This window comes from Shinella sp. JR1-6, from assembly GCF_004284735.1.
GTDB lineage: Bacteria > Pseudomonadota > Alphaproteobacteria > Rhizobiales > Rhizobiaceae > Shinella.
The window spans coordinates 1-47120 of sequence record NZ_SHMI01000024.1 but is presented as its reverse complement, the minus strand read 5'-3'; the positions used below and the strand labels follow the sequence as shown (position 1 = coordinate 47120).

Here is a 47120-nt window from a genome sequence, read left to right as displayed (position 1 = left end):
GCTTTCCTCGATCCAGCGCCGCTCCTGGGGTGTATGCGCCGCGCCGGCGAAGGAAAGATAGGCCTCGTGCGGCAGGACGGGCTGCCGCCGCTCGAAGAGCGCGCCCGAAGCGGCGCCTTCGATCGCGTTCAGCTTCGCCAGCGTTCCACCGAGCGCGGCGAGGGCCTTCGGATGGGCTTTCCGCGACAGCGGCGTGCCCGGCAGGAAGGAGAGCGCCAGCCAGTGGCCGCCGGCCCGCAGGGCCTCGCGCCGCGAGCCGGTGCCGGCACAGACATGCTGGGCGGAAATGCCCGACTGCTGGAGCTTGCGCACCGCCGCCTCGAAGCGGTCCTTCGTCGATTTGCGCAGGAAGAAATGCAGCACATAGGTTTGCTGCTCGAACTCTACGATGCGTTTCTGGATGCTGAGGCGCCGCTTGGTGTGCAGGACGCGCACCCGCTTGCCGAGCAAATCGCGAAGGTCGGGCGTGCGGCTGTCCATGCGAGCGAGAAGTTCCGTTTGTCTGCCGATCGATCCGTCCAGCGGATCCATCGCCCCCGGAATTGCGCGTGACAGTCATATGGCACAGCTGTGACAGCGTTTCCAGCGGCGAATTGGTCCGGACCAGTTGCCCGGAAGGCGATCACCGCGGTGTCCGGACGGCCGGTCCGCGGTGATTTTCATGTGCTTCCAGCGGGCTTCAGCGCACGAACTCGTCGATGCGGCGCAGCGTCACACGCCGGTTGCGCCATTCCTCGTTCAGCGTCTGAACGAGCAGGTAATCCTCGCCATAACCGACGGTTTCGAGCGCACGGGAGGGAATGCCGAACTCCTGCACGAGCACCCATTTCAGCGATTCGGCGCGACGCTCCGACAGGATCTGGTTGGAAGCGGCCGACCCGACGGCGTCCGTGTGGCCCTCGATCAGGAAAACGGCGCGGCGGCGGCGGTTCAGCAACTGCTCCATGGCGCGGGCGATCTGGCGCACCTTGCGGTATTCCGAGCGCGGGATATCGGCGGAGCCGAAGGCAAAGTTGATCGACTGGATGTTGATCGACGGTGCCGCGCTGCGCAGGTCCGGCCGGCGCTTGAGTTCACGCACCGTCACCCGTTCCTCTTCGCGCAGGCGACGTGCCGGCGCCGCATCGAGCCGGCGCAGGATGATTTCCGAGGACGGGGTTTCCTGTGCGACCGCGAGGCCCGAAAAGGCGGGAACGGCGAGGGCGGTGGCGAACGCGGTCAGAAAGGCGCGGCGTTGCATGGCGGTGTTTCCTTGCTCGGTTGATCGTCTGTTGGCTGGAAAGTGCCACAGGCGATCTGAAGCGGACCTGAACCGCCTGTTAGGTTCCGTTCAGAGTGATTAACGCACCTCGCCGGGCAAAAGACAGTCGCGCTTGGCAAGCGCAAGCAGCTCGGCGTCCGACAACGGCACAAGGTCGGTGTCCCGCGTGCCGACCGGCGAGAAGCCGAACATCTGGTAGAGCTGCAACGCGCGCGGATGATCGAGATTGTTGGTATCGACCGTGACGCGCGTCGGGCCGGGCGCCCAGGCGGCATAGAGCGTCTGCAGCAGGAACCACTTGCCGATGCCAAGACCGAGCGCCCGCTCGAACAGGCCGAAATGCGACAGCTCCACCACCGTGTCGTCCACCTGCAGAAGCTCGAAGAAGCCGGCCGGCGCACCGTTCACATAGAGCACCGTGACGCTGTTGCGCTTGTCGTGCAGCGTCGCGGCAAGCGTTGCGTCGTCCATGCGCAGCCGGTCGACCCAGTGCCAGCGTCCGCCGACCTGCCGATAGAGGAAGCGGTAGAAGGCGAGCGGGATGTCGGGCGCGCTGAGGATGGCAGTGTGCACGTTGACCGGCACCGGCAGGCTCTGCTTCGGCGGCGCGGTCATTTCCAGCGTGGTGACATGCACCGCGATCGGCGCGGGCCGGGACTTTTTTGCCATCAGTCTTTCCCCGTCACCACGGGCGTGTCGTCCCGGCCGCCCCATTCGGACCAGGAGCCGTCATAGAGCGTGTTGTTCTCATGGCCGAGCGAATGCAGGGCCAGCGTGATGATGGCGGCGGTGATGCCCGAACCGCAGGTCGTGACGACCGGCCTGGAAAGGTCGATGCCGGCTTCCTCGAAATGCCGACGCAGACTGGCGAGATCCTTGAACCGGCCACCCTCGGAAAAAGTGCCCGACGGCATGCTTTTTGCACCCGGCATGTGGCCGGAGCGCATGCCCGCGCGCGGCTCGGCTTCCTCGCCGGTGAAGCGGCCGGCGCCGCGCGCGTCGGCGATCTGCCTGGCGCCGGTCGTGACGATCCCGCGCATCTCCTCGAAGGAGGTGACGGCATAGGGATTGAAATTGGTGTGGAAGACGGCTGGTGCCGGTTCGGGCAGGTCGGTCTCAAGCGGCCGGCCCTCTTTCTTCCAACCGTCAAGCCCGCCGTCGAGAACGAAGACGTTCTTTGCGCCCATGGTGCGGAGCAGCCACCAGACGCGCGGTGCGGTGAAGATGCCGGGGCCGTCATAGACGACGATGGTGTCCGTATCGGAAATGCCGAGCTTGCCGACTTCGGCGGCGAAGAGTTCCGGCGAGGGCACGGTGTGCGGCAGCGTGCCCGAATGATCGGCGATCACGTCCTGGTCGAAGAACACGGCGCCGGGAATGTGGCCTGCCGCATACTCGGCCGCGCCGTTGCGGTTCTGCGCGGGAAGATACCAGGCGGCATCGACGATGCGGAACTGCGGCGCGCCGAGCTGCTTTTCCACGAAGTCCGCCGAGACGACGAACCGGCTCTTGTCGTTGGACATGGTCTTCTCCCTGTCAGGCTGGCAGTGCCCGGCAGGTGTACTCTGCGTGATGGGCACTGCAATATTTTGAATATGCTGGAAAATATCCTAGATCGATTTTGCCGCGGAGCCTATCCCGTCAGGCCTCAGGCGCCCCGAATCGGATGCGGAACCGGCGGTTCTCCTTGCCCTTCTTCTCGATCTTGGCGATGTGGATGGCACCCACTTCCTGGGTTTCGGAGACATGGGTGCCGCCGCAGGGCTGGCTGTCGATGGCGGAGTTCTCGCCGATGCACACGAGGCTGACCCGGCCAAGGCCCATCGGCGGGCGTACATTCTTCGATTTCACGATGCCGGGATTGGCGGCAAGTTCCGCATCGGTGATCCACTGCACGAAGATTGGGTGGTTCTCCGCAACGAGCGCCATCAACCGGGCCGTCACCTCGTCCTTGTCGATCGTCTCCGTCATGTCGAAATCGACGCGGCTGTCGTCCTCGCCGACCGCCGCGCCGGTGATCGGATAGGGGCAGACGACGGAGAGCAGGTGGCAGGCCGTGTGCATGCGCATCAGCTTGTAGCGGCGCGCCCAGTCGATATGGGCGACAACAGCCTCGCCGACGATCGGCAGCGCCTCGCCCTCCAGCGGCCGGTGGAGGATGATGTCCTTGGTCGCGCCGGTCACCGCCGGACCGAGCGCGATGCGGCTGCCGTCGGCGCGCTCCAGGAAACCGCTGTCGCCGGGCTGGCCGCCCGACGTCGCGTAGAAACAGGTCTGGTCGAGCTCGATGCCGCCGTCCTGGTGCACCGCCGTCACCACCGCCTCGTTCGTCGAAAGATAGAAATCGTCGCGGAAGAGGGCAGTGGTGGTGAGGGACATGAGACCTATTCGACCGGCTGATAGGGGACCTTGATCCCTGATTTCGCCTTCAGCCATCCCGGAACGGGCAGGCCCTTCGAATCGAGGAAGTCCGCGTTGAAGAGTTTCGACTGGTAGCGGTTAGCATAGTCGCACAGGATCGTCACGATCGTGTGGCCGGGGCCGAGGTCGCGGGCGAGCCGGATCGCGCCGGCAATGTTGATACCCGAGGAGCCGCCGACGGCGATGCCTTCGTTCTCGATCAGGTCGAAGACCAGAGGGACGGCCTCGGTGTCGGGGATCTGGTAGGAATAGTCCGGCGTAAAACCTTCGAGATTGGCCGTGATGCGGCCCTGGCCGATGCCTTCGGTGATGGAGCTGCCGGAGGATTTCAGCTCGCCATGCGCATAATAGTTGTAGAGGGCGGCGCCATCCGGATCGGCAAGGGCGATCTTGATGTTCGGGTTCTTCGCCTTGAGGCCGGCGGCGACGCCTGCAAGCGTGCCGCCCGAGCCGACGGCCGAAACGAAGCCGTCGACTTTGCCGTCGGTGTCGCGCCAGATTTCCGGCGCCGTCGTCTCGATATGGGCGTCGCGGTTGGCGACATTGTCGAACTGGTTCGCCCAGATCGCGCCGTTCGGCTCGGTCTTTGCGAGCTGCTCGGCAAGGCGGCCGGAGAGTTTTACGTAGTTGTTCGGGTTCTTGTAGGGAACGGCCGGCACCTCGACGAGCTCGGCGCCGAGCAGCCGCAGCGCGTCCTTCTTCTCCTGGCTCTGGGTTTCCGGAATGACAATGACGGTGCGATAGCCGAGCGCCTGCGCCACGAGGGCAAGACCGATGCCGGTATTGCCCGCCGTGCCCTCGACGATGACGCCGCCCGGCCGCAGGGCGCCCGAACGCTCCGCCGCCCGGATGATCGAAAGTGCCGCGCGATCCTTGACCGACTGGCCGGGGTTCAGAAATTCCGCCTTGCCGAGGATTTCGCAGCCCGTCGCCTCCGAGGCTCCCTTGAGCCGGATCAGCGGCGTGTTGCCGATTGCATCCAGAACGGACGGAAGAATTGCCATGGGACCCGAGCCTCGCTTCATGTGCCTAGATTGGAAAGCGTCTTTTCGGCCGGCAAGCCGCGCTTTGCAAGAAATCGTGTTCCCATGGAGCGACCTTCCAGAGGGATTTTTTCCATGTCTTGCCCTCAGGCGGCAGGCCGCGTGTAGACCACCTGGCGAACGTCGATGTTTCGGGCCCGAAAGCCCGCCTCGCAATAATAGAAGTAGAACTCCCAGAGCTTGCGGAAGCGCTCGTCGAAGCCGAGCGGGACGATGCGCTCCCAGGCGGCCCAGAAGCGGTGGCGCCATTCGGCGAGGGTGCGGGCATAGTCGTGGCCGAAGCCGATGTCGGAGGCCGTCGCGAGCCCGACCTGTCGGCCGAGGGAGGCAAGGTGCTCGCGGGTCGGCAACATGCCGCCTGGGAAGACGTATTTCTGGATAAAATCCGGATTGGCCCGGTACTCGGCATAGGCCTCCTGTAGAATGGTGATGATCTGCAGGCCCGCGCGGCCGCCCGGCTTCAGGCATTCGCTGAGTTTTGAGAAATAGGCCGGCCAGTAGCGTTCGCCGACCGCCTCGAACATCTCGATGGAGACGATGCGATCATAGGTGCCGGTCTCGTCGCGGTAATCCTGAAACTTAAGCTCGACCCGGTCCGCAAGCCCGGCCTTTGCCATGCGCTCGCGCGCGAAGGCGAGCTGCTGGCGGCTGATCGTCAGGCCCGTCACCTTGCAACCGATCTCGCTGGCGGCGAATTCCGCAAAGCCGCCCCAGCCGCAGCCGATCTCCAGCACATGGTCGTTCGGGCCGATGCCGGTCGCCTCGGCCAGCGCGCGGTATTTTGCGACCTGGGCCGAGGTGAGGTCGTTTGCGCCGCGGGAATAGAGCGCGGACGAATAGGTCATCGTCGGGTCGAGCCACTGCGAATAGAACTCGTTGCCGAGATCGTAATGCGCCGAGATGTTGCGCTTCGAGCCGCGGCGGGTGTTGGCATTCAGCCAGTGACGGAATTTTTCCGCGAGGAGGAAGAGGCCGCGCGGGCCGTTGGTGTAGCTGCGGCCGACAGTCGTATTGACGAGGAAGAGTTCGAGGAAGGCGCCAGCATCCGGGCTTTCCCAGTCGCCGTCCATATAGCTTTCCGCAACGCCGATCGTGCCGGCACTGACGGCGCGGTTGACGAGATTCCAGTTGTTGAGCCGGACAGCGGCGCTGGGCCCCTGTGTCCTGCCGCGGATCAAGAAGGTCTGCCCGCCGGGGACGGTCATCGCCAGTGCGCCGGTCTCGAGGTCCAAGAGGCCCCGCAACACCATCCTGGCGCGCAAGGGCAGCCGTCTGGTGCGTTCGGCAAAATTGGCGGACGTCAGTGCATCCTGGTCTGGAAATGCCTTTTCTGAAATCATTTCAGTCGTCATCGATTGCCCCTCTGCCAACCCGACGTTGGATGAAGGCTATCGCCAATGGCGGCGTACGCCAAGACGTGAATCATGACAGGCCGGATCAGGAAGAGGCCCGTCGCCGATCGCAAAAAGCGAGGGCTTTAACGACCTGTTAGCAAACATGGTTAATTTTGCGTCTATCCGGCGCGTCGGAGGGAACGCAAACCCCGATCGGCCGTTTGGAGAGAAACTGGAGACAGCAGGATGTTTTTCGGATTTTTTCAGGTGAGCCCGGCCACGCCCGAGGACGATATTGCAACGGGCACCTACGCGGATGGGGCGATCGGAACGCCGCTCGCCGACCTTTCGGCCCTGCCGCGCGACCGCAGCCAGACCTTCCGCCGCCCGCTGCAGGACCGGGATTACGGCCTCTCCCGCAAGGCTGGCCAGTCCGGCGCCGGAATGGTTGCCTGACACGACGGGCGCCGGGAACAAAGCCATGGCCCGGCGCATTCTTCCTTGGTTCGGCTACCGAACGGAGGAGGCATCCGATGACGCATCCCATCGACAATCGCCAGTTCACGCCCCGCCAGACCCGTCATGTCCTCGACGTCATCGAACATTGCCGCAGGAACGGGCTGGACAAGGCTGAGGAGCGCAAGCTGCTCCTGCTCTTCGGCCGCTTCGCCAGCCGCCACGAACTCCAGATGAACATAAAGCGCCCACCGCTCAGCCCACGCTAGGCTGTCGGGTTTCAACGGCTGAAAGTGTCTGGTGGCTGAAAAGCAGAAGGGCCGCGCTATTCAGCGCAGCCCTTCAAAATCTGGCTCCCCGGGCCGGATTCGAACCGGCGACCTGTCGATTAACAGTCGAATGCTCTACCGCTGAGCTACCAGGGATCATCCGCTCGCTGCGGAGTGAGCGCGTAATACAAACGCCTGATCGATTTGCCAAGCGCTTTTTGACAAAAAAATGCACGAGACTTGATTGATTGTGGACAAGTCTCCAACTGGGAGATGGAAGAGCCTTGGAAAACCGGGCGTTTGCGTGAAATGGACGACGAATGACGACGCGAAAAACAAATATGCATTTTGGCATCGACCCCCGCACGCGGGAGATCGTGATCGGCTCTTTCCGGATGAAACTGCCGGAATCGCGCTGGCTTCGCACCGTGATCGGCGTGCTTCTCATCGTCGGCGGCCTTCTCGGCTTCCTTCCGGTGCTCGGTTTCTGGATGGTGCCGCTCGGTCTTCTCGTGCTTTCGCACGATTCCCCCTTCGTCCGTCGCCAGCGCCGCCGCCTCGCCGTCTGGTGGGCGACCCGAAAGGCACGGCGCAATCCGCGCTGACGGGCTTTGTTGCGTCGCTCCTGCGGACCTGCTCTAACCGGGCAGGCAATGCTTGGGCGAGGGGACTATATGGAACTGCTGTTGAAGGGCGTGGCGATCGGCATCGGCGCCACCGTATTGATGGACCTCTGGGCCGTTCTGCTCTGGAAGGGCTTTCGCCAGGCGCGGCCGAACTGGGCGCCGGTTGGTCGCTGGTTCTGGCACTTGAAGAACGGCACCGTCTTTCATGACGATATCGGCAAGGCGGACCCTTTCGCGTCGGAGCTCGCGCTCGGCTGGATCGGCCACTATGCCGTCGGCATTCTCTATGGTGTGATTCTGGCGCTGATCGTCGGCGGGGCCTGGTTCGCCGCACCGACCTTCCTGCCAGCCTGGATTCTCGGCATCGTCACCGTCGGCGCCGGCTGGTTCCTGCTCCAGCCCGGCCTCGGGATCGGCGTGGCGGCGTCAAAGCTTCCGAATGCCAACATGGTGCGGTTCCTCAATCTGGTCGCGCACACGGTGTTTGCCCTGGGGCTCTACGGGACGGCATTGCTGTTGCGGTGAGATCAGGGGCGCCGGATCGAAGCGGCGGGCCAAGCAATCGCTCTTGAGGATGGGTATGGGGAGGGCCAGCGTGGTCTCGCGGCAGCAACGTGACGTCAATCGGTCGCCCGACCCCGATCTAAAATTATCGGCAGTCGCGTCCCGCGCCGCTTCTGACAGGTCGCAGTGCGTTCGTCTACCCGTTTGGCGTTTTTCCGGATATCGAACCGTCTATCGTCCGTTGCCGAACTCGACGATGTCGATCCTGCGCCGAGAGAGCAGCTCCAGCGACCGGTCCGGCGCGATCCGGTAGACTTCCACATAGTCATCGCCGAACTGATCGCGGAAGTGGTGTTCGAACGTGCTGCCGATCGGCGCCTTGGTCAGCTTCGTGCGCGGCTGGCCCTTGTAGATGATGCTCCCCGGGACCGGCTCCAGCGCGGAAGCGGCTGTGCAGCCCACCAGGCCAAAGGCAAGGACGATCGCCGCGAAGGTTCTGAGACTGGGCATCGGATTCTCTCCTGTTGATCTGGCGTGCATCGGCCGTATGCCGCAATCCGGTTCCGGCAGCGCATGAGGGCGTGCCCAATATATACCTGGTATATTGGGCAGTGAAATCAAGAGAGTAGATTGACGAAAGAAAGGGATTGAAGGTCGCGACGGAGCCTTCAGATCGTTGCTCTCCAATATCCTACGTCTCTCCCCGCACTTTCTCTGTGCCTTCATCGCTTGCGAGAAGTTTCATGTCGGTGCCATTCCAATGGATTCTGGCGACCGTTTCCCTTCACGCCTTGTGTCGAACAACCGGCGCAAGGCCTCCAACCGCCCGTCGGCGGCGGAAGGGACGCTTGCATCAATTGCTACGGCAACCATCAGCCCGATCGGGGCCGAGGCGAGGGACCGGGTGGGTGAAGTCGATGCGGTTCATTCCCGCCGCTCCGGTGGCGAGGGTTTCACAGCCATCCCATGCGCAACGCAGAACAGCACATAGAGGTCTTCAATGCCGTGAGCGGTTTCGACCTGCTCCGTTGCGAAGCTGGTCAGATCCTTGAAAATGGCCGAGCCCGGCCGGCACTTCCAGCCGTGGCGGGTCCTGAAATAATCGATGAAGCCCTCGGTCTCAATCATGCTGCGGTTCCTTCTCCAGCGCAGCCCGGCCGGTGAGGGGGATACGATCGCACTCCCGCCGTTGAACGCGGTGTGAAGGCGTTCTACAAGCCATTTTTCTCAAGAACCGAAATTTTGCCGGCAGACCATCGCGCAGTGTGCCCGAGAGCCTTTGCCGGTCTCGGCATGTGCGCTCTCCCATGCTGCGCCCCGCCAATCGAGACCGATCGGCATGCACGATCGCCAGCGGTCAAGCCGGGAGCGTGGCCCGGCATTTTATCGATGCGGAAAGGCCGAACGTCTTGCCAGATTCATGACCTGAAGGCCGCAGGTTCGAACCGATCTGGCATGGGCGTGATGGACGCGATTGTTTGGCATGGAACGTTTGGTGCGCCCCGCACAATCCCATCGGCGGAGCCATGATCTGTTGCCACACCGGGAAAATACACTCGTATTTTCAATCCATTACGGTGATGGTTTGAAGGGGTTGGAGGCCTCGCCGAGAACCATCAAGTCCTTATTTTACCGTGTCTTACCTAACTGTCTGCCACACTTTCCAGCAAATATTCTCCAAACGAAATCAATCCGCGGCGCCACACCCTGCCACACCTTCGGCCCCTTCATCACTCACGAGCAGCTTCGTGCCGATGCCATCCCAGTTGATCCTGGCTACCGTCTGGCGCGACAGCCTCGCCCGTTCGGCGTTGCGTGTGTAGATCTTCGACGTTTTCGCATCGCGCCAGCCGAACATTGCTTCCATCATGCTATCCGTCGCCTCATTGTGAGCAACGTCTGTGGCCAGCCCCTTGCGCACTGAGTGCGATGTCAGGTGCGGCATCCCGGCTTGGCGCCACCAATCCGACACTCGATTGCCGAGCCCCTTAATGGAGAACGGCTTTCCATATTCCGTGACGAGGTAGGTGAGGGCGGTTACCGGGTGACGCGCGAGGACGCCTTCGAGGATCGGGTGGATCGGAACCACGAGATCGGTCGGTGTCCGGTTGCGGTTTTTGAAGAGCCGGAGCCGAAATTCGTCGCCGCGGCGATGCTGCGGGCCAAGTACCGATAGGTCGGAAACACGAAGCCCAGTGTACATGCCGATTGAGAGATAGAGGACGGCCCTCGAATCCACGCCGTGATGAGCGATGAAGCGCTCAAGGTCGGACGGCGTGGCGGTTTCGTGGCCGTCGGAATGGACGCCGAAAGGTTCAACCGCGCGCGCGACGTTGCTCGTGATCGGTTTCCCTTCGCGCTTGGTGTCAAACACCTGGCGCAGCACCTTGAGCCGTTCGTCGGCGGCGAATGGGACTTCTTTCTTCCGATCTCGAAGCACCTCGACATGTGCGATGTTCATTTTCGACAAAGGGATGTCAGCGAAAAGCCGATGATCCTGGGTGCTTAAAGCTTCCGCCCACATCGATTCCATGATGCTGCGCCTGCTGGCCTGAGTGGTTTTGTCGAGGCTGGTGAATGCGTGCGACCGCATGTACTCCATGCAGAGCCAGCGAAATGTATTGGGCTTCACCATCGCTGAAATGGCTTTCGGCTCGACTTTTCGCTCAAGGAGCGCCTGAGCCGAGTTTCTGGCCTTCCAGTAGGCAGCGATGAATTCTTCGGAGTTGATATCGTCCGGGAGCCGGCAAATCCGCTTCCCGTCAATGCGCAGATAGTAGCGCACCGTCTTGTGACGGCTTTTGTTGGTCTCGACGTATGGCAGATCGATGTTGGCCACGCCTGTCACGCAGACGCCCGCCAGTCATCCCCGTCGTCAGCGCCTTCCCTATGATTGAGTAGCCCGTCGTCCGGCCAATCAGCCATCGCTGCGACGATGTCGGACACGAGCCATACCTTACGAGTATGCCATCGTCTCGGCCTCGGAAGGAAGCCCTCCTGGACCATCTGGTCGACTGTGCCGACGCTGACGCCGATAGCAACCGCGACCTCTGCACGGTTGAGCCCGAGGCGAGGGACCGGACGGGTGAAGTCGATTTGGTTCACTCTCTCGGCTCCTTCTCCTGCGCAGCGCGGCCGGCGTCTATCTCCGCCAAAACACTCAACGCCTTTTCGTACCGAGTCGTGAGGTGGGGCGCGCCCGGGCGAAGGTTGTCTCGAAGGTCGGCAATCTTGACCTGGCGGGCAATAGGATTTCGGCCGACACGCACGATGAAATCCTCATAGGTCTCGCCCGGCCGGCGCGTGAGAGCATCTACGGCGTTCACGATGCCCTGCGGGAAATGTGCGTCCAGATCGCTCAGGGTGAGCGCGGTGTCCTCGACCACGTCATGCAACACAGCAATCGTCTGCAATGTTGCATCCGAGAACGTTGAAGCTACCCTGAGCGGATGGAAGATGTAGGGCGCGCCTGCCTTGTCGGTCTGACCGTCGTGTGCAAGCGCCGCCATCGTGATTGCTTCACGCAGCATTGTCATGCTCGGTCCTTTTCGGATGTCGGGAGGGAGGCCGCAGCGCATGCCTGCGTGCAAAATCTAGCTATTGCAACTCTTTGGTGATCGTGGCACGATTTTCCACGCGCACCTTGGAGGGCTTGAGATGCGTAAACATCAAGAGCAGATTCGGTTTGCGCTGGTCGTCGTCCGCGAACTTGCGGCCCGAGACGGTAGGTCCCTTCTCGTACGCCTCGCTGAGGAGGCATTGTTAGAGAACGAGGTCGGCGACACCAGTTCAATGGCGCAGCGACAGGCTGATAGCGACCGCATGCATTGAGGTGCGCCGGAGATCCTTGGATTTTACCCATCAGACCGAACCCTCCGCTTCGCTGGCGGCCCGGCCAGTATCATTCTCCAACAAGGCTTTGATCTCATCAGCCGCCGCCTTCGCCTCGGAGATGCCGAGATGCATTGCATTCGCGTTGTCGGAATCCTCAAGCGACAGTGCTGCTAGCGCCAGCAGGCGCAGACGGTCGCGAAGGCGGTTGATGTGGTCGATCAGATCCGTACGGTTAACCATGGTTGTCTCCTGTTCCTAGGGTGGCCTTGGCGAGCCTGCGACGACGGGCGCGTTTGCTCTCGCGCGTCGTATCGATCACGGGGCTGTGGTCATTCAGGGAGATCGGGCGCAGCGTAGCCTTCTGCCGCCTTTCGGTGCGGACATGCGCGTCACAAAATGAGGAAATAATTGAAGCGGCAAGCATCGCTGCCTCCAATCCGTAAACGTCACGCATGGTCACCACCCTTCGAGTTGAGGCATGCTCCTTTGATGGCGTCCCGCTTCGCTTCGGCCATGGTATCGACGCCTTGCGGTGACCAGCCGTCGTAGAGGTAGCCACCATCCTTCCAGCGAACTCGGATATAGAATTTGCGCTCTGGGGCGCCTGGGCAGGGATCGCGCTCGATCTCAATGGTTGCGCCCTTGTGGGTGCCGTGGAAGTATCCACGCCGTTGCTCAATCACGCGCATGGTCGCCCCCGCTCGTGGATCTGGTGGAGAGGCCGACAAAGCTGCTGAGGGGCTGAATAGCCTCAGCGTTCGCGAAATCGCGTTCGTCGGCAATGCGAATTTTCACGATCCTGCCGTCGTCGAACTCGCTGCGGCTGATCAGTCGGCAGGCACCATCTAGGAATGCCTCCTTGGCATCGGCGGCGCTCTTTTCGCCCTCGACAAGCCATTCCTCGACGATGACCGATTTCCAGACGATGACATGCATCTTGTCAGCCATGGTCGCCCCCGATCGTGTTTGGGGTGTAAACTTCACACGCCTGCGCAAAAAGTCGCTTGACGGTTGAGGTGAAATGTCCTAGATTTAGGACATGAACGGAAGGGAACTGTCCCGCCGATCTGGGCAAGGAGGCCCGAATGTCATGGCTCACATCATCTCTGCTCAGGAATACCGCAACGAAGAAACCGTAGCTGAAAAGCTGGCGGTTGCTGACTTCACGGTTTTCCTCTCGCCCGTTTTCGAGATCGACGGCGAAGAGTATCAGGTCGTTCTCGACGGCCACCACTCTTATGAGGCCGCCGTCCAGGCTGGCGTCGAGCCGGAATTTGAAGTCCAGTCTGTCCGCGACAACGACACGATTGCGCTGCTTGAGCAGGGCCGCGTTGAAGATTTTCTCGAGCTGCACCTCATCGATGGCGAATATCGCCACATCGCAACCGGAAAGGCTGTCTGGTAATGAGTGACCTTCTGAAGCGTACCGGCGAGGCCCTTTATGGGTCTCAGTGGCAATCGGCCATTGCCCGTGATCTTGACGTCTCGGATCGACATGTCCGCCGCATGGCGGCTGGTGAGCAGCCGCTGAAGCCCGGCATGGCGCTCGATCTCTGGCGCATAACGCTGGAGAGGACAGCCGTGCTGGAAGACCTTGTGGAAGAGCTGAAGCGAGCATCGACACCCTGATGCCGCACAAGGATCGTGAGCAACGGCTTGCATACTTGCGGGCGTGGAAACTCAAGAACCGGCCATCGCCCGAACCTGAAGCCCAGACCGACGCCTCTCTTCCTCCGAGGGGCGTCGTTGTTTTTTCTGCGGACGGAACGCAGGTGCAATGCCATTCCTGCGGCGAATGGCTTGGGAGCCTGAACATGCATTTCCGTGTGCACGGGCTAGATGCTCGGTCGTACAAGGAGCTGTACGACCTGCCGCGCACACGGTCACTCTGGCCGCCGGCACTGAAGGACAAGCAGCGCGAGGCGGCACTGGATCGCAACCAGGGCGCAGTAGGTCGAGCAAACATCGCCCCGACGACCGGCCGTCCTGCCGGGCAGGACGCACGATTGGGCGTCCGACTGGAGGCGAGCGCCGCACGCAAGGGCGTCAACACACGAGCCGGCGAGAAGACCAAACCGAAATCATAGGTAGCCTCAGCCATGGTCGCCCCCGATCGTGCTTGTGGGGGTGGAAAGAGCACGGATCGCGGCGGCTATTGGCGACTGCTTGCCGGCGTAATCGCCAGCTACCAGCGCGGCCCGCTCTATCGCACTTGTGCGCTCGGCGTAGATCGCCTTCGCGAAGACGGCAGCAAAAGCGTCGAAGCTGTAGCTGCCGCCCATGGCATCGGCGAGCACCTCGCGGGCCGACTTCATGATGTCGTCGGGGATCGCGTCACTCATCGGCCTGACCTTTCGTTCCTGTGGTGACGCTGCCGGCGCGATAGGCAGCGAGACATGCTCGCGCCTCGCGGCTGGTCGATGTCGGATGCCCCTGCAGTTGCTCATAGAGATCGGTTATGAGCTTAAGGCACCTGACGAGATCCGGTATCGACCCGACTGTTGGTAGATTGCTGATACGGGTCTCAACCATGGTCGGCGTCCTTAGTTGCTCTGGTGGTCGACCGCACCCAAGGCGCGGCTTCGCCGGTCAGCGCGTAGATTTTTGCCGCGCGCTGCTCCATTTCGACCTTGTGCTCATAATCATGGTCGCCTGCGACGAACCCACCTCCGGCGATCATGTATATGTGATCCGCGTATCTGCGCGCGGTGGCCACAGGAATGCGGATGTCGCCGCCGCACCACATGCACGCGGCAACGTTAACCCCGAATTTTCCGGTTCCCTCGCAGGACGGGCAGACGATCTTGGTGATGCGACCGACCGGCACGGCCGGGCCCTGCAAAAGCCCAAGCTCTTTCGCGCGGAAGAATGCCGCGACCAGCGGAACACCCAGATATGATGCTGCACCGCGGACCTTCGTTTGCTTATCAGCCGGGAGAGCGTCGAATTCCTTTTCCCACGAGCGTCGGTCAGCCATGGTCGCCCCCGGATGTAGATGTGGCGGAGCCGCCCGCCTCTGCACTGTCTGCGATACGGGTGGTGGGAGGATGGGCGTAGAGGGGCGTTTCGGTCCATTCGGAATGAGTTTCCGCCCAGTTTCGCTTTTTCACCATGAGGACAGGGGATTTGGTCTTGAATTGATACATCCACGCCACCGGCTCAGGCTCTACCGCCGCCACCCCGACAATCGCCGACCTGATACGGGTCTCGTAATCCTGCTGGGCGGCGGATTTGGCGGCTTCAATGCTGCCGTGGCAATAGGATGTGTCGGGCCATGTGATGGACCCGGAGTACAGAACTGCGAACTTTCCGTCAGCCGTGGTGCTGCCTTGCACTGTGTAATGTGTGTCGAACGCTGTCTTAGCGATCTGGCTTCCGAGAAAGGTTTCCCATACCAGAGGTTTCGCATCGGGTTTCACTGGGCGGGCCGCTTCAAGGGCGACCCTCACGGTGTTTATGGCATGAGAAAAATCGTACTCGCGAGACACCCCAGGCAGGGCGCTAGCAATCGTCATCGCCGTCAATGACGAAAATAGCGCGCCCCTAACCTCCACCCCCTGCCGCGTCTGTTCGATAGAGAGAGCTGCGGAGATGAAAGGCATAAGTGCTTCGGCAAGTGCGCCGGCGCCGAGCGAATGGTTGCCGTCCACTCGGCGGATTTCTTGAGCCAAACTATCAATCGTGAGCATCGGAGCCTCCATTGAGGAGAGTGCGGGCGCGGCGGTCTGCGAAGTAGGCGCGGATGTAGTCATCTCCAGTGGCGAGGCCGAGATTGACGGTCATGTCTCCGTTGTCGTTGAAAACGCTGTCGGCGAATGCACTAATCGCGTCGGAGGCTTCAGCCAGCGCCTCACGCAGTTCCGCAATCTCCCGCTCCATCGCCTCCGCCTTACGGGCCTCTGCGAGGATGGAACGCATGCGCTCAGGAGAGCAGGCCGAGATGTAGGCGGCGTTGGCCGCACTGGTCGGCCCGCATCCCGTCGTGGCCGGGCATTTCCCATCAGCATTCAGAAGGTAAACCACCTCGACGAACGGATCAGAGTTCTCAACCTGATAGGCCATTTCAGCAATTGCGTCGGCCTTGTTCGGCGTTTGCTCTTCCCAGACATCCCAAACTCCAGGCGTTGCCTTCTCCAATGCTTTCTCGATAGCCTCGATAGCGGATATGTTGTCGGAGGGGGTCATGCGTCATCGCCTTTCCGGACGACAAACGGGATCATCGGCGTCCAATGCGTCGGGACGATCTCATCGTCAGCCTGGTCACTCCACCAGCAAGACACCTCGTCATCGTTGATCGCGTAGCGATAGCCGCCGACATGGACCTCTTCGAGCACGTCATTTCGGACGATGCCAAGCAGTATGCGGTCTGCATCCTTGTCGGCCGTGGCAATCGGAGCCCACGCCGGCCCGCCGCCTTCTATCTTCTTGGTGTCGGTCATCTCGTTTCCTCGCGATAGAAGGTGCACGGCCGGTAGACGACGGCCTTCTTCGGCTTGTCGGATTTGGGGAAGGGGGCTGATTTCAGCTTGCCGGCGGGGCGGGCGCTGCCATTGTGCCGCATGCGGATCTTGGCAATTCTCGCCTTCTCGGCAACGTCCCGCGCCGTCTTCTCCTTGTGGCATTTGACGTGGGCCGGGCGAAGATTGTTTTCCCGGTTCTCGCCGCCGTTGATGAGCGCCTTGACGTGGTCAAGGTCCCAGCGCTGGCCTACCTGGATGGGCTGTCCGCAAAGATGGCAGCGGTTGTCCCGCTCGATGATGCGGTCGCGTACCTTCTTCGGGGCGCGGTGGTCGTCGGTATTTCCGATCCACTCTGATACGGTGCGGGCCATCACGCAGCCCTCCCGTCATTCGCGCCGTCGTGAAACCCACCACGGATGGTCTCGGTCAGGTGGACACCTTTCGCATCGCAGAAGGCAATCGCGTAGGTGATGAGGCTCGCAGCGCGCTTCACCGACATTCGGGCGGTGGATTCGCGGATGTTGACGAACTCACCCTCAAGGCCAGGAACGAACTCGACTTCGCCTTCCGTAGCCTTGGTGTGGCCGGAGACAAGCAGTGTTTTCCATTCCTCGGCGCTGCGACGTTTGCCGGCCCAGGTCATTTGCGACCGGGCGAGGTCAGTGCATATGGCGTGGAACTTGGCATTCTGATCGAGGCTGCGCGTTGCCGGCCCGACCGTGATCGCGCTGCCGGCGGCAGCGCGGATAACCGCGTCAACGGCATTCCGGCGAACGTTTTCGTTGATGAGGATGAAGCGCTGCTTTCCCATCTCAGCCTGCCATCAGCACATGGTTGCCGGCAATCTTCGCCTCCAAGGCCTTCTTGACCTCCAGAGCATCGCCGGGATTGCGAGCCCAGAACTCCCGCAGCGGTTCGCGGTTGGCATCGCGCCATTTCGCTACCTTTTCCGGCGCCTCTTGGCGGATGAACTCCATGGCGCGGTCGGCGAACGTTCCAAGCGGGACATTCTCCAGGGTCCAGTTGTCGCCCCATGTGACAGTTATGGAATTCTGGGCGCCTACGGCCTTGAGGCGATGGTCTTCCTGCTCACGCTCAACGATTTCTGTTGCGGTGAGGTCGAGGACCTTTGCCCGGTCCATCTCAGCTTCTTCGTATGCGCCGGTGAATTCTTCCGGCCATCCGGCGCGCAGCGCCTGCATCTGTGCACACTTCTCGATCATGAGGCGCGGCATTCGGCACCAATTGCCGGAGTCGTCGAGGACTTCCGTCTCTTCGCCGATCGGAACCTTCTTCTTTTTGGGCTTGCCACTGTCCGGCCAGGTCTCGCCGGTGTCTTCCCACCTGTAGCCGCCAGCCGCCTTGCGCTTAATCGGCGCGAATTCGTCCCAGTAGGCTTGGCCGACAACTTCGAACCATTCGCCGGTCTTCGGATCTCGCTTCCACAGGAAGACAGTTGCCGAGACGAGACCGAGCGGGTTTGTCGGGGACATTTGGTCTTTATCGACCTCATATACGGTAGGCTTGCTGGCCGGTCGATAGTCGCCGCAGCGCTGCGCGATCACGCGCTGGCCGTCGCGGGTGATGATGATCGTCATCTTCCGCTTTGCGGCATCGTCCTTGGAAAAGACCATGGGGATGATCTGACAGAGGAAGGGATCCAGCCCTTTGGCACGGGCAACTTCCATGAAGAGGTTGAACTCATCATTGTTGCAATCCTTCGCGACGGTCGTCTTCACGAGCGAAATTTGCTTCGGAGACAGGTCAAATTTCGTGAGAGCGTTCATAGTCACTTCCTCCGGACGGAAAGGCTGAAACTGCCGTTGTCGAGGCCTGCGCCTGGAACGGACCGCTTGTCGTTGAGGGCACGAAGGAGGGCCTTCTTGTCGAGCTTCGGCGCCGGGCGCTCCTGCTCGACCCAGAACTCGCCGGGGATGTCAGCCTCGTTGGTGACAAGGAGCCCGGCCGCACGCTTGGTCAGCGTGACAGTGCCCGTCGTCAGTCGGAATGAGGTCTGCTCGGTGGCAAGCATGGCCTGCTCGATCATGGCGCGGATGCGCTCGATGCGCTTTTCGGCGGCGGCGCGACGGGTGGCGAACTCTGCTTCCTTGGTCTTGAGCCCAGCCACGATGACATCGCACTCGTCGATCTCGGCGAGAGCGGCCTCGATTGCCTCATGCAGGCCGGTTTCGCCTTCAATAGTGTCGGCGACCAATTCGACGTCGCCGTCGTCTCCGCTGGCGCGCAGATCGGCCAGAAGTCGCTTGGCGTACTCAGTGTTGCGGGCGATGGAATGCTCGGCGTTGGACACGGCGCGCTCCTATACGTTGATCGGGCCGACTAGCGCGGCAAACCGGAAGATGATGAGAAGGATGATCGCGGTGAGCGAGACGATGCCGACGAAGGCAAACGCGGTGTCGCGCGCCGTCTCCGGGTATCCGTCCAGCGGGCCGGGGTGGTTCGTCCCGCGATAGGTTCCAAGATCAATCGGGGCCTGAACCTTGCAGGGGACGTTGGACGCGATGCAGGAGCATTCGCCAGCCGGGTTGAGGTCGCAGCGGCTCATGCCATCCACCCATGCGGGCCGAGATTGCGCGGCATGTCGCGCGGGTCGGGGCGTCCTTGAGCAACAAAGCAGCCATCGCCGAAGCCGGCGGCGCGAAGCGTCTGGAGCACGTCACAGACGGCTTTGTTGTAGCCACGGTCTTCGGCGCAGTTGTTCGCGCCGCCGAGGGATTCGATCTCGCGATACAGTTCGTGGAGCTCGACGCGACGGGCGTTCATGCTGCGACCCTCCCGGCATTGCGGAACTCGGCTTCAAGAGCGACGAGGGCGTGAAGCATCTGTTCATGAAGGCCGACCGACCAGCCGGCCGGCGGCTTCCGGGCCATCACGAAGCGCTGTGCGTTCTCCTGCTGACGGCGGATGTTTTCAGCGACGTAGGCGGCGCGCTTGGACGCCGGGCGGAGCATGGCGCCGTCGCGAATGCGCTGGATCGCCGTGGCAATGCGGTCTGCTTCGGTCTGCATGGGTGGGGTCCTCGTCTTTCCCGGTGGTCGGGAGGTGATGAGGAGAAATTACCGAAATGGTAAGTCGCCGTCAATAAGGAAATTGCCGATTTGGTAATTTTATTGAGCTGCGGCCGAAACCGGCCAGAATCGCGCCCACGAAAAAGCCCGCCGGTGAGGGCGGGCTGGGGTAGGCGTAGCCGGGGTGTCTTTAGGCGGCCAAGCGATACTCGGAGATCTCAGCCTTTGCTGCAAACACGGCATCTACCGAGGAAGATAGTATCCTCCGGAGCGCCGCGTCTGTTTTGTCGTAATCAGCCAGGACAATAGCCGTTCTCGGCCGCTCAAACATCGCCGAAATATCACCCATCTTCATATGCGCAGATGCAACCGAGGTATGGGCCGGCGTCACAAACTCGAAAACGGCATTGACGCGGTGATCTTCAATGATAGCAGCCCCAACATCCCATGTTTTTGAGGTGCCGCGAACGGTCGCATCGAAGACCGCAAGACTTCCGAAAGCTTCTGTAATGCGATTGACGAACAGTTCGCGAGAAACCTTGACCTTCTGCCTGTCAAGCGCGGCAAGCGTGCGATCAACCGAGACTGACGATGCATTTGCGATCATAGCGACCGCCGCCGGCAGTTGGTGTCGCTTCACCTTGAGGATGAAGAACGATCGCTGATCGTACTCAACCGAGAATCGCTTAGCCACCTCGCTAGCCACCCTGGCGAACACATGGCTTGCTCCAAACATTTCGGCGCTGAGGCTGGCTTGCCCATCATCGGACACAAAAAAATTGCCGTCGTCTTGGTCTAGCCTGACCACGACGCCTGTTCCGTTTGGGTAGGTCACCGCTGTTGTAATGAAGGCTGTCCGCCCTTCTACCATCGCATGCGAAAGGGACCGCGCGACTTCATCGGCGATCTCTTGAAGGTTCTCGTTGGTTAAACCAATTGAGGCGACCATGGCGGCGGCGGAACATCCTTGATGCTTGGGCACTTCCAAACGTGCCCGCAAAATTGAAGGTACTCTGCGAATGTGGTAACATTCTGCGGTAAAGGAAGTGCTACTCCTGGCCGATACTGGGTAAATACGGCTACGTCGAGCCCCCTGTTAAGGGTGTAAGGATGCCATCGATCCAGATAGGTCGCAAGGCTGTGTTCATCGCCATCTAGCTTGGGGTTATAGTGGGGTTTCAATGGCCTCCATTCAACCGGATTGAGGCGAACGGTTTTGTTGGCGGTAGCCGCCGACGTGACCTCAAGTTGGCCGTAGACGTTGCGCTCCCATGCGGTGAGCGGAGTATTCATCCGAACCGAAGCGCCGCCGCCGAGCCTACTGTTCAAGCGGACCGAGGCACTCCAATGTAGCGTTCCGCTTGGCCGGTGGAACTGCTTTTCCCATTTCGGAATTGAATCCAGTTCCTTTTCCGCATCGTTGACCATGTCCAAGTGCTCGAAAAAGCGCTCCACTTGCTCCGGCGTCAATGCGTCGTCCCCTTACGCCTGGCGATGTATTCAGCATTCAACAGATCGACGAGGTCGTCGGCGCTCTCAATATCCAAGCCATCCTGCGGCACGCCATTCACCTCTGCCGTCAGCCCCGTGAAGATGTCGTAGACCGCCCACCATCCAGTGCCGTCTTCGCGCATAGCATAGCGGTTGTTCGATTTCGGCTTTTGGGCCATTGCCACCCCCTCAGATGCCAGTTTCACGATAGCGAGATTCCGCCGGAGCACAAGAAAAAGCGACTCCCAATGCGTGCAATCGCAACATCTGGTAGCCGTTAACGAGTATGACTATTTTCCTAATTTTGTTCTTGTTACGTTCACGTTTTCGAGTCATGCTTGTTCCAGTTCACAAAGCCCAAGGAGCATGAACATGGCAGAGTTTTTCGTGGTTCAATCCTTCAGCCCGGCCAAGCGTGGCATGAAGCCCGATATCGCCGTCCAGGCAAATAGCGTTATGCACGCGCGCCGGATGGCCGAGCGCCTGGCGCAGACCAAGCCGATGGTATTCGCGACCATGATGGAGGGAGATCCGGAGAGCGGCGATTTCGGAGAGCCGAAGTTGATCTTTTTCCATGGAGCGGAGAAGCCCGAGGAAGTCAGCAACATGCAGCCGATCTAGGAGGACCGCACGTTATCATGGCGATCATCCACCAGATCAGGCGCAAATACGACACCAAGGCGGAGGAGATCGTCGCTGAACTCCTATATGGCCCTGGTGTCGGGACTGAGCAGGAGATGCAAACGGTCATTAAGCGGAAGGCGGCAGAAATCTCGATCGCCATGGCGATTCTACATGGCGGAGAATGGCGAGTGCAGATCGACCATGAGGAGCCGTTCGTCCATATCACTCGGCGTCTGAAACGTAACCGTCAATCAACCGCCACACGTGGCTGACAGCTTCGTCAGGAAGGCCCTCTATTCGCCTGAGGAGGGCTTTCACCTCTGCTTCGCCGGAGACTTTACCGTTTCGACCAGGCGGCTGAAACAGTTCCCAGATGGGAACATCAAGCGCGCGAGCGAATGCGTGCAACCAGTCGAGATCTAAACCGCGCTGCCCGCTCAGAAGCCGCGACACGTTAACGTCGCTCGTGCCGATAGCTTCGGCTACATCTTTATTCTTGAGCCCGCGCGCCTCCATCAACTCTCTGATAAAGATGCCTTTTGGCTCCGATGCCGTCTTCGTGTTTGCCATGTTGGCAATCTACTTTTCGGGGATTTGGCAACGAATAGCCAAAATGGTAATTTTCCTCGTTGACTGAAATTGCCAATATGGTAATTTCGCGTCATGGAAAAGATCAGGACATGGCGCAAGGCGCGCAAACTCAGCATCGAAGAAGCCGGTGATCTTGTCGGCGTGAGCGGCGTGCAATGGTCTCGATACGAGACTGGTAAGCGCCGGATCCCGGCTGAAAACCTGCAGGCCGTTTCCGAGGCCACGGGCATTCCCCCTCATGAGCTTCGCCCCGATCTCGCTGGGCTTGTTGCGCAGCCTGGAGCCGCCGCATGAGCGCCGATACCGTAGCAGCCGATCAGGTCCGCTCCGCTTTCCAGCGCTGCAAGAAGCTCGACGAGAAGGTTTAGCCGATGCGCGATTTCGACAGCCCTGCTGAATTCGCCGAGCGGATGAGCAACCACGACGACGACGTTCGTAGCCTTGTTGGTCGCCTTGTCGCGATTGAAGAACGCATCGACGACCAAAACAAGCTCAAGAGTCTCGTATTTGCTGAGGCGCGAGTAGCAGACGTCGATATTGCAGCCTTGAAAGCGGTCGTCCGTATCAACCGCTCTCTCGCCTACAGCAACGCCACTGATCTCGAAGGCCTCACCGAGCAGGTGAAGCGATACCTCGATCTCGTCAACACGAAGCCGGGAGCCTAATCCATGTCCGACGCACACGCAGTAGCCCGTGACCAGCTTCGCGCCTTCATTGAGCGTATTGAGCGCCTCGAGGAGGAAAAGAAGACCATCGCCGACGACATCAAGGATGTCTACGGCGAGGCAAAGGGCGTTGGTTTCATCCCGGCGATCATTCGCGAGATTATCAAGCTGCGGAAGCAGGACAAGGACGAGCGCGCCGAGCGCGAAGCTCTTTTGGATACTTACATGGCCGCTCTGGGGATGATTTCCGATCCGGCCGACGATGACGACCCGCGTCAGGCGGCTCCAGTTCAGCGCCAACCGGCAATGGCGCTGCGCGCCGACGGTGGCCTCCGCATCCTCACCAAGCACGAAGACATCAGAACAGCGCCGGTAACGGCGGAAGAAATACGCCGGCCCGCAGCCTTGGCGGTTTCCGGTGGCGAACCGAGCATACCAAGTCCCGATGCTGGCGGCGAAAAAATGGATGGTTGCAGCCATCCAGGCCGGTCCGACGAAACGTCGGCATTCTGCAACGCCAAATCGGGGCAAGCCACCAATTCCAATTACGAATCGGACGATGGCGCAATCGCTGAAGTGAAGGGCAGAGCCCGACTTGCGAACGCCGATCGCGTTGAACCGCCGTCGTCCGACCGCCCGGCCGATCAACCTCTCACAGGAGGCGATCATGAAGAAGTAGCTGATAGCCGCGCCGCAAAGGGGGAGGGCGATGCATCTGCTGCTCTCCCCGCAGCCGGCGTCGTTTTGGAATACGTGCCGCCCACCGGCATGAAGCGGCTGCCGTTCGCGCACTGCTTCCCTGAGCTGTCGAAGGCGGAATACGAGCGTCTGGAACAGGACATCGCCGCCAATCGCGTGCGTGAGCCAATCATCCGTCAGGGCGACGTGATCGTTGACGGCTGGGCTCGATACAACATCAGCCGTGCTTACGGCATGAGCTACCCGGTTCTTGAACTCCATCCCAGCCGTGACGTGCTCCTCAGCATAATCAAGTGGCAGCGCGCCGCCCGCAACTTCACCCCGGCACAGGAACGGAAAATCGCCGCCGAGCTGGCGAAGGAATTCCCGAGCCGTGCCGACGACATCATGGCTGCTTTCGGGCTGGCCGAAGCTCTGGAGGCCGCCGAATGAGAAGCTCGCTCGTAAAGCGCCGCATACGGTCTTGCCCGATCTGCGCCCATCCGGGGTTCGCCAAGATTGGCACAGACTTCTATGGCCGTCCCGAGTTTGAGTGCAACGCGTGCCGGCATGTGTGGTCTGCGGATCATGGGCCAACGCGCGGGACCTCGCTGGATCGCGTGAAGAAGAAAGATTGTGACGACGAGGTGCCGGCATGAACTCCCAAGCCAGCATCGAACATCACCACGACACCCAGATGAGCAGGGCCGAGGTCGCCGCAACGGATTTCGTGCTCGGCCTTCCCCAGACATCACGAGAGATCGACCGCGCCGTTGAGCTGCTGGTCGACCGTGAGCCTGTCCGTTCCATTCACCCCCGTCCGAAAAGGGAAGCAGCATGACTTGGATTGTCTGGAGCATCGTCGGCTTTGTCATTCTCTGCGGGCTTGTCGCTCTTACTGTCGCGCTCGGCGGCGAGGATGACGACTTCCTCGAAAACGACTGGTGGCGCGATCAGTGACGCCACACGAAATCGGTTAGCGTTGATCCTCCTCCTCCCAAGCAGCTGACCGATCGTCGGAGCGCGCGGCGAAGTCCCCCTCAGTCGCGCGCTCCACTCGAATTCTCGGAAACTTTCCTTGCAGCCGCATCACGACGGCTCGGATCGGTACCGACAACGGAACGAACGAGGACGCCGAAGCCGAGGAATCCCCGGCGCCCTCAGTATCCCGGCCTTTGGCTGCGGCGGCCACCGGGAATGGAATTAGACGGTTCGACCCAGGCGGGCCGGACGAGATGGCTTCACAAGAGCCGGCAAGCTCACCGGAGCCATCTCGTTTCTCAGTAGTGATCCTGTCCATGACAGTTCTCCTTCGACAAGAGAACAATCGCACGGGAGCACGACAAGGTGTCGGGATTTGACCACAAGAATTTGGGGCGACGCCCCAAGCGAAAGGTAAGCAGGAACAAGGGAATGAGCCCGAGCATAGCAGCCAGAGATTTGATGAGAGACGCTTGGCCGATCCATCGTTACGGCAAGCTCGACAACATTTTCTATCACGCTGTGCGGTTCATTTCGCCGTGCGTCACCAAAGACTTCACGCAGCGCCGCGCCCGCTCGATCTGGGAAGGCAATGCGCGCCGCATCGATAGCGAAGAAATGGACGCCTTGAGGGCGGCCCTCGTCGAGGAGGCTCACCGTGAGCAACGAGAACTTACCGCCCGTCTGGCTTCGCTGGATGAAAAGATTGCCGCTTTTGAGGCGGCTGCGCATCGCGAAGCGCTGGCGCGACCGTTCTCGGAAATGGGCCGATAGGGCCGACTGGATCGTGGGGGATTGAGCATGCTGCAGAACAATGCACCGTTGATCGTTGACAGCTTTGCCGGCGGCGGCGGCGCGTCCACCGGTATCGAGATGGCGCTCGGCCGCTCGCCCGACATCGCGATCAACCACAATGCCGATGCTCTCGCCCTGCATGCTGCGAACCACCCCGAGACGCTGCACCTGTCGGAGAACATCTTCAAGGTTGACCCACTGGATTACGTCGCCGGCAAGCACGTCGGCCTGGCCTGGTTCTCACCCGATTGCAAACACTTCTCGAAAGCCAAGGGCGGCAAGCCGGTGGAGCGCAACATCCGCGATCTGGCATGGGTAATCGTGCTCTGGGCGGAACGCGCTAAGCCCGACGTCATCATCATGGAGAATGTCGAGGAGTGGAAGGAATGGGGGCCGCTCATCGAGACCGATCGCGGCCTGATGCCGTGCCCCGACAGTCGGGGGCAGACCTTCCAGAAGTGGTGCAAGGCCATGAAGCGGGCAGGGTACAAGCTCCAGCACCGTGAGCTTCGCGCCTGCGACTACGGCGCACCGACTATTCGCAAGCGTCTCTTCGTCATCGCCCGCCGCGACGGCCAGCCGATTGTCTGGCCTGAGCCGACGCACGGCTCTCCGACGGATCGCGAGGTCATTGCCGGCCGCAAGCAGCCGTGGCGCACCGCAGCCGAGATCATTGACTGGTCTCTCCCATGCCCGTCGATCTTCGACACGTCAGATGAGATCATGGACAAGTTTGGCCTGCGCGCGATCCGTCCGCTGGCCGACGCCACCATGGCCCGCGTAGCGCGCGGCACGAAACGATACGTGCTCGACGCTGCGCGGCCGTTCCTCGTGAACCTGACCCATGGCGTTCGCACTGAGGATCTGGACCGGCCGTTCAACACCATCACCGGAGCACACCGAGGCGAAAAGGCAGTCGTCTCGCCCTCGCTGACGCGCTTCAATACCGGCGCGACCGGTAGCGCGATGGATGAGCCCGTATCGACCATCACGGCCAACAGCTACATCAAGAAGCCGGGCGGCGCCGCCCCGCTCGGGATGATCGCGCCTTCGCTCATGAGCATGAAGGGCAAGACCCGCCGCGATCGGCCCGTCACGGATCCGCATCCGGTCGTTCTCGCCAAAGGCGAACACTCGGCCGTCGTCGCACCTCATCTCATGACGATGCGAAACTCGGGCAAGCCGTTCAACGGCGCTGACGAACCCGCCCATACGATCACTGCCGGCGGCGCGGGCCTATCGCTAGTCGCGCCGGTCCTGACCTACGCGCAGCAGGGCGGCGCGAACCGGTCGGTCGAAGACCCACACCACACCATCACCGCCAGCAAGAAAGACCAGAATGCCGTGATCATCCCGACGCTGGTCGGCTGCGGTGGCAGAGCCGGCCAGAGTCGCCCGCGCGGCGGTGACGAGCCGCTGGCGACCGTCACGGCCAAGGCAGACGTCTGCACGGCTGCTGTCTTCGTCGCCCAGCACAACAACGACCGCCGCCGCATTGGCGGCGTGAACCCCGGCCGTGAGGCCTATAAGCCGATATCCACCGTCACGGCGACCGGCGCACAGCAGGGCGTAGTTTCGGCTTTCGTCTCTCGCCAATTCGGTCAGGGTGTGGGCCAGGGTATTGAAGAACCGTCGGCAACGATTACCGCCGGTGTCAACAAGTCGGCGCTCGTCGCGCCCCACCTGCACGCCTATTACAGTTCCGACCAGGACACGCCCGAGAACGAGCCCTTCCACACCATCACCACGAAACCGCGCTTCAGCCACGTCGAGGCGGCGATCAGCGCGCCGCCCTTTACCGAAGACCAGCACGAGCGCGCCCGCGAGGTTGCGGCCTTCCTTCGCTCCTATGGTTTCTGGGATGATCGCGAATTCGTCACCCTGACTGTCGGTGACGCCGAATTCGTCATCGTCGATATCGGCATGCGCATGCTGACGCCCCGCGAGCTGTATTCGGCTCAGGGCTTCCCGTCCGACTACAAGATCGACGCCGACGCGACTGGCCGGCCGTTCACCAAGAAGGTTCAGGTCTCTTGCGTCGGGAACTCGGTTTCGCCGCCGGTCGCGGCCGCCATCGTCGCCGCGAACTGCCATCACCTCGTCGAGTATCGCGAGGCGGCCGAATGAACGACATCGCCCTCCTCAACGAAGAAATCAAAGAGCTGGAAGCGGAGATCTTCCGGCTCCGCAATTCGATGAACCGCGCCGACAACGGCGTGAAGCAGCGCCGTCTGGCGATCCTGGGGCGCACCCTCGCGCGGCTGAGAAGCGAGCTCGCCGCTCTCGAACGCGGGAGGGCGAGCGCATGACGATCCAGATCATCAACGCCGACTGTATGACTGCCCTTGCCGATCTGCCCGACGAGAGCGTCGATTGCGTCCTGACCGATCCGCCCTACGGCGAAACTTCCCTTGAGTGGGATAAGTGGCCGACCGGCTGGCCGGCTCTTGTCCGCCGCGTTCTAAAGAAGACGGGTAGCATGTGGGTTTTCGGCTCGACCCGCATGTTCTTCGACCATGTTGAAGAGTTTCGCGGCTGGCGGCTCTCGCATGACATCGTATGGGAGAAGCACAACGGCACTGGCCTTTTCAACGACCGGTTCCGCCGTGTCCACGAACTGGCGTTGCACTTCTACCGTGACGATGCACAGTGGGCTGATGTCTACAAGCAGCCCCAGTTCACGAACGACGCTCGAGCCCGCGTTGTCCGCAAGAAGGGCCGACCTGCTCAGTGGATCGGCGCGACGGGCGAGACCGTCTACAGGTCAGAGGATGGCGGCCCGCGCCTGATGCGATCCGTCATGTTCTGCAGGTCGGAGCACGGCCGTGCGGTTCACCCGACGCAAAAGCCGGTCAGCATCGTCGAGCCGCTGCTTCTCTATGCATGCCCGCCAGGCGGGACGGTACTCGACCTGTTCGCCGGCAGTGGAACGACCGGTCTCGCGGCAAAAGTCCACGATCGGCGCGCCATCCTCATTGAAGGCAAGCCCGAGTTCGCCCGCCTTGCTGCCCAGCGTCTTGCCGACGACGTTCCACTATTCGCAGGGAGCGCGGCATGACCTCAGCGGATCATCTTCGACGGAACTTCCTCTCCGGGTATGGGCGTGACATCCGGTGCCTCTTCAGGAACGACATCTGGTCCCGGTTCCTCGATCGGACGTTCCGGAATGTCCGGCAGATCGTCTGGAGTCTCTTCCGGAGGAACTTCCAAGGGCTTCTTCGGATCGTTTGGGTCATTGGCCATATCGCTCTCCTCTACAGACGTGCAACCGGCGCAGGCCGTCGAATGTTCCGCGAGGTGGCGGCATGACCTCCCTATTCGAACGAGAGTCGGCCGCTTTGGCGCTGCGATGTGCCGGTCGCGAAGCCTCTGCGCTTAAACTTCCTGCCAATTTCCCATCGGAGATAGGCTTGGAGAAGCTCGTACAGCGCAATTCCGATGCCCAGGCCACAGACGACGACGATAAACGGAATCCACGCAGAAAATTGAGGCTTGATGAGCAGTGCCGTGGCGATCGCGATTGCGAGCCCGAGTGCTCCGCAGAATGCCGCCAGCGCACCATTGATTGCTTCGACGAGTACCCATTCGAGAAGCAAAAGCTGAGAACGCACAGCGGATGGATCGCGTTCTCCCGGAAGGTAGGCACATGCATCCTCGAAAGCCTGTTCATAGTCTTCGGCGGACAAGCTCATATCCAGTCTCTCGCTTTGGTGCGCAATTGGCGCGGAGGCCGCAGCGGCGACCTCCGGCCTGGCCCGGCCGCTTTACGGCGAAACGCGCCCGCCGCCGGAGCGCGAACGGATCATCCACGGCTGAACACCGGGAGACTTCACCAGAATGCCCTTCTTCTCCCCAAAGGAGCGGATGGCATCGCGTCCGACTTTTACAGGTTTGAGGCCGTCAAAGGCCATGTAGCAGGTCTTCAAGGTCGCATCGTGAATTATGTCACGATCGCGCTCAGGCCACTCTTCCAGAAAGTCGATGGCGTCTTCCAGACACGTTATCTCCCGGATCAGCTCTTTGCGTTCCTTCAGATATACGGGCCTATCAAATACCTTCGAGTTCATCTCTACCTCACTGAAAACGTTGGTGATCAACAAGGATGGCGTCGGAATCGGACGCCGGCCAACAATCTATTTTCGAGGTTTTCTGGTTTCAAGAATGTACCGGCCGCCAACGTCAAAAAATTTGGTGAGGTGGCGGCATGACCATCACCTTCCTCGAGGCCTACGCCCTTCATGGCCGGAACAGCATGGCGATCGCCGAGGCTTGCGGCATCGACGAGAGCGATGCGTACAATCTCATGGCTGCCCGCGCTGATCTTGATCATGGCGTCACGCCGGTAACCGCCGTTGGAAAACGTCGCAGCGCGCCGGCTTTGCTCCGTAGCGGCGGCGATACCGCGGCTCCTTCCCAGTCGAACGCGAGAGGGGAGTTTCAGTGAGCCGTTGGGTGCGCATCCAGGTCGATATCCACGAGCATAGCGTTTTCGCGCCGGAACCCTTCACTGAGCGCGAGGCCTGGCAATGGATGATTTGCCGGGCAGCGTGGAAGGAGACCGCTCACCGGGTCGGCGCTTCGGTCCACAAGGTGCCCGTGGGCAGCTTCTTTGCGACCGTCCGCGAGATGCAGGCGGTGTGGAAATGGACGTCCACGCGGCGCGTAGCGCATTTTCTCAACCTGCTTTCCGAGCAGAACATGATTGAAACACGCTCTGAAACAGGAAAGACGCTCGTAACCGTATGTAATTACAGCAGATATCAGAATGTTGAAACACCTTCTGAAACACCGCAAGAGCCAAATCCGAAACAAGAACGAAACACTAAAGACACCAGTTTACCAGAACACCAAGGTTCTCCTGGGCTGCTTAGCGAGCGCGAGGATTGCGATCTCGATCCTACCACCCTCGAAAGCAAATTGCGGGATGCTGCCGGCGAGAAGATGCAGCCGCATGGCGGGTTCGTTGTCGGCCCGGTGATGGAGCTCGTCCGAGCCGGCGCCGATATCGACCTCGACGTCCTGCCCGCCATCCGCGCCGTCGCCGCCCGCCTAAATCGGCCGGCCCGATCCTGGGATTACTTCGTCCCGGCCATTCAGGACGCGATGGATAGGCGCAAAGCCGCTGCGACCTGGGAGCACCGAGCTCAAGCGCCGCCGGGGACGAAGCCGCCCAGCGCGGCAATGCAGCGCCACGAGCGCATCCGCCAGAACCTCAAACGCGAAATCTACGGTGATGAAAATGCAGACGATGCCGGTCATGTCATCGACCTTACAGAGCGAGATTACCGCCCTCACTGAAAAGCTGTCCCCGTCCGGCGCCGACGAGGTGGCGAAGTGCATCAACGCCCTGCTCGATGCCGGCCTCATGATCCCATCGGCGGTGAGCGAGAACGACGCGATCGACCTCTACCGCGAGGCGCTGTCAGCAACGCCGATCGACGGCCTGCGCAAGGCGTTCATCAAGCTCAAGCGCGGCGGCTACTCGAAGTATCTGGCGTTCCTGCCGAACCCGTCGGAACTGGCCGCTCTGGCCAATGGTGAGGCCCAAAGCCTTCGCGACGACCGCGCCCGCATATCCGAGCGGGCCAGGATGGTTCGCGAAAACGCGCAGATGAACATCAGGTCGGGGAAGTATGCCCTGCTGAAGAACCTCGGCGACGACGCGCGCCGGAAAGCCGAGCAGCTTTCGCTCGACGGCTGGTGTCTCTTCGAAACCTGCCCGTCTCAAGAGGCATGGGTGGGCCGCGTCAAGAAGGGCCTGCCGGTTGGTGCGATCTTCCTCTACGCCATCGGTGAAATTTGGGCGCCGCCGGCCGCCACCATGGCGGGGAGAGCGGCGGCATGAGCATCCAGGTGTCAGCCAAGACTTTTACGAGCTCGGCCGCGCTTCTGGCCGACCACGCTGCGGTGCGGCGCCGGCTGTTTGGCCGGGCGCCGGTCAGCCCTGTAGGTCCCGAGCCGGTGGACGCGGAACATCTGATCACCGTTCGCCGCCGGCTGCCGGCGGTGAACCTGCATTTTCACGATGCACATGTCAGGGCTTTCCGCCGGTGGCAGATGATCGCCGCAAACGGCCCCTGCACGGCGCATATCCTGAAGCGCTGCGCATCGAAGTAACGCAGCGGAATATGAGGAGCACCACCATGGCAAGCAACTGGTACGCGGTACGCGCAAAGCCCGGCACTCAACGGATGGCACGTCCGCTCCCGATCCCGGCTAACATCACCGAAAAGGAAAGGATCGAGGCCGATCGCCGCAAGGGCGAGAGCATCCTTGAGCGCCAGCTGCGCCAAGAAGGCATTGACGTGTACATGCCGTCCTTCTGGATTCGAACTAAGCACCACCGGACGAACAAGCTAATTGAGCGGCGGCTACCATTCCTGGTCGGCTACGCCTTCGTCCACCTCCCTGATTTCGAGTTCGAGCGGGTGAGGGGTGTTGAGGCGGTCATGTGCATGCTCGCGCCGACGCGAAACGCCGGCCCTGTTCAGTTCCCCCAGAATATGATTGCGCAGTTCATGGTTGACGAGTTCGAGACCGAGCAGGCGCAGCGCCTTCAGGAATGGTCCGACATCGAGCGGAAACGCTTCAACAAGGCGAACAACCTCCGTGGACAGTTGAAGAAGGCGCTCCCGAAGGGTCGGCATCCGAAAACCTCCCTGCGAGAGTACGCCGATCAGGTCCTCGAACGCCTCGGTGAGGTCATGCGTGCACGCGTTCTGGTAATTACTGCACAGCTTGATGCACTCGAAGCCGCAGAGACTCTTGAAGAAATAGAGAAAGTCGCTTAGAATCACTGAAATCTTTGGTGATTTGTGGCTGTTCTGATCGCGGACCTCGATTAACGAGGGAATACACGCCGGGCCACGGGGCGGATTTCACCGCGCCCCGTTTGGAGAATATTGCCAAAATTCCCGCCAGCTTGCATGAATTTGCCTTGGCCATGGAACCCTTGCCTGCCTTCCAGATTTCCCTCCCGCATTTCATCTTGCAAAGGAGAGACATCATGAAATCGCTGGCTGATATATTCGAGCACACGCTTCAGGACGTCTACTACGCCGAGAACGCGATTACGAAGGCTCTGCCCAAAGTCGCAAAGGCGGCGAAGAGCGCAGAGCTGAAAAAGGCGGCTGAGGATCACCTTGCGGAAACGAAGGACCAGATCAAGAAGCTCGAGCAGGTCTTCAAGTCGATCGGCAAGAAGGCGTCCGGGGAAAAGTGTGACGCCATCGAAGGGCTGATCAAGGAAGCTGACGGCCTCATGGAGGAGGCGGAAGGCACCGCACTCGACGCTGGCCTTCTCGCAGCTTGTCAGGCGGTCGAGCATTACGAGATCGCCCGTTACGGTTCGCTTCGTGAATGGGCGAAGGATCTCGGCCACGATGAGGCGCATAAGATCCTGAGCGAAATCCTCGACCAGGAGAAGGCGACCAACAACAAGTTGACGAACCTCGCCGTGACGGCGATCAACAAGACGACGGCGGTCAAGAAGGCAGCCTGACCCATTCTAGGGGAAGCCGCTGCGCCCCGCCCATGGATCCCGAAGCGGGATTTCCCGTTTCGCCAGCGGCCAAGCCGGGAGGGTAGCCCGGCATTTCACGTGAGAGGCGAGGTGTTTGCGCTGCGTCCGCGCGCCGCACAAACGAAATCGACCGTGCGGCCAACTGTTGAAAGGTCTGTCACCGGCGTTTCCGGAAACGTGATCCAGAACTCGTCTTCAATTAGCATCATGATCTGGGTGACTTCGAGGGAATCTGCCCCCAGGTCGCCCATATAGGACGCATCGGAATCGAGTTCTTCTTTTGGGATGTTGAGCTGCGCCGCGACGATTTTCTTTACCCTGAAGGCAACATCAGCTCTGCTTACTTCGGTAAACATGGGAATTTCCTTGATCGATAACGTGGTTTGAGGCGCGCTCGTCGAGCGCGCTGCGCATTCTCGATAGGATCTGCGGATAGGTCCGCTAGGAGCCCCGCCTTCATCGTCCCAGATGTCAATGCCGGCGTTCCGATCCTGATGCAAGGCAGCCTTGGAAAGCGGATAGTTTTCCGCGCCGATTGTCGCGCGCTTTATGAGACGAACGATCTTCCTCGCTTCGTCGTTCTCAGGGCCTACTCCTCCGACAAGTTTTTCGGTCTTGTAATTGGCATCGCTGAGAACCTGGCGCAGCACGGTCCTTGTCACTTTCGCCTTTGTCCGCGGCGCTCTGAAGGTGAGGATTACCATATCAAGCCCCCCGTCAGCACATAGAGTGTCGCGAAGAGACAGGCAGCCGCAAATGCATGCGCCACCGCGGTTGTGACGAAGTATCTGTCGCGGATAGAGTGTAGCAGGGAAGACATATAGTCCTCCTCTCGTTTGGGGCCAGGGTAGCAAGCCCTCAAACAGCAGCGCCCGTTTCGATGGCTGCTGGAAAATCGATGATGCGCTTATGCCGATGACTTAGCAACAAATCAAATAAGGTCATTTGACGTTCGCCGCTCGGAGCCGGTTATCAATCGCTCTCGATTTTCGTCGGCGGCGCCGAGCTCATCTCGCCAGGTGACCAGAACGTCAGATAGGCGCCTGCGAACACCATCCCTATAGCGAATATCGCAATCACGAACCAGAACATCCCGGCTTTGGCCTTTTGATCTGTGTCTCTCATGCGGAGGCAACTGGTTGGGGTCGCAATGGTTCCGCGCGTTCATTGTCTCGACCCTCCACCCCAGCAGAAAGGAACCAGCATGCGCATGATCCGAAGTCTTGTCTGTGCCGGCCTCGCCCTCGCGGCCATGGCCCTCACAATGTCGGCGCCCGCGGTGGCGGCCACGCCCACCGACCCCGGTATCTACGAAGCCGTCAAGGCATCGATCGACGCTCCGGTCATCCTCCAGGTTCACGAAGACGCCGTCGCGCTGACCTGCGAAGCCCCGGCCGCCATGTTGAGCCGCGCCGACGGGCGAAGTTCGTTCCCGGGCGAAACGATGAACGTTGCCGATACCAACGGTGCCCGTCTTCACTTCGTCGAGGTGCGAAGGCGTTGCTGATCCCGCATGCCTGAAACGAGAGCCGGGCTTCGGCCCGGCTTCTCAAAACCAATGCCACGCGATCCAGAAGCAGGCGTAGGCAATCACCCCGATCACGAAGAGCCAAGCGATCTGTCGAGCGGCCATGAACGCCTCCTTCGGTTTGAACGACTGTTACCGGAACGCAACCATAGATGATAGGTTCAGATGCTTCCCTCTGTATCCTCGGTGAAGGGTAGAGGCAGGTCTTCAGTAGGTTTCGAGTTCTTCCTTGGTTTCGTAGCCACATTTATGGCAGCGCCAAGTGATGAAAGCCCCAACGGCCAATCCGCCCGCCTCCCATCCCGGCGAGCCATTCTGTTTCAATGCGCTGTTATGCCCAAAACGCTTGGTGACCATCTCCATCTCGCCATGTCCTTTTGGGCAACTCCGATCGCTCATCAAATCCTCCCAAGGTTAGCCCATGCCAGTCCTGAAAAACGCCCGGCATGAGAAGTTCTCGCAACGCCTATCCGAAAGCAAGCCATGATTGAGCGCCCTCAACCACCGGAAAGCCTGTTCGGACTAGACGGCGCGCCATTCACGCCGGCGCTCGACATGCCGGAGTGGGTGCAGGTCGCATTTCTGGATGAAGCCTCACCGATCGCCAATCCCGAGCATGCCCATCTGGCCGACGCTCATATCGGCTATCTCTGGGCCGCGGTTGAAAACACCCGCAAGGGCAAGCGCGTCATCGGCCAATGCGAGACCGGCACCCCGCAGGGTGCAATGGGCAAGTGGGCAAAGGCTCGCGTCGAGCAGCAGATCACGGAATGGTTCGGCTCAGTGCCGGATTTCATCATCACGCTCGATGCCCATTACTGCGCCCAGTGTGGTGATGCCGAGTTCATGGCGCTGGTTGAGCACGAGCTCTACCACGCCGCCCAGGATGTCGATTCCTTCGGCGCCCCGAAATTCAACAGCCAGACTGGTCGCCCGGTCTTCACCATTCGCGGACACGACGTAGAGCAGTTCATCGGTGTCGTCCGTCGCTATGGGGCAGATGCTGCCGGTGTTCGCGAGCTTGTAGACGCCGCCAGCCGGCCGCCAGAAATTGCCCGCGCTCATATCGAGCACGCATGTGGGACCTGCAATCTCCGTGTCGCCTGACCTTGAAGGCACCTTGATAGAACGATGGTTAAACCGAAACTCACCCGCGAGCAGCAAACCTACGTGGTTCAAGCGCTCGCCTGCTTCGATACGCCGTCTGTCGTCGTCGCCTCGGTCAAGAAGGATTTCGGCGTCACGCTGAGCCCGCAGCTCGTCGAGACATATGATCCGACGAAGAAAGCGGGCCGCAATGTCGCCGCGCGCTGGAAGGCGCTGTTCGAAGAAACCCGCAAGACCTTCCTTGAGGACACGGCATCGATCGCTATCAGCCATCGCGCCGTCCGGCTCCGCGCTCTTCAGCGCATGGCCGACAAGGCAGAGGGGCAGGGCAACATGGTGCTGGCATCCTCACTTCTCAAGCAGGCAGCCGAGGAAGTCGGTGGAAGCTATACGAACCGGCGCGAGCTGACAGGGAAGGACGGGAAGGATCTACCGGTTCCGGTGTCACCGGTGACGATCTTCCAGTTGCCCGATAATGGCAGGGGATGAGAAGGGCGCGGCAGCCCAGACGATAATCAGGCCGCAAGCCGGGCCCCAGACGCTTTTCCTCGGTTCATCTGCCGATATCGCCATCTACGGCGGCTCGGCCGGCGGCGGCAAGACGTGGGCACTCCTGATGGAGCCGCTGCGCCATATCGCCAACTCGCAATTCGGCGCGGTGTTCTTCCGCCGTACGCTTGTGCAGGTTCGAAACGAAGGCGGCCTTTGGGATGAGAGCGAAAAGCTCTATCCCTGCCTCAATGCCAAGCCGCGCGTCGCCCCCGATCTGTCATGGACGTTCCCGTCCGGCGCGTCGGTGAGCTTTGCCCACCTCGAGCACGACAAGACGGTCTCGAACTGGCAGGGCTCGCAAATCCCGCTCATCTGCTTCGATGAGTTGACGCATTTCACCCAGAAGCAATTCTGGTATCTGCTGTCGCGCAACCGCTCCATGTGCGGTGTCCGGCCTTATGTCAGGGCGACGTGCAACCCGGACGCCGATAGCTGGGTGGCCGATTTCATCGCCTGGTGGATCAACCAGGAAACTGGCCTGCCGATACCGGAGCGCGCCGGCAAGCTGCGCTGGTTCGTCCGCATCGGCGACAAGATCATCTGGGGCGATACGCCGGCGGACCTCGCCGAGTACACCGCGCCAGACGAAAACGGCGAGCAAAGGCCGATCGAGCCCAAGTCGGTGACATTCGTCCCGGCCAAGCTTACCGACAACAAAGCGCTGATGGCGGCCGATCCCGGCTACCTCGCGAACCTGATGGCGCTGCCGACGGTCGAACGCGAGCGGCTTCTCGGCGGCAATTGGAAAATCCGGCCCGCTGCGGGGCTCCTATTCCAGCGTGGTTGGTGCCAGGTCGTGGATGCTGTCCCGGCGAACGTCATCCAATGGTGCCGAGGATGGGACTTGGCATCGACCCCGAAGATTGAAGGTAACGACCCCGACGCCACCGCCGGCACCAAGATCGGTAAACTATCGGATGGTCGCTACATCGTCGCGCATCATGTGAGCGATTGGCTCTCACCGAAGGGCGTTGAGACGTTGATCAAGAATACGGCGTCGGCTGACGGCCGTGGGGTTGGCATTTCGCTTCCTCAGGATCCGGGGCAGGCCGGCAAGTCACAGGTTCAAAGTCTAGTTTCGATGCTCGCCGGCCACGATGCGCGTGCCACACCGGAATCTGGCGACAAGGTAACGCGGTTCTCGCCGTTCTCCGCACAGGCGGAAGCTGGAAACGTTCTGGTGCTCCGAGGTCCATGGAACGCCGCATGGTTCTCGGCGCTTGAGGGGTTCCCAGAGGCCGCGCATGACGACGACGCAGACAGTACAAGCCGGGCCTTCAATGCGCTCCTGACGCCCGCACCAAGCACGACGACATCGTCAGTTACGGGGCTTTATTAATGCATGACGTGAAGACGAAGCACCCGGACCTGACGCCAGAGCGACTGGCCGACTGGTGCCTGATGCGCCACACGATGCAGGGCCAACGCGCTGTGAAGCGCGAGGGTGTGAGCTACCTACCGATGCCTTCCGGCTTCAAGGGGATGCCTGACGGCGGGCAGGAAGCGTACGAGAAGGCGTATAAGCTGCGCGCCATCGTACCGGAGCTTCTAGCCCCGTCGGTTGCGGCGATGATCGGCATCATTCATGGCAAGGAAACGCAGATCGATATTCCCGACGGCCTATCCGCCATCTGGGAGAACGCTGACGGCGAAGGGATGAGCCTTGAAGCCTACCACCGCCGCATCACGCGCTATTTGCTCTGGCTCGGCCGATATGGTGTTCTGACGACAGCCCCAGCGGAAGGCGGGGAGCCTTTCCTTGCCGGTTATGCTGGTGACAGCATCATCAATTGGGACCGCGATTTCTTCGTTATGGACGAAAGCGGGAAGCGCCGTGAAGGCTTCGAGTGGAAGGATAATCCGAAGTTTCGCGTACTTGAGCTGGTGAACGGCCTCTACGTCTCGACGGTCTACGAGGGTGAAAGCCTCGATACGATCACGAAATCCGAACCTGTCGCTTTAGGCGATGGCCGGCTCAATTTCGTGCCGTTCTATGTCGGCAACGCGCGCGACGTCGTTCCAGCGGTCGAAACGCCGCCTCTGATCGGTATAGCGAATGCCATCATCAACTCCTACCAGCTTTCCGCCGACTGGCGCTGGCAGCTCTTCATGAGCGGGCAGGAGACGCTTGTGGCGATCAACGGGGAAGCCCCTAAGACCGTTGGCGCCGGTGTCGTCCATCAGATGATGGGCAACGACACCATGACGCCAGACCTGAAGTACGTCTCGCCGACATGCTCCGGCATCGAGGCCCACGAGGCAGCGATCGAGAAACAGAAGGAAGCCGCCGTTATGGCCGGCGCCAGGATGTTCGAGCAGGAGAAGTCGTCGCAGGAGAGCGGCGAGGCCCGGAAGCTCCGATTTGCCAGCGAGACGGCCAACCTCATGAGTGTGTCCCAGGTCTCTGCCGCACTGCTCGAGCGGGGATTAAAGGCGGCGGCCCGAATGAAAGGGCTTGATGAAAAGGACATCGTTGTCCCGCCCAAGGACCTGCTCGATAGCACCATGTCGCCGGCGGACTTCGCGGCGCTTTTCAGCGTCTACAGCCAGAATGGCATGTCCTGGGAGACTTTCTATGAGCGCGGTCAGGCTGGCGGAATATTCTCGCCCGAACGGGACGCGGAAGAGGAATACGCCCTCATCAATCCTGAGGGCGCAGAGGACGAGAACGCCGCGGCGCTCGTGTAACCCCGGCCGGAATCCGGTCAAAACAACCACCAGCAGGAGATAAGGCCAATGGCCCTGAAACTCGTTGTGGACTCGCTCGACAATGTCGACGAGGCCCTGAAGTCCCTCTACGTCGAACACTCGGATGGCAAGTTCCATCTGGACACGGACGCCGATAGCGTTCGCGGCCACCGCGACGTGCTGCCTCTCGCCAACGCCTACGACCGGACGAAGGCCGATCTCGCCACCGCCAAGAATGATCTGGCTGACGCGAAGAAAAAGGCTGCCCCGGAAGATTTCGACCCGGAGACGTGGAAAAAGCTCAAGGACGGCAAGACCGATGACGCGGCGCACCAGCGCCAGCTTGTCGAGCTTCGCAAGACCCTCGAAGCCGAGCGCGACGCCTGGAAGGGCAAGTTTGAAGGCGAAGTCACGAAGGGCAAGAAGGCCGCGGTCAACGCTGCGCTCACGGATGCTCTCTCCGCCTCCGGCATCACCAACGCCGCCTTTGTTAAGGCCGCCCGCGCTCTTCTGGAACCGCGTGTAGCGATGGATTCGGACGAAGCCTCCATGGATATCGGCCTCGGCCCCATGACCATCGCCGAGGCTGTGAAGCGCTGGGCTGCCGGCGATGAGGGCAAATCATTCGTCGCGCCGGCCAAGGGCGATAATGCCAAGGGCAATGAGCACGGCCACCAGCAGCAACAGGTAAAGGGCGACTTTGGCGGTGATGCCAAGGCCCGGGCTGCCGCAATCTCGGCGAAGTTCCCCGAACTCAGCGGCGGCGCCTGACCGCTTCTGACCACACGCGCCGCCTGGCGTTATCTCCCGTGATCTCAACGAGGTGACGGGCATCTGGGCAATGCCCGCAACCAACCCCTCCCATCACGGAACACTGAAAGGATCCGACCATGTCTCTTTCGCAGATGCAGGTCTTCAATAAGTATTTCATGCCCGCCACCATCGAGACGCTTGCGCAGATGGTCGACAAGTTCAACGCGGCATCCGGCGGCGCGATCCGCCTGACCACGGAAGGCTTCGAAGGCGACTTCCTCCAGGAATCGTTCTACGCTGCCATCCATTCGGCTCAGCGCCGCGTTGATCGCTATGCCGCCCAGGCCGCGGCCTCCGCAACCGACCTGACCCAGCTCAAGCACTCCTCGGTCAAGGTGGCCGGCGGCTTCGGCCCCGTTCGCTACGAGCCGTCGCAGATGACCTGGCTGGACAAGCCGACCGCCGAAGGCGTCGAGGTCGCCTCGCGGAACTTCGCTGAGGCACTCCTTCGCGATCAGCTCAACAGCGCAATCGCCGCTCTGGTCGCCGCAATCAGCAATCAGGCATCGGCGACCAACGACGTCTCTGCCACGGCCGGCGTCAGCTACATCACCATGAACGACGCCCACGCGAAGTTCGGTGACCACTCCGGCAACCTCATCACGCAGGTAATGAACGGCACGGCCTACCACAAGCTGATCGGCCTCAACCTCGCCAACGCACAGACCTTGTTCCAGGCCGCCAATGTTCGTGTCGTGGATATCCTCGGCAAGATGGTCGTCGTGACCGACGCGCCCGCCCTGTACGAGGCCGGCACGCCGAACAAACTCAAGGTGCTGTCTCTAGTGGCCAATGCCGCGACCGTCTCGGACAGCCGGGACATCATCTCGAACATCGAGACGAAGAACGGTCAGACCCGCATCGAGACGACGCTGCAGGTGGACTACACGTTCGGCCTCGGGCTGAAGGGCTACACCTGGGATGAGGGCAACGGCGGTAAGTCCCCGACCGATGCGGAACTCGCCACCGGTTCCAATTGGGACAAGGTCGCCACCGACATCAAGCACACCGCCGGCGTCATCACCATCGGCGACGTCACGAAGTAACTGGCAGGGGCGGGCGCTGGCTCGCCCCCCTTCCTCCCTTGGAGCGAATCCTATGACGAACGAACGAAAGATCGCCTACGAACCGCATCCGGTTTCGCCGGGCAGGAAGGCAGAACTGCGGGCCTCTGGTTATAAGATCATCGATGCACGTTTCGATCCGAACGGCCACTCGGTATCCGCGGCCGTGATGGCGGCCAACGGCCTCGGCGCGGACAGCGGTGATCAGTTCTCCGATGAGCAGCTTCGCGCCGCAATCGAAGCGGCGACCGGCAAAGCGCCGCACCATAAGCTCGGCCGCGAAAAGCTTATTGAGCAGTTCAACAAGATCAACGCTGACCGCAAGGTGCGGCAGGACGAGGAGGCATCGAACGGCCTGACCCGTCGAGAGATCGAAGCTGACCTGACTGCGATGCACGTCGACTTCGATCCGCGCGACCCGCTGGAAGATCTCGCGGCCCTGCGTGACCTTCACCGTGAGCAGCGCCAGTGAGCAACGTCGTCAGCCTCGGAAAGCGTGAGCCTCTTGTGTGGATGTGTGCTTCCTGCGGCTGTACCACATTCAGGCTCTACGAAGGCGGGATGACGGAATGCGCTTCCTGCGAGGTGCAGGGTGCCGACAATGGGGAATGGATCAACGAATTGCCTGAGCCAACAGGGCCGATCAAAGACGTTCTGCCGGATAGCAAGGTGATTTCGTTCGGGGACGCCTCTCCATCGGTCGCGCTGCGCTCAATGCTCAAAAGGGTGGACGCCGACAATCTCGTCGCAATCATCGCGTTCGAATCGAACGGCCGTGTTCGAACATGGGGCGGCATCGATACTCTGGAGCGTGTCGAGTGGCTGGACCGGCGGCTTTCTGAAGCCCGCGAGTTGCTGACCATGCTGGCACCCAAGGATGGGGTCTAATCGATGGCCGATTGTTACGGTTCCCTTGCATCTGCGCTTGCCTACCACGAAGCACGCGGAAATGCAGCGTGGACCGCCGCAGGCGTTGACGATACCACGCGTGAGGCGGCTCTTCTCCGCTCTTCCGAATGGTTGGATGGTGTCTACCGCAGCCGCTGGCCGGGCCAGAGAACCGGAGGGCGCTCGCAGGCCCGAGATTGGCCCCGCATTGATGCCTTCGACGCTGAGGGCAATGCAATCGCTTCGGATGAGGTGCCGCAGGAGGTGGAGCATGCCGCCTATGCCGCTGCTCTCCGCGAACTGGCGAAGCCCGGTAGCCTGTCGCCTGATATCGTGATCGGACAGGCGAAGGTGCTCACCGCCGTCAAGGGCATTGTCTGGACGCCATTGCGATCCTTCGCCACGACGGAGGACATGGCGCCGACGCTGACGGAAGTGGAGCGCGCTCTGTCAGGCTTAGTAGGCGCACGCGGCGCAACTCAGTTCCTCGTGAGGGCGTGATGGCCGAAGATTGGGCCGCCATCGCCGCCGAGATAGACGAGGCAATCCGCTCCGTCGGCGACCTCTCCCAGCCGAACGGTTATCCTGTGACGCTGCGCATCCCTGGTGCGACCACAGGCCCGATCTATGATCCGGTCGAAGGACCGCCGGTCTACAAGACCCTCCATTGCGTTGAGGGTTATCAAGAGATCCGAGACCAGGCCGGTACGCTGATCGGGCAGACCAAGCATTCCCTTACTGTGTCGGCGAAACCTGACGTCGTACCGCTAAAGAGCTATCGCGTTGCGCTCGGCATCACCGGTGATGAGGCCAGCGAGGCGAGCCAGTGGATTGAGATCGCGGAGGTTCGGCCTCTCTCTCCGGCCGGCGTGGCGGTACTCTACGACATCGACCTGGTGGATTGATGACCTTCGACGAGCTTCTGTCGACCTTCGAGCCCAAGCTCGCCGCGGCCTTTCGGGAAGCGATCGAGAGCATCAAGTCGACGATTGTCCTGAAGGTTGTTGTCGAGCGCCTGGAGCGTGGCGACGTCGAGGGCGCCATAGCAGCGATGCAATTGGATGCCGAGGCATTCGCCTCGCTGGAAATCGCCTTTGCCGAGGCCTACAACGCCGGCGGCATTAACGAAGTTGCCAATCTGCCGAAGCTGAAGGATCCATCCGGCGGGCGCGTTGTGTTTCGCTTCGGCGTGAGAAACCCCGAAGCAGAGCGATTCCTGCGCGAGCATTCTGCCCAGATGGTCACCCGGATCGTCGAAGACCAACTCGTCGCGGTTCGTGCCGCTCTTGTCGAGGGACTGACGCGCGGCAAGAATCCGACCGCTACGGCGCTCGATGTCATCGGCCGCATGTCGAACGTGACCCGACGCAGGGAAGGCGGGATCATCGGGCTGACAAGTCCGCAGGAGCGTTTCATCGCTACGGCGCGCGCAGAGCTCCTGTCTGGAGACCCGGCACAAATGCGCCACTATCTGACGCGAGAGCGGCGAGACAAGCGTTTCGACCGGACCGTGGCCGCTGCAATCAAGGCCGGCAAGCCGGTGGCGCTCGACGACGTTGCGCGCATGGTGGGCCGCTATTCGGATCGAATGTTGCAGTTGCGCGGCGAAATGCTGGCCCGGACAGAAACCATGATCGCGCTCGCCACGGCGCGAGACCATGCCATCCGCCAGCAGATCGACGCCGGCAAGCTCGTTGAAGGCGACGTGAAGAAGAAATGGCGAACCGCTAGCGACAGCCGCGTGCGCCACACCCATCGCATCCTGAACGGGCAGGCGGTGGAGATGAACGGCACGTTCGTCGGCCCGTCTGGAGCGACCCTTCGATATCCGGGCGACCCGGAAGCCCCGGTTTCAGAGATCATCGGTTGCCGGTGCTTCCTGCAATACAAGGTCGACTATCTGGCGTCGGTTGTCCGTCGCTTCCGTGCTGAGGCGGTCTGATGGCAAAACTCTCCTTTTCCGCCGCGGTTGCGAATTGGGTGGAAAAGGTCGAAGGCGCCACTGAGGCGGTCTTCAAAGAGGCCAGCCAGGCTATCGTCGAGGAGATGCAGACGCCGACAGGCGAGGGCGGCCGGATGCGGATCGATACTGGCTTTCTCCGCGCATCGCTCATGGCGTCCACCAGCGCAATGCCGCCGATTGTCAAGGGCAAGAAGCCGGCGGACGGCAAGGCCTACGATTTCGATTTCGGTCCGATCGAGGCCGTCATAGCGGGCGCGGACATCGGCGACACGCTCTATTTCGGCTACACGGCGGAGTATGCGGGCTTCCGAGAGTATGGCGCCAACGGCCAAGCCGGAGACGGCTTCGTGCGCCTGGCTGCCCAGCGTTGGCCGGCTACGGTCGATCGAGTGGCGAAGGATCTGAAATCTCGCCTTGGTCTTTGAGACCTTCGGCTTTGACCATCAACGACATTTGCAGCGTGAAGAGCGCCCTTCGGGCAGCGAGGATCACGTTGTTGCCGAAGTCGGTTTCTCCGCGCTGGTTCATGAACAGCAGCCACGCCTCATGAAGTTTGGCGTGCACGTCCTCGTCGGTGAGCGGCGGCTTTTCGGGCATGAAGGGTTTGATACATGGCGACTGGCACCGATGCAATCATCCTCGGCGCGCTGCTAGACCATCTCTCTGGGCTGATTTTTTCACCGGCGCTGATCGTCGCCCTACCGGGCATCGCATTCCCACCCGCGGGACAACAGAAGCCGGACAGCTACCTCCAGGTCTCGTTCCTGCCGAACCGGACCGAGACGCTTTCGGTCGGCAAGGGCCGGCAGATGCATCAGGGCATCTTGCAGGTGTCCGTCTACTGGAAGGTCGGAGTCGGGCACGTGAAGCCGCTCGATGCTGCCGACAGTATCGTCCGGCACTTCGCCAAGGGCACATGCCTCGTGTCGAACGGCGTGAAAGTCAAGGTTGACCGCAAACCATGGGTGTCCGGGCCGCTGCAGGAGCCGGACCGCGTCCAGTTTCCCGTCACCATCCCATATCGCTCCTTCAACGCGTGAGGACATCATGAGCAAGCAGATTGTTTACGCCCGCGGGCCGGTTGCCAACGCGGAGGGCAGGACCGTGCTCAACCCGCGTTTTTTCGACAAGCCGGTAGAGGGCGCTACCAAGGTTTTCATCGACGGCGCCTTCCCGAAAATCGCCAGAGCCTACGAGGCTGCCGGCGTCCCGGTCACAAGCATCGCCGATATGCGTGCGTTGCCCAGCAAGACCAAGGCCAAAGAACCCACCGATCCGGCGCCGCCGGCTACACCGCCCGCTGAGGGCTCTTCTTCGAACAGCCATTAAGGAGAACCCCACATGGCAATTACCACAGCATCTGAAAGCAAGGTCTTCATCTGCTCCACGCCCTGGACTTCCGCACTTGAGGACGCCACTGACTACGCGGCCTTGACGTGGATCGAGATCGGCGAAGTTGAAGACATGGGCGAATTCGGAGACGAAAGCTCGGACGTCACCTTCGCCTCTGTCGGCGACGGTCGCACCCGTCACCTCAAGGGCGTACGCGATGCCGGGACGCTCGCGCTGGTCTGCGGTCGCGATCCGCTCGACGCCGGCCAGGTTGCCCTCAAGGCGGCGGAAAAGACGAAGTTCTCGTATCCGATCAAGGTTCAGGCGGCCGACGCTATCAGCGCGGATTATTCGGACTCCGTCTACTATTTCGGCGCCAAGGTCATGAGCGCGCGCGATAACTACGGCAGCGTGGACAACGTCGTTCGGACGAACTTCTCGCTCGGCATCGACACCGAGATCATCGAAGTCCCGTCCGAAGACACCACGCCCTGACGGCAATCCGGCCCTACATCCGGTTCACCAAAGCCACGTGGCATAGCCGCGGGGGATGATTGTAGGCGTTCCCCGCGGCGTCCTACCTACAAAGGAAGACGAAATGGATCTCGCAAGTTTCGACACCGTCAAGAGCGCCGGCGAAGGTGCTGTTATGGAAGTGCTTCACCCCGCCGATGGCACGGTGCTCAAGGATGACAATGGTCAGCCGATCACCATCACCCTCATGGGCGCCGATTCCGAAAAGGCGAAGAGGCGCCAGCGGGCGGAAATCAACAAGCGGCTCAAGAGCGGTCGCAATACCAAGATCACCGCTGAGGAGATGGAGGAGAACGGCGTCAACCTGCTCGCCCTTTGCACTCTCTCGTGGTCCGGCATCAAGCTCGACGGCCATCTCCTCGAATGCAACGCGGAAAATGCCGCGATGATCTATCAGCGCATGCCCTGGCTGCGTGAACAGGTCGACACCTTCGTTGGTGACCGCGGAAATTTCCTGAAGGCGTAATCGAAGATATTACCCAAGAGCTATGCATTTTCGGCCAGGCGACGCCGCACCAACGGCACAATAGGCCGGAGATTGCACTCCCTCGTGAGGCGGAGCACATCTGGGAATGGTTCATCGAACTGGACCGTGCTCGCCAAGTCGGAATGATGGCGAACCCCATCCCATTCGCTGAAATCCAAGCCTTCGCGGCGCTCAACGGTGTCGTGATGCTGCCTTGGGAGGTGAGGGCTCTTCGCAGTCTCGATTACGCCTTGCTATCGGCTCGCAACCCCCCGGCGGGTAAGGGCAAAAAGGGCACTGAGGAGCGCGATCCCGACGTCGTCGTCAGCGTCAAGGACGGTCAGGGGATATCTTCGCTGATGAAGGGGCTAGGGGCAAAGCCAACAAAAAGATAACACGGGTTCCCCGTCGCCGCGCGGAATGTGGCGAAAATAGGACTCGCGTTCTTCTTCAAGGCTTGCTTGTATGCAACCCTTAATGGAGGGGGGCATGGAGCGAACAATCTTGATCATTGCCAGTGTAGCTTTGCTGGCCTCGTGCGCATCGAAATCAGCCGACATCGCCGCGGCATACGTGTCTCCGACGCTTTACCAGAATCTGACCTGCGAACAGTTGGCCCTTGAAGCACAGACTGTCTCGTCGCGAGCAATCGCCGCGAGCGGGGCGCAAGACAAGAAGGCCGGACAGGATCAAGCCGCCATGGCGGTTGGTCTCGTGCTCTTCTGGCCGGCCATGTTCCTCACAAAAGGGGATGGTGCCCAGGCAGCCGAGGTTTCACGGTTGAAGGGTGAGATGCAGGCGATTGAGGATGCATCCCGTCGGAAGGGGTGTGACATCACGTTCCAGAGGCCAGCAGAGAAGGCGAAAGCATAGGTGAGGAGGACAATCGTGAAGCCAATGATCCTCATAGTTGCGTCTCTGTTTGTGGTCGGAGCCTCCCCATTGGCCGCGGATGACCGACTACGTTACAAGCTGAACGATGCGCGAACGAAAGTCGTCGCCTTAACCGGGCTAGGTTCTGGCGATCCATGCCTGCCGGACAAGACTTCCGGGAAAGTCGTGTCGATGCAGTATACTGACAATGGTATCGTATTAGAGGCGTTCGCACTTGAGGGAAAAGACGGTAGCCGCGAGTTGGTGAATGTTGATGTCGAGAGTATCAGATCGGCCGATATGGTTACGATTGGCTGGGTAAAGAGGGGCCTTGAGCAGTTTATTCGCAAAGGTAAGCGAATTTCAGTAGGCGTGCTCCGGTGTGGCGCGGCTGGTCGTTTTACTGTGCTGGACTCTATTGGATTGAACTGAGAGACAAACGCCCGACCCTCACCGAACAAGAGGCGCCCCGTAGAGCGGCTTGTCTACTCGGATAACTTCACCGCGGTGCCAGACGCCGCGACAAAAAGTATGCCTCCGGACCCAGTTGAAATCTCGTTATAGTTGAGGTCGATAGCAATAACGGCATCGGCCTTTAGTTTGTGAGCCTCTTTCCGAAGCTCGTCCAGGCAAGTTTTCCTTGCATCCCTTAGTGTCGGTCCGGAAAGAAGTTGCGTAATCTGAGTCGGTTATGATTCCCTGGCTTTGAGATGATTCTTTTCGGGCAA

General features: G+C 61.0%; 81 protein-coding genes, 1 tRNA gene and 1 pseudogene (1 of these 83 running past the window's edge). 44 read left to right on the top strand and 39 right to left on the bottom strand.

The annotated features are described in order from the left end of the window. The 7 genes from EXZ48_RS27640 to EXZ48_RS27610 all read right to left on the bottom strand — a co-directional run. On the bottom strand, positions 1 to 480 hold the 5' end (the start) of the coding sequence (locus EXZ48_RS27640; RefSeq protein ID WP_165909445.1) for a phosphotransferase enzyme family protein. It extends 555 nt beyond the left edge of the window; 480 of the gene's 1035 nt are visible here — the first part of the coding sequence; the start codon lies at positions 478 to 480; its stop codon lies beyond the left edge, outside the window. 199 nt (positions 481 to 679) lie between these two features. Further along, entirely contained in the window at positions 680 to 1240 is a 561-nt protein-coding gene (locus EXZ48_RS27635; RefSeq protein ID WP_023514342.1) for an OmpA family protein, read from the bottom strand. Positions 1241 to 1339: 99 nt separating this feature from the next. Then, positions 1340 to 1930, bottom strand: a complete 591-nt coding sequence (locus tag EXZ48_RS27630; protein WP_130519955.1) for a GNAT family N-acetyltransferase — start codon at positions 1928 to 1930, stop codon at positions 1340 to 1342. Continuing rightward, positions 1930 to 2784, bottom strand: coding sequence for a 3-mercaptopyruvate sulfurtransferase (gene sseA / locus EXZ48_RS27625; protein ID WP_130519953.1), 855 nt, complete (start codon positions 2782 to 2784; stop codon positions 1930 to 1932). The genes EXZ48_RS27630 and sseA overlap by 1 nt, the downstream gene beginning before the upstream one ends. A gap of 118 nt (positions 2785 to 2902) precedes the next feature. Beyond that, positions 2903 to 3640, bottom strand: coding sequence for an alanyl-tRNA editing protein (locus tag EXZ48_RS27620; protein WP_130519951.1), 738 nt, complete (start codon positions 3638 to 3640; stop codon positions 2903 to 2905). A 5-nt stretch (positions 3641 to 3645) separates the two neighbouring features. After that, positions 3646 to 4686, bottom strand: a complete 1041-nt coding sequence (locus EXZ48_RS27615) for a cysteine synthase A (RefSeq protein ID WP_023514346.1) — start codon at positions 4684 to 4686, stop codon at positions 3646 to 3648. A gap of 125 nt (positions 4687 to 4811) precedes the next feature. Next, the gene (locus EXZ48_RS27610) at positions 4812 to 6077 is read right to left on the bottom strand and encodes a cyclopropane-fatty-acyl-phospholipid synthase family protein (protein WP_130519949.1); all 1266 of its coding nucleotides are present in this window, start codon (positions 6075 to 6077) and stop codon (positions 4812 to 4814) included. 228 nt (positions 6078 to 6305) lie between these two features. On the opposite strand from EXZ48_RS27610, the gene EXZ48_RS27605 reads away from it, so the two are divergent. Together EXZ48_RS27605 and EXZ48_RS27600 are read left to right on the top strand one after the other, a co-directional pair. Next, on the top strand, positions 6306 to 6515 hold the full coding sequence (locus EXZ48_RS27605) for a hypothetical protein (protein ID WP_023515544.1): 210 nt from the start codon (positions 6306 to 6308) through the stop codon (positions 6513 to 6515). A 77-nt stretch (positions 6516 to 6592) separates the two neighbouring features. Next, positions 6593 to 6784, top strand: coding sequence for a hypothetical protein (locus tag EXZ48_RS27600; protein ID WP_130519948.1), 192 nt, complete (start codon positions 6593 to 6595; stop codon positions 6782 to 6784). A gap of 81 nt (positions 6785 to 6865) precedes the next feature. On the opposite strand, the gene EXZ48_RS27595 is transcribed toward EXZ48_RS27600, so the two are convergent. Continuing rightward, positions 6866 to 6940 (bottom strand) — tRNA-Asn (locus EXZ48_RS27595). A 185-nt stretch (positions 6941 to 7125) separates the two neighbouring features. Here EXZ48_RS27595 and EXZ48_RS27590 point away from each other — a divergent pair. Next, positions 7126 to 7389, top strand: a complete 264-nt coding sequence (locus EXZ48_RS27590) for a hypothetical protein (protein WP_245290098.1) — start codon at positions 7126 to 7128, stop codon at positions 7387 to 7389. Between the two features lie 69 nt (positions 7390 to 7458). Continuing rightward, positions 7459 to 7935, top strand: coding sequence for a DUF2938 domain-containing protein (locus EXZ48_RS27585; RefSeq protein WP_050743102.1), 477 nt, complete (start codon positions 7459 to 7461; stop codon positions 7933 to 7935). Positions 7936 to 8145: 210 nt separating this feature from the next. On the opposite strand, the gene EXZ48_RS27580 is transcribed toward EXZ48_RS27585, so the two are convergent. The 8 genes from EXZ48_RS27580 to EXZ48_RS27545 all read right to left on the bottom strand — a co-directional run bounded on the left by EXZ48_RS27580 (position 8146) and on the right by EXZ48_RS27545 (position 12696). Continuing rightward, entirely contained in the window at positions 8146 to 8424 is a 279-nt protein-coding gene (locus EXZ48_RS27580) for a hypothetical protein (RefSeq protein WP_023515540.1), read from the bottom strand. Positions 8425 to 8838: 414 nt separating this feature from the next. Further along, positions 8839 to 9042, bottom strand: a complete 204-nt coding sequence (locus EXZ48_RS27575; protein WP_130519946.1) for a hypothetical protein — start codon at positions 9040 to 9042, stop codon at positions 8839 to 8841. Positions 9043 to 9601: 559 nt separating this feature from the next. After that, complete coding sequence (locus EXZ48_RS27570) at positions 9602 to 10753, bottom strand: tyrosine-type recombinase/integrase (protein WP_130519945.1); 1152 nt, start codon at positions 10751 to 10753, stop codon at positions 9602 to 9604. A 262-nt stretch (positions 10754 to 11015) separates the two neighbouring features. Continuing rightward, entirely contained in the window at positions 11016 to 11450 is a 435-nt protein-coding gene (locus EXZ48_RS27565; protein ID WP_165909444.1) for an HD domain-containing protein, read from the bottom strand. 325 nt (positions 11451 to 11775) lie between these two features. After that, positions 11776 to 11988, bottom strand: a complete 213-nt coding sequence (locus tag EXZ48_RS27560) for a hypothetical protein (protein WP_130519941.1) — start codon at positions 11986 to 11988, stop codon at positions 11776 to 11778. Then, positions 11981 to 12202, bottom strand: a complete 222-nt coding sequence (locus tag EXZ48_RS27555; RefSeq protein WP_130519938.1) for a hypothetical protein — start codon at positions 12200 to 12202, stop codon at positions 11981 to 11983. The genes EXZ48_RS27560 and EXZ48_RS27555 overlap by 8 nt, the downstream gene beginning before the upstream one ends. After that, a complete protein-coding gene (locus EXZ48_RS27550; protein ID WP_130519936.1) occupies positions 12195 to 12437 on the bottom strand; it encodes a hypothetical protein in 243 nt (80 codons plus the stop codon). The genes EXZ48_RS27555 and EXZ48_RS27550 overlap by 8 nt, the downstream gene beginning before the upstream one ends. Further along, a complete protein-coding gene (locus EXZ48_RS27545) occupies positions 12424 to 12696 on the bottom strand; it encodes a hypothetical protein (RefSeq protein WP_130519934.1) in 273 nt (90 codons plus the stop codon). Before EXZ48_RS27545 ends, EXZ48_RS27550 begins: the two co-directional genes overlap by 14 nt. 142 nt (positions 12697 to 12838) lie before the next feature. Here EXZ48_RS27545 and EXZ48_RS27540 point away from each other — a divergent pair, with 142 nt between their 5' ends. The 3 genes from EXZ48_RS27540 to EXZ48_RS27530 are packed head-to-tail and all read left to right on the top strand — an operon-like array spanning position 12839 to position 13835. After that, the gene (locus tag EXZ48_RS27540; RefSeq protein WP_130519932.1) at positions 12839 to 13153 is read left to right on the top strand and encodes a hypothetical protein; all 315 of its coding nucleotides are present in this window, start codon (positions 12839 to 12841) and stop codon (positions 13151 to 13153) included. Then, on the top strand, positions 13153 to 13377 hold the full coding sequence (locus EXZ48_RS27535) for an adhesin (protein WP_130519930.1): 225 nt from the start codon (positions 13153 to 13155) through the stop codon (positions 13375 to 13377). The genes EXZ48_RS27540 and EXZ48_RS27535 overlap by 1 nt, the downstream gene beginning before the upstream one ends. Then, entirely contained in the window at positions 13377 to 13835 is a 459-nt protein-coding gene (locus EXZ48_RS27530) for a MucR family transcriptional regulator (RefSeq protein WP_130519928.1), read from the top strand. The genes EXZ48_RS27535 and EXZ48_RS27530 overlap by 1 nt, the downstream gene beginning before the upstream one ends. Positions 13836 to 13841: 6 nt before the next feature. On the opposite strand, the gene EXZ48_RS27525 is transcribed toward EXZ48_RS27530, so the two are convergent. From EXZ48_RS27525 to EXZ48_RS27455, 15 genes are all read right to left on the bottom strand, one after another. Further along, positions 13842 to 14090: a hypothetical protein gene (locus EXZ48_RS27525; RefSeq protein ID WP_130519926.1), complete on the bottom strand. Its 249-nt coding sequence runs from the start codon at positions 14088 to 14090 to the stop codon at positions 13842 to 13844. Positions 14091 to 14272: 182 nt separating this feature from the next. Continuing rightward, positions 14273 to 14725 (bottom strand): hypothetical protein, encoded by a 453-nt coding sequence (locus EXZ48_RS27520; protein ID WP_130519924.1) that lies wholly within the window; start codon positions 14723 to 14725, stop codon positions 14273 to 14275. Then, the gene (locus tag EXZ48_RS27515) at positions 14718 to 15437 is read right to left on the bottom strand and encodes a hypothetical protein (protein ID WP_130519922.1); all 720 of its coding nucleotides are present in this window, start codon (positions 15435 to 15437) and stop codon (positions 14718 to 14720) included. The genes EXZ48_RS27520 and EXZ48_RS27515 overlap by 8 nt, the downstream gene beginning before the upstream one ends. After that, positions 15424 to 15933, bottom strand: coding sequence for a hypothetical protein (locus EXZ48_RS27510; RefSeq protein WP_130519920.1), 510 nt, complete (start codon positions 15931 to 15933; stop codon positions 15424 to 15426). Before EXZ48_RS27510 ends, EXZ48_RS27515 begins: the two co-directional genes overlap by 14 nt. Continuing rightward, positions 15930 to 16187 carry a hypothetical protein gene (locus tag EXZ48_RS27505; protein ID WP_130519918.1) on the bottom strand — a complete coding sequence of 86 codons (258 nt, stop codon included), beginning with the start codon at positions 16185 to 16187 and terminating at the stop codon, positions 15930 to 15932. The genes EXZ48_RS27510 and EXZ48_RS27505 overlap by 4 nt, the downstream gene beginning before the upstream one ends. Next, on the bottom strand, positions 16184 to 16579 hold the full coding sequence (locus EXZ48_RS27500) for an HNH endonuclease (RefSeq protein WP_130519915.1): 396 nt from the start codon (positions 16577 to 16579) through the stop codon (positions 16184 to 16186). Before EXZ48_RS27500 ends, EXZ48_RS27505 begins: the two co-directional genes overlap by 4 nt. Next, the gene (locus tag EXZ48_RS27495) at positions 16579 to 17019 is read right to left on the bottom strand and encodes a recombination protein NinB (protein WP_130519913.1); all 441 of its coding nucleotides are present in this window, start codon (positions 17017 to 17019) and stop codon (positions 16579 to 16581) included. The genes EXZ48_RS27500 and EXZ48_RS27495 overlap by 1 nt, the downstream gene beginning before the upstream one ends. A gap of 1 nt (position 17020) precedes the next feature. Further along, on the bottom strand, positions 17021 to 17995 hold the full coding sequence (gene bet / locus EXZ48_RS27490) for a phage recombination protein Bet (RefSeq protein WP_130519911.1): 975 nt from the start codon (positions 17993 to 17995) through the stop codon (positions 17021 to 17023). A 2-nt stretch (positions 17996 to 17997) separates the two neighbouring features. Beyond that, positions 17998 to 18519 carry a siphovirus Gp157 family protein gene (locus EXZ48_RS27485; protein WP_130519909.1) on the bottom strand — a complete coding sequence of 174 codons (522 nt, stop codon included), beginning with the start codon at positions 18517 to 18519 and terminating at the stop codon, positions 17998 to 18000. A gap of 9 nt (positions 18520 to 18528) precedes the next feature. Further along, positions 18529 to 18774, bottom strand: a complete 246-nt coding sequence (locus EXZ48_RS27480; RefSeq protein ID WP_130519907.1) for a hypothetical protein — start codon at positions 18772 to 18774, stop codon at positions 18529 to 18531. Next, positions 18771 to 18992, bottom strand: a complete 222-nt coding sequence (locus EXZ48_RS27475; RefSeq protein ID WP_130519906.1) for a hypothetical protein — start codon at positions 18990 to 18992, stop codon at positions 18771 to 18773. The genes EXZ48_RS27480 and EXZ48_RS27475 overlap by 4 nt, the downstream gene beginning before the upstream one ends. Continuing rightward, positions 18989 to 19237 carry a hypothetical protein gene (locus tag EXZ48_RS27470; protein ID WP_130519904.1) on the bottom strand — a complete coding sequence of 83 codons (249 nt, stop codon included), beginning with the start codon at positions 19235 to 19237 and terminating at the stop codon, positions 18989 to 18991. Before EXZ48_RS27470 ends, EXZ48_RS27475 begins: the two co-directional genes overlap by 4 nt. A 190-nt stretch (positions 19238 to 19427) precedes the next feature. Beyond that, positions 19428 to 20186, bottom strand: coding sequence for a hypothetical protein (locus EXZ48_RS27465; RefSeq protein WP_130519902.1), 759 nt, complete (start codon positions 20184 to 20186; stop codon positions 19428 to 19430). Then, complete coding sequence (locus EXZ48_RS27460) at positions 20165 to 20707, bottom strand: hypothetical protein (RefSeq protein WP_130519901.1); 543 nt, start codon at positions 20705 to 20707, stop codon at positions 20165 to 20167. Before EXZ48_RS27460 ends, EXZ48_RS27465 begins: the two co-directional genes overlap by 22 nt. Continuing rightward, entirely contained in the window at positions 20704 to 20907 is a 204-nt protein-coding gene (locus tag EXZ48_RS27455; protein WP_130519899.1) for a hypothetical protein, read from the bottom strand. Before EXZ48_RS27455 ends, EXZ48_RS27460 begins: the two co-directional genes overlap by 4 nt. Before the next feature lie 193 nt (positions 20908 to 21100). Between EXZ48_RS27455 and EXZ48_RS27450 the strand changes: the two genes are divergently transcribed. Then, positions 21101 to 21349 carry a hypothetical protein gene (locus EXZ48_RS27450; protein ID WP_245462374.1) on the top strand — a complete coding sequence of 83 codons (249 nt, stop codon included), beginning with the start codon at positions 21101 to 21103 and terminating at the stop codon, positions 21347 to 21349. A 17-nt stretch (positions 21350 to 21366) separates the two neighbouring features. Continuing rightward, positions 21367 to 21624, top strand: a complete 258-nt coding sequence (locus tag EXZ48_RS27445) for a hypothetical protein (RefSeq protein ID WP_130519895.1) — start codon at positions 21367 to 21369, stop codon at positions 21622 to 21624. Here EXZ48_RS27445 and EXZ48_RS27440 read toward each other — a convergent pair. Further along, positions 21575 to 21922 carry a helix-turn-helix domain-containing protein gene (locus EXZ48_RS27440; protein ID WP_130519893.1) on the bottom strand — a complete coding sequence of 116 codons (348 nt, stop codon included), beginning with the start codon at positions 21920 to 21922 and terminating at the stop codon, positions 21575 to 21577. The genes EXZ48_RS27445 and EXZ48_RS27440 overlap by 50 nt on opposite strands. A 93-nt stretch (positions 21923 to 22015) precedes the next feature. On the opposite strand from EXZ48_RS27440, the gene EXZ48_RS27435 reads away from it, so the two are divergent. The 9 genes and pseudogenes from EXZ48_RS27435 to EXZ48_RS27400 all read left to right on the top strand — a co-directional run bounded on the left by EXZ48_RS27435 (position 22016) and on the right by EXZ48_RS27400 (position 28120). After that, positions 22016 to 22237: a helix-turn-helix transcriptional regulator gene (locus EXZ48_RS27435; protein ID WP_130519891.1), complete on the top strand. Its 222-nt coding sequence runs from the start codon at positions 22016 to 22018 to the stop codon at positions 22235 to 22237. A gap of 77 nt (positions 22238 to 22314) precedes the next feature. Next, positions 22315 to 22608, top strand: coding sequence for a hypothetical protein (locus EXZ48_RS27430; protein WP_130519889.1), 294 nt, complete (start codon positions 22315 to 22317; stop codon positions 22606 to 22608). 3 nt (positions 22609 to 22611) lie between these two features. After that, positions 22612 to 22869 (top strand): annotated as a pseudogene (locus EXZ48_RS27425) (DUF2312 domain-containing protein); the annotation flags it as partial. A 1072-nt stretch (positions 22870 to 23941) separates the two neighbouring features. Continuing rightward, positions 23942 to 24127, top strand: a complete 186-nt coding sequence (locus EXZ48_RS27420) for a hypothetical protein (RefSeq protein WP_130519887.1) — start codon at positions 23942 to 23944, stop codon at positions 24125 to 24127. Continuing rightward, the gene (locus EXZ48_RS35820; RefSeq protein ID WP_256370928.1) at positions 24124 to 24246 is read left to right on the top strand and encodes a hypothetical protein; all 123 of its coding nucleotides are present in this window, start codon (positions 24124 to 24126) and stop codon (positions 24244 to 24246) included. Before EXZ48_RS27420 ends, EXZ48_RS35820 begins: the two co-directional genes overlap by 4 nt. 453 nt (positions 24247 to 24699) lie before the next feature. Further along, on the top strand, positions 24700 to 25041 hold the full coding sequence (locus tag EXZ48_RS27415) for a hypothetical protein (protein ID WP_130519885.1): 342 nt from the start codon (positions 24700 to 24702) through the stop codon (positions 25039 to 25041). A gap of 27 nt (positions 25042 to 25068) precedes the next feature. Then, positions 25069 to 27189, top strand: a complete 2121-nt coding sequence (locus EXZ48_RS27410; RefSeq protein WP_130519883.1) for a DNA cytosine methyltransferase — start codon at positions 25069 to 25071, stop codon at positions 27187 to 27189. Continuing rightward, the gene (locus EXZ48_RS27405) at positions 27186 to 27371 is read left to right on the top strand and encodes a hypothetical protein (RefSeq protein WP_130519881.1); all 186 of its coding nucleotides are present in this window, start codon (positions 27186 to 27188) and stop codon (positions 27369 to 27371) included. The genes EXZ48_RS27410 and EXZ48_RS27405 overlap by 4 nt, the downstream gene beginning before the upstream one ends. Beyond that, a complete protein-coding gene (locus EXZ48_RS27400) occupies positions 27368 to 28120 on the top strand; it encodes a site-specific DNA-methyltransferase (protein WP_130519879.1) in 753 nt (250 codons plus the stop codon). Before EXZ48_RS27405 ends, EXZ48_RS27400 begins: the two co-directional genes overlap by 4 nt. A 2-nt stretch (positions 28121 to 28122) precedes the next feature. On the opposite strand, the gene EXZ48_RS27395 is transcribed toward EXZ48_RS27400, so the two are convergent. From EXZ48_RS27395 to EXZ48_RS27385, 3 genes are all read right to left on the bottom strand, one after another. Then, positions 28123 to 28305, bottom strand: a complete 183-nt coding sequence (locus EXZ48_RS27395; RefSeq protein ID WP_130519877.1) for a hypothetical protein — start codon at positions 28303 to 28305, stop codon at positions 28123 to 28125. A 71-nt stretch (positions 28306 to 28376) separates the two neighbouring features. Further along, positions 28377 to 28748, bottom strand: a complete 372-nt coding sequence (locus tag EXZ48_RS27390) for a hypothetical protein (RefSeq protein ID WP_130519875.1) — start codon at positions 28746 to 28748, stop codon at positions 28377 to 28379. Positions 28749 to 28826: 78 nt separating this feature from the next. Next, positions 28827 to 29129, bottom strand: a complete 303-nt coding sequence (locus tag EXZ48_RS27385; RefSeq protein ID WP_130519874.1) for a DUF982 domain-containing protein — start codon at positions 29127 to 29129, stop codon at positions 28827 to 28829. A gap of 137 nt (positions 29130 to 29266) precedes the next feature. Between EXZ48_RS27385 and EXZ48_RS27380 the strand changes: the two genes are divergently transcribed. From EXZ48_RS27380 to EXZ48_RS27355, 6 genes are all read left to right on the top strand, one after another. Beyond that, entirely contained in the window at positions 29267 to 29506 is a 240-nt protein-coding gene (locus tag EXZ48_RS27380) for a hypothetical protein (RefSeq protein WP_130519872.1), read from the top strand. Continuing rightward, complete coding sequence (locus tag EXZ48_RS27375; protein ID WP_130519870.1) at positions 29503 to 30360, top strand: hypothetical protein; 858 nt, start codon at positions 29503 to 29505, stop codon at positions 30358 to 30360. Before EXZ48_RS27380 ends, EXZ48_RS27375 begins: the two co-directional genes overlap by 4 nt. Then, positions 30302 to 30907, top strand: coding sequence for a hypothetical protein (locus tag EXZ48_RS27370; protein WP_130519868.1), 606 nt, complete (start codon positions 30302 to 30304; stop codon positions 30905 to 30907). Before EXZ48_RS27375 ends, EXZ48_RS27370 begins: the two co-directional genes overlap by 59 nt. After that, positions 30904 to 31179 (top strand): hypothetical protein, encoded by a 276-nt coding sequence (locus EXZ48_RS27365; protein ID WP_130519866.1) that lies wholly within the window; start codon positions 30904 to 30906, stop codon positions 31177 to 31179. The genes EXZ48_RS27370 and EXZ48_RS27365 overlap by 4 nt, the downstream gene beginning before the upstream one ends. Positions 31180 to 31205: 26 nt before the next feature. After that, a complete protein-coding gene (locus EXZ48_RS27360) occupies positions 31206 to 31853 on the top strand; it encodes a hypothetical protein (RefSeq protein ID WP_130519863.1) in 648 nt (215 codons plus the stop codon). A gap of 215 nt (positions 31854 to 32068) precedes the next feature. After that, complete coding sequence (locus EXZ48_RS27355; RefSeq protein ID WP_130519861.1) at positions 32069 to 32563, top strand: ferritin-like domain-containing protein; 495 nt, start codon at positions 32069 to 32071, stop codon at positions 32561 to 32563. 95 nt (positions 32564 to 32658) lie between these two features. On the opposite strand, the gene EXZ48_RS27350 is transcribed toward EXZ48_RS27355, so the two are convergent. Then, positions 32659 to 33288, bottom strand: coding sequence for an acyl carrier protein (locus EXZ48_RS27350; protein WP_130519859.1), 630 nt, complete (start codon positions 33286 to 33288; stop codon positions 32659 to 32661). Between the two features lie 500 nt (positions 33289 to 33788). On the opposite strand from EXZ48_RS27350, the gene EXZ48_RS27345 reads away from it, so the two are divergent. After that, entirely contained in the window at positions 33789 to 34091 is a 303-nt protein-coding gene (locus EXZ48_RS27345) for a hypothetical protein (protein ID WP_130519857.1), read from the top strand. A gap of 228 nt (positions 34092 to 34319) precedes the next feature. On the opposite strand, the gene EXZ48_RS35050 is transcribed toward EXZ48_RS27345, so the two are convergent. Continuing rightward, on the bottom strand, positions 34320 to 34475 hold the full coding sequence (locus EXZ48_RS35050) for a hypothetical protein (protein WP_165909443.1): 156 nt from the start codon (positions 34473 to 34475) through the stop codon (positions 34320 to 34322). A gap of 120 nt (positions 34476 to 34595) precedes the next feature. Between EXZ48_RS35050 and EXZ48_RS27340 the strand changes: the two genes are divergently transcribed. The 12 genes from EXZ48_RS27340 (at position 34596) to EXZ48_RS27285 (ending at position 43612) form a co-directional block, all read left to right on the top strand. After that, positions 34596 to 35219 carry a putative metallopeptidase gene (locus tag EXZ48_RS27340; protein WP_130519855.1) on the top strand — a complete coding sequence of 208 codons (624 nt, stop codon included), beginning with the start codon at positions 34596 to 34598 and terminating at the stop codon, positions 35217 to 35219. Between the two features lie 24 nt (positions 35220 to 35243). Beyond that, positions 35244 to 35708, top strand: coding sequence for a DUF2280 domain-containing protein (locus EXZ48_RS27335; RefSeq protein WP_050746748.1), 465 nt, complete (start codon positions 35244 to 35246; stop codon positions 35706 to 35708). Beyond that, positions 35695 to 37110, top strand: a complete 1416-nt coding sequence (gene terL, locus EXZ48_RS27330; protein ID WP_130519853.1) for a phage terminase large subunit — start codon at positions 35695 to 35697, stop codon at positions 37108 to 37110. Before EXZ48_RS27335 ends, terL begins: the two co-directional genes overlap by 14 nt. Next, the gene (locus EXZ48_RS35565; RefSeq protein ID WP_245462373.1) at positions 37110 to 38459 is read left to right on the top strand and encodes a DUF4055 domain-containing protein; all 1350 of its coding nucleotides are present in this window, start codon (positions 37110 to 37112) and stop codon (positions 38457 to 38459) included. Before terL ends, EXZ48_RS35565 begins: the two co-directional genes overlap by 1 nt. A 48-nt stretch (positions 38460 to 38507) precedes the next feature. Beyond that, positions 38508 to 39230, top strand: a complete 723-nt coding sequence (locus EXZ48_RS35285; protein ID WP_207900518.1) for a hypothetical protein — start codon at positions 38508 to 38510, stop codon at positions 39228 to 39230. A 119-nt stretch (positions 39231 to 39349) separates the two neighbouring features. Beyond that, entirely contained in the window at positions 39350 to 40318 is a 969-nt protein-coding gene (locus EXZ48_RS27315) for a major capsid protein (protein ID WP_130519851.1), read from the top strand. 52 nt (positions 40319 to 40370) lie between these two features. Further along, positions 40371 to 40808, top strand: coding sequence for a hypothetical protein (locus EXZ48_RS27310; protein WP_130519849.1), 438 nt, complete (start codon positions 40371 to 40373; stop codon positions 40806 to 40808). Further along, a complete protein-coding gene (locus EXZ48_RS27305) occupies positions 40805 to 41224 on the top strand; it encodes a hypothetical protein (RefSeq protein ID WP_130519847.1) in 420 nt (139 codons plus the stop codon). Before EXZ48_RS27310 ends, EXZ48_RS27305 begins: the two co-directional genes overlap by 4 nt. A gap of 3 nt (positions 41225 to 41227) precedes the next feature. Next, a complete protein-coding gene (locus EXZ48_RS27300; protein ID WP_130519845.1) occupies positions 41228 to 41725 on the top strand; it encodes a DnaT-like ssDNA-binding protein in 498 nt (165 codons plus the stop codon). Beyond that, positions 41725 to 42129: a hypothetical protein gene (locus EXZ48_RS27295; RefSeq protein WP_130519843.1), complete on the top strand. Its 405-nt coding sequence runs from the start codon at positions 41725 to 41727 to the stop codon at positions 42127 to 42129. The genes EXZ48_RS27300 and EXZ48_RS27295 overlap by 1 nt, the downstream gene beginning before the upstream one ends. Further along, entirely contained in the window at positions 42129 to 43166 is a 1038-nt protein-coding gene (locus tag EXZ48_RS27290; protein ID WP_130519841.1) for a phage minor head protein, read from the top strand. Before EXZ48_RS27295 ends, EXZ48_RS27290 begins: the two co-directional genes overlap by 1 nt. After that, positions 43166 to 43612: an HK97 gp10 family phage protein gene (locus EXZ48_RS27285; protein WP_130519836.1), complete on the top strand. Its 447-nt coding sequence runs from the start codon at positions 43166 to 43168 to the stop codon at positions 43610 to 43612. Before EXZ48_RS27290 ends, EXZ48_RS27285 begins: the two co-directional genes overlap by 1 nt. On the opposite strand, the gene EXZ48_RS27280 is transcribed toward EXZ48_RS27285, so the two are convergent. After that, positions 43563 to 43784, bottom strand: a complete 222-nt coding sequence (locus EXZ48_RS27280; protein WP_130519834.1) for a hypothetical protein — start codon at positions 43782 to 43784, stop codon at positions 43563 to 43565. The genes EXZ48_RS27285 and EXZ48_RS27280 overlap by 50 nt on opposite strands. A gap of 14 nt (positions 43785 to 43798) precedes the next feature. Here EXZ48_RS27280 and EXZ48_RS27275 point away from each other — a divergent pair, with 14 nt between their 5' ends. The 7 genes from EXZ48_RS27275 (at position 43799) to EXZ48_RS27250 (ending at position 46824) form a co-directional block, all read left to right on the top strand. After that, positions 43799 to 44227 carry a phage tail terminator-like protein gene (locus EXZ48_RS27275; protein ID WP_130519832.1) on the top strand — a complete coding sequence of 143 codons (429 nt, stop codon included), beginning with the start codon at positions 43799 to 43801 and terminating at the stop codon, positions 44225 to 44227. 7 nt (positions 44228 to 44234) lie between these two features. After that, positions 44235 to 44516, top strand: coding sequence for a hypothetical protein (locus tag EXZ48_RS27270; RefSeq protein ID WP_130519830.1), 282 nt, complete (start codon positions 44235 to 44237; stop codon positions 44514 to 44516). Between the two features lie 12 nt (positions 44517 to 44528). Next, on the top strand, positions 44529 to 45014 hold the full coding sequence (locus EXZ48_RS27265; protein WP_130519828.1) for an iron ABC transporter substrate-binding protein: 486 nt from the start codon (positions 44529 to 44531) through the stop codon (positions 45012 to 45014). A gap of 103 nt (positions 45015 to 45117) precedes the next feature. Further along, a complete protein-coding gene (locus EXZ48_RS27260) occupies positions 45118 to 45519 on the top strand; it encodes a hypothetical protein (protein WP_130519826.1) in 402 nt (133 codons plus the stop codon). A gap of 146 nt (positions 45520 to 45665) precedes the next feature. Beyond that, positions 45666 to 45914, top strand: a complete 249-nt coding sequence (locus EXZ48_RS35045) for a hypothetical protein (protein ID WP_165909442.1) — start codon at positions 45666 to 45668, stop codon at positions 45912 to 45914. 94 nt (positions 45915 to 46008) lie between these two features. Next, entirely contained in the window at positions 46009 to 46392 is a 384-nt protein-coding gene (locus EXZ48_RS27255) for a hypothetical protein (RefSeq protein ID WP_130519823.1), read from the top strand. Between the two features lie 15 nt (positions 46393 to 46407). Continuing rightward, the gene (locus EXZ48_RS27250; protein ID WP_130519822.1) at positions 46408 to 46824 is read left to right on the top strand and encodes a hypothetical protein; all 417 of its coding nucleotides are present in this window, start codon (positions 46408 to 46410) and stop codon (positions 46822 to 46824) included. Between the two features lie 53 nt (positions 46825 to 46877). Here the strand turns inward: EXZ48_RS27250 and EXZ48_RS27245 are convergent, their stop codons facing one another. Next, positions 46878 to 47072 (bottom strand): heavy metal-binding domain-containing protein, encoded by a 195-nt coding sequence (locus tag EXZ48_RS27245; RefSeq protein WP_130519986.1) that lies wholly within the window; start codon positions 47070 to 47072, stop codon positions 46878 to 46880. Between the last annotated feature and the right edge of the window lie 48 nt (positions 47073 to 47120).

What these genes read in the sequence shown, in the direction of transcription:
- EXZ48_RS27505 (WP_130519918.1), bottom strand. Translation starts at nt 16,187, where the DNA reads ATGACCGACACCAAGAAGATAGAAGGCGGCGGGCCGGCGTGGGCTCCG.
- EXZ48_RS35285 (WP_207900518.1), top strand. Translation starts at nt 38,508, where the DNA reads ATGGCCCTGAAACTCGTTGTGGACTCGCTCGACAATGTCGACGAGGCC.
- EXZ48_RS27540 (WP_130519932.1), top strand. Translation starts at nt 12,839, where the DNA reads ATGGCTCACATCATCTCTGCTCAGGAATACCGCAACGAAGAAACCGTA.
- EXZ48_RS27405 (WP_130519881.1), top strand. Translation starts at nt 27,186, where the DNA reads ATGAACGACATCGCCCTCCTCAACGAAGAAATCAAAGAGCTGGAAGCG.
- EXZ48_RS27280 (WP_130519834.1), bottom strand. Translation starts at nt 43,784, where the DNA reads ATGCCCGAAAAGCCGCCGCTCACCGACGAGGACGTGCACGCCAAACTT.
- EXZ48_RS27365 (WP_130519866.1), top strand. Translation starts at nt 30,904, where the DNA reads ATGAGCATCCAGGTGTCAGCCAAGACTTTTACGAGCTCGGCCGCGCTT.
- EXZ48_RS27535 (WP_130519930.1), top strand. Translation starts at nt 13,153, where the DNA reads ATGAGTGACCTTCTGAAGCGTACCGGCGAGGCCCTTTATGGGTCTCAG.
- EXZ48_RS27370 (WP_130519868.1), top strand. Translation starts at nt 30,302, where the DNA reads ATGCAGACGATGCCGGTCATGTCATCGACCTTACAGAGCGAGATTACC.
- EXZ48_RS27480 (WP_130519907.1), bottom strand. Translation starts at nt 18,774, where the DNA reads ATGAGCCGCTGCGACCTCAACCCGGCTGGCGAATGCTCCTGCATCGCG.
- EXZ48_RS27385 (WP_130519874.1), bottom strand. Translation starts at nt 29,129, where the DNA reads ATGAACTCGAAGGTATTTGATAGGCCCGTATATCTGAAGGAACGCAAA.
- EXZ48_RS27400 (WP_130519879.1), top strand. Translation starts at nt 27,368, where the DNA reads ATGACGATCCAGATCATCAACGCCGACTGTATGACTGCCCTTGCCGAT.
- EXZ48_RS27260 (WP_130519826.1), top strand. Translation starts at nt 45,118, where the DNA reads ATGGATCTCGCAAGTTTCGACACCGTCAAGAGCGCCGGCGAAGGTGCT.
- EXZ48_RS27455 (WP_130519899.1), bottom strand. Translation starts at nt 20,907, where the DNA reads ATGGCCCAAAAGCCGAAATCGAACAACCGCTATGCTATGCGCGAAGAC.
- EXZ48_RS27465 (WP_130519902.1), bottom strand. Translation starts at nt 20,186, where the DNA reads ATGGTCGCCTCAATTGGTTTAACCAACGAGAACCTTCAAGAGATCGCC.
- EXZ48_RS27560 (WP_130519941.1), bottom strand. Translation starts at nt 11,988, where the DNA reads ATGGTTAACCGTACGGATCTGATCGACCACATCAACCGCCTTCGCGAC.
- EXZ48_RS27530 (WP_130519928.1), top strand. Translation starts at nt 13,377, where the DNA reads ATGCCGCACAAGGATCGTGAGCAACGGCTTGCATACTTGCGGGCGTGG.
- EXZ48_RS27315 (WP_130519851.1), top strand. Translation starts at nt 39,350, where the DNA reads ATGTCTCTTTCGCAGATGCAGGTCTTCAATAAGTATTTCATGCCCGCC.
- EXZ48_RS27360 (WP_130519863.1), top strand. Translation starts at nt 31,206, where the DNA reads ATGGCAAGCAACTGGTACGCGGTACGCGCAAAGCCCGGCACTCAACGG.
- EXZ48_RS27270 (WP_130519830.1), top strand. Translation starts at nt 44,235, where the DNA reads ATGAGCAAGCAGATTGTTTACGCCCGCGGGCCGGTTGCCAACGCGGAG.
- EXZ48_RS27395 (WP_130519877.1), bottom strand. Translation starts at nt 28,305, where the DNA reads ATGGCCAATGACCCAAACGATCCGAAGAAGCCCTTGGAAGTTCCTCCG.
- EXZ48_RS27380 (WP_130519872.1), top strand. Translation starts at nt 29,267, where the DNA reads ATGACCATCACCTTCCTCGAGGCCTACGCCCTTCATGGCCGGAACAGC.
- EXZ48_RS27275 (WP_130519832.1), top strand. Translation starts at nt 43,799, where the DNA reads ATGGCGACTGGCACCGATGCAATCATCCTCGGCGCGCTGCTAGACCAT.
- EXZ48_RS27475 (WP_130519906.1), bottom strand. Translation starts at nt 18,992, where the DNA reads ATGAACGCCCGTCGCGTCGAGCTCCACGAACTGTATCGCGAGATCGAA.
- EXZ48_RS27615 (WP_023514346.1), bottom strand. Translation starts at nt 4,686, where the DNA reads ATGGCAATTCTTCCGTCCGTTCTGGATGCAATCGGCAACACGCCGCTG.
- EXZ48_RS27350 (WP_130519859.1), bottom strand. Translation starts at nt 33,288, where the DNA reads ATGGTAATCCTCACCTTCAGAGCGCCGCGGACAAAGGCGAAAGTGACA.
- EXZ48_RS27445 (WP_130519895.1), top strand. Translation starts at nt 21,367, where the DNA reads ATGGCGATCATCCACCAGATCAGGCGCAAATACGACACCAAGGCGGAG.
- EXZ48_RS27415 (WP_130519885.1), top strand. Translation starts at nt 24,700, where the DNA reads ATGAGCCCGAGCATAGCAGCCAGAGATTTGATGAGAGACGCTTGGCCG.
- EXZ48_RS27585 (WP_050743102.1), top strand. Translation starts at nt 7,459, where the DNA reads ATGGAACTGCTGTTGAAGGGCGTGGCGATCGGCATCGGCGCCACCGTA.
- EXZ48_RS27345 (WP_130519857.1), top strand. Translation starts at nt 33,789, where the DNA reads ATGCGCATGATCCGAAGTCTTGTCTGTGCCGGCCTCGCCCTCGCGGCC.
- EXZ48_RS27300 (WP_130519845.1), top strand. Translation starts at nt 41,228, where the DNA reads ATGGCCGATTGTTACGGTTCCCTTGCATCTGCGCTTGCCTACCACGAA.
- EXZ48_RS27600 (WP_130519948.1), top strand. Translation starts at nt 6,593, where the DNA reads ATGACGCATCCCATCGACAATCGCCAGTTCACGCCCCGCCAGACCCGT.
- EXZ48_RS27420 (WP_130519887.1), top strand. Translation starts at nt 23,942, where the DNA reads ATGAACTCCCAAGCCAGCATCGAACATCACCACGACACCCAGATGAGC.
- EXZ48_RS27340 (WP_130519855.1), top strand. Translation starts at nt 34,596, where the DNA reads ATGATTGAGCGCCCTCAACCACCGGAAAGCCTGTTCGGACTAGACGGC.
- EXZ48_RS27410 (WP_130519883.1), top strand. Translation starts at nt 25,069, where the DNA reads ATGCTGCAGAACAATGCACCGTTGATCGTTGACAGCTTTGCCGGCGGC.
- EXZ48_RS35820 (WP_256370928.1), top strand. Translation starts at nt 24,124, where the DNA reads ATGACTTGGATTGTCTGGAGCATCGTCGGCTTTGTCATTCTCTGCGGG.
- EXZ48_RS35565 (WP_245462373.1), top strand. Translation starts at nt 37,110, where the DNA reads ATGCATGACGTGAAGACGAAGCACCCGGACCTGACGCCAGAGCGACTG.
- EXZ48_RS27430 (WP_130519889.1), top strand. Translation starts at nt 22,315, where the DNA reads ATGCGCGATTTCGACAGCCCTGCTGAATTCGCCGAGCGGATGAGCAAC.
- EXZ48_RS27620 (WP_130519951.1), bottom strand. Translation starts at nt 3,640, where the DNA reads ATGTCCCTCACCACCACTGCCCTCTTCCGCGACGATTTCTATCTTTCG.
- EXZ48_RS27440 (WP_130519893.1), bottom strand. Translation starts at nt 21,922, where the DNA reads ATGGCAAACACGAAGACGGCATCGGAGCCAAAAGGCATCTTTATCAGA.
- EXZ48_RS27635 (WP_023514342.1), bottom strand. Translation starts at nt 1,240, where the DNA reads ATGCAACGCCGCGCCTTTCTGACCGCGTTCGCCACCGCCCTCGCCGTT.
- EXZ48_RS27355 (WP_130519861.1), top strand. Translation starts at nt 32,069, where the DNA reads ATGAAATCGCTGGCTGATATATTCGAGCACACGCTTCAGGACGTCTAC.
- EXZ48_RS27605 (WP_023515544.1), top strand. Translation starts at nt 6,306, where the DNA reads ATGTTTTTCGGATTTTTTCAGGTGAGCCCGGCCACGCCCGAGGACGAT.
- EXZ48_RS27515 (WP_130519922.1), bottom strand. Translation starts at nt 15,437, where the DNA reads ATGCTCACGATTGATAGTTTGGCTCAAGAAATCCGCCGAGTGGACGGC.
- EXZ48_RS27555 (WP_130519938.1), bottom strand. Translation starts at nt 12,202, where the DNA reads ATGCGTGACGTTTACGGATTGGAGGCAGCGATGCTTGCCGCTTCAATT.
- EXZ48_RS27295 (WP_130519843.1), top strand. Translation starts at nt 41,725, where the DNA reads ATGGCCGAAGATTGGGCCGCCATCGCCGCCGAGATAGACGAGGCAATC.
- EXZ48_RS27290 (WP_130519841.1), top strand. Translation starts at nt 42,129, where the DNA reads ATGACCTTCGACGAGCTTCTGTCGACCTTCGAGCCCAAGCTCGCCGCG.
- EXZ48_RS27520 (WP_130519924.1), bottom strand. Translation starts at nt 14,725, where the DNA reads ATGGCTGACCGACGCTCGTGGGAAAAGGAATTCGACGCTCTCCCGGCT.
- EXZ48_RS27310 (WP_130519849.1), top strand. Translation starts at nt 40,371, where the DNA reads ATGACGAACGAACGAAAGATCGCCTACGAACCGCATCCGGTTTCGCCG.
- EXZ48_RS27500 (WP_130519915.1), bottom strand. Translation starts at nt 16,579, where the DNA reads ATGGCCCGCACCGTATCAGAGTGGATCGGAAATACCGACGACCACCGC.
- EXZ48_RS27580 (WP_023515540.1), bottom strand. Translation starts at nt 8,424, where the DNA reads ATGCCCAGTCTCAGAACCTTCGCGGCGATCGTCCTTGCCTTTGGCCTG.
- EXZ48_RS27590 (WP_245290098.1), top strand. Translation starts at nt 7,126, where the DNA reads ATGCATTTTGGCATCGACCCCCGCACGCGGGAGATCGTGATCGGCTCT.
- EXZ48_RS27470 (WP_130519904.1), bottom strand. Translation starts at nt 19,237, where the DNA reads ATGCAGACCGAAGCAGACCGCATTGCCACGGCGATCCAGCGCATTCGC.
- EXZ48_RS35045 (WP_165909442.1), top strand. Translation starts at nt 45,666, where the DNA reads ATGGCGAACCCCATCCCATTCGCTGAAATCCAAGCCTTCGCGGCGCTC.
- EXZ48_RS27545 (WP_130519934.1), bottom strand. Translation starts at nt 12,696, where the DNA reads ATGGCTGACAAGATGCATGTCATCGTCTGGAAATCGGTCATCGTCGAG.
- EXZ48_RS27285 (WP_130519836.1), top strand. Translation starts at nt 43,166, where the DNA reads ATGGCAAAACTCTCCTTTTCCGCCGCGGTTGCGAATTGGGTGGAAAAG.
- EXZ48_RS27510 (WP_130519920.1), bottom strand. Translation starts at nt 15,933, where the DNA reads ATGACCCCCTCCGACAACATATCCGCTATCGAGGCTATCGAGAAAGCA.
- EXZ48_RS27610 (WP_130519949.1), bottom strand. Translation starts at nt 6,077, where the DNA reads ATGACGACTGAAATGATTTCAGAAAAGGCATTTCCAGACCAGGATGCA.
- EXZ48_RS27630 (WP_130519955.1), bottom strand. Translation starts at nt 1,930, where the DNA reads ATGGCAAAAAAGTCCCGGCCCGCGCCGATCGCGGTGCATGTCACCACG.
- bet (WP_130519911.1), bottom strand. Translation starts at nt 17,995, where the DNA reads ATGAACGCTCTCACGAAATTTGACCTGTCTCCGAAGCAAATTTCGCTC.
- EXZ48_RS27255 (WP_130519823.1), top strand. Translation starts at nt 46,009, where the DNA reads ATGGAGCGAACAATCTTGATCATTGCCAGTGTAGCTTTGCTGGCCTCG.
- EXZ48_RS27565 (WP_165909444.1), bottom strand. Translation starts at nt 11,450, where the DNA reads ATGACAATGCTGCGTGAAGCAATCACGATGGCGGCGCTTGCACACGAC.
- EXZ48_RS27450 (WP_245462374.1), top strand. Translation starts at nt 21,101, where the DNA reads ATGGCAGAGTTTTTCGTGGTTCAATCCTTCAGCCCGGCCAAGCGTGGC.
- EXZ48_RS35050 (WP_165909443.1), bottom strand. Translation starts at nt 34,475, where the DNA reads ATGGAGATGGTCACCAAGCGTTTTGGGCATAACAGCGCATTGAAACAG.
- terL (WP_130519853.1), top strand. Translation starts at nt 35,695, where the DNA reads ATGGCAGGGGATGAGAAGGGCGCGGCAGCCCAGACGATAATCAGGCCG.
- sseA (WP_130519953.1), bottom strand. Translation starts at nt 2,784, where the DNA reads ATGTCCAACGACAAGAGCCGGTTCGTCGTCTCGGCGGACTTCGTGGAA.
- EXZ48_RS27550 (WP_130519936.1), bottom strand. Translation starts at nt 12,437, where the DNA reads ATGCGCGTGATTGAGCAACGGCGTGGATACTTCCACGGCACCCACAAG.
- EXZ48_RS27495 (WP_130519913.1), bottom strand. Translation starts at nt 17,019, where the DNA reads ATGGGAAAGCAGCGCTTCATCCTCATCAACGAAAACGTTCGCCGGAAT.
- EXZ48_RS27525 (WP_130519926.1), bottom strand. Translation starts at nt 14,090, where the DNA reads ATGAGTGACGCGATCCCCGACGACATCATGAAGTCGGCCCGCGAGGTG.
- EXZ48_RS27265 (WP_130519828.1), top strand. Translation starts at nt 44,529, where the DNA reads ATGGCAATTACCACAGCATCTGAAAGCAAGGTCTTCATCTGCTCCACG.
- EXZ48_RS27575 (WP_130519946.1), bottom strand. Translation starts at nt 9,042, where the DNA reads ATGATTGAGACCGAGGGCTTCATCGATTATTTCAGGACCCGCCACGGC.
- EXZ48_RS27335 (WP_050746748.1), top strand. Translation starts at nt 35,244, where the DNA reads ATGGTTAAACCGAAACTCACCCGCGAGCAGCAAACCTACGTGGTTCAA.
- EXZ48_RS27435 (WP_130519891.1), top strand. Translation starts at nt 22,016, where the DNA reads ATGGAAAAGATCAGGACATGGCGCAAGGCGCGCAAACTCAGCATCGAA.